The sequence below is a fragment of the Streptomyces sp. NPDC006384 genome, from assembly GCF_042870695.1.
In the GTDB taxonomy this organism is placed as follows: domain Bacteria; phylum Actinomycetota; class Actinomycetes; order Streptomycetales; family Streptomycetaceae; genus Streptomyces.
Genome location: NZ_JBIAHR010000014.1, coordinates 1 through 56,376, shown reverse-complemented (window position 1 = coordinate 56,376; position 56,376 = coordinate 1). Strand labels below are relative to the sequence as shown.

The following is a 56,376-nucleotide window of genomic DNA, read 5'->3' as shown; positions in this document are numbered from 1 at the left end:
CTGCTTCCGGCCCCGATTCCGGGGCAGTCAGGAGAACTTCCCGCATGTCCGAGAACGTCGTTCACCTGCACAAGAACCCCGACCCGCCCGCCGAACCGGCGACCGTGACCACGCTGACGGTGGTCCCCGACCCGCCGCCGCCCACGCCGGTGCCGCTGTGGGTGCGCTCCGGCCGCGCCGTGCGCCGGATCGCCACCGACGAGCGGACGAAGACGGCCGTCCGGGCCACGGCCCGGCATGGCCTCTACACCCTCAACGGCGGGCGGATCGTGGCCCGCCGTGCTTGGGACGGCCGGACCGGTGCCCGGTACGAGCGGATGATCCGCGCGGCCGAGGCGGCGGGGAACCTGGAGGCGGCCGAGGAGTGGGAAGAGCGGTTGCAGCGCTTCCGCGCCGCCCGCCACCACCGCCGCATGGACCTGCTCCACTCCCCGGTCGACGCGGCCAAGGGCGTCGCCGTCGGCACGGGCATGAGCATCGGTGTGCTGGTCGCCCTCGGGGTTGTCATGGCCATCAACTCCGGCCAGGCCGGGGACGTCATCACGCCGCTGTCGGCGACAATCGACTTCATTGCTCTGCTGATCCGGATCGTGCAGGTGGTGTGGGGTCCGGTGCTGACGATCGGCCCGTTCCTCGCGCTGCTCGCTCTGTGGGCAGTCGGCCGCAACCAGCAGGCCGCCCCGAACTGGGCGCTGCCCGCGAACGTGCGCAACGGTGAGGGGGAGCCGATCACGCCGTCGATCGTGGTCAAGGCCCTGCGCGACCTCGGGGTCCCGGCGCTGCGCAACGCCATCAAGGAGATGGGCGACGCCGGCGCGAGCATGCTGGGGCCGATCCGGATCGCCGGATGCGGTGTCGAGGTCGACGTGACCCTTCCCTCCGGGGTGTCGACCAACGAGGTGCAGAACCGGCGGCGCAAGCTCGCCGAGAACCTGACCCGGCACGAACACGAGGTGTTCATCACCATCCCGACCGCGGCGCGGACGGTGCGGCTGTGGATCGCCGACTCGGGTGCGCTGGACGAGCCGATCGGCCCGTCCCCGCTGGCCACGGACGAGACGCTGACCGCTGACTACGCCAAGGGCAAGGCCCCGTGGGGGCAGGACCTGCGCGGCGACGCCGCCGCACTCAGCCTCTACCAGCGCCACCTTCTGATCACGGGCCTGTCGAACCAGGGCAAGACGGCCGCGCTGCGGGCGCTCGCCCTGTGGGCCTGCCTGGACCGCCGGGTGGAATTCCGGATCGCCGACCTCAAGGGCGCCGGCGACTGGGCCATGTTCGACGGCCTCGCCACCGTCCTCATCCAGGGCCCAGCCGATGAGCAGGTGATCGAGGCCACCGAGATGGTCGAGGGCCTGGTCGACGAGATGAACCGGCGCATCGAGGTCCGCCGCCGCGACCCGGGCGCGGTCTTCACCCCGCTGATCGGCATCGTGGACGAAGCACAGGTCGCGTTCATGTGCCCGGTCAAGGACGAGGACAGCCGGCCCTACGGCGGCTCCAAGGCCACGTCCCGCTACTTCATGGCCGTCCGCAAGGTGCACAACCAGGGCCGCGTGGTCGACGTGCTGCTGTGGGAGGGCACGCAGGACCCCACCGACCAGAACCTTCCCAAGCTGGTCCGCGAGGGCGCCCACACCCGCGCCTCCCTCGCCCTCGGCACCGAGTCGCAGGCCCGCATGGCCCTCGGGGACAAGGCCGTCGACGGCGGCGCCGCCCCGCACCTGCTGCGCCAGGGCCTGGACAAGGGCACCCTCGTGGTCGCCTCCGACGGGATCGAGATCCCGGCCGGGCAGGCGTCCCTCACGGTGCGCACGCACTACATCGACGACGAAACCGCTGTGGCCATCACCGAGCGAGCGAAGGCCCTGCGGGACGGCGTCACCACCCTGCACAGCATCGACCGCAGCGAGGAACGCGACCCGCTCGCCGACATCGCCGCCGTCATCGGCAACGACGCCCGGGTGCGCACGCAGGAGGTCATCACCCGGCTCGCCGCGCTGAACGCGGACGCCTACGCCGGGTGGTCGTTCATCGACCTCAAGCGCGTGCTGGACGCCGCCGGCGCCGAGCCGTACAAGTCCGACGGCCGCATGGTCGTCGGCCGCGACCGCGTCGCCCGCGCCCTCGCCGACCGCGACACCGACGGTTCCGCTTCCGCCTCCGAGTGACAGGGAAGCGACCCCCGGCGGGTCAGGGAGGCAGGGAGAACTCCCTGACCACCTCCCTGCCCCGCCTCCCTCGCCCTGACCTGCACAAATGATCGTCCAGGGAGGCAGGGAGGCCCGCAGGTCAGACCCCCGAAACACCCCTCCACAGCACCCCCGGCAGGGGGTGCTTCTGCCTCCCTGGCCAACTGCCGGAAGGGATTCCGCATGTACCCCGACACCCCGCGCGTGCCCGCACAGCGGGCCGTGGAGGTCCACCACCCGACCCCGTTGCCACCCGCCGTGCCGGTGTCGGCGCCGGTCGTGCCGGTACAGCCGGGGAGCGTCCCGGCGGTGGCGAGCATCGTCCTCCCGGACGGCCGCATCGTCACCGGCTACGCCATCGACCACACCCGGCCCGAGCCGGTCACCACCAAGCCGGCCGTCTCCCGGACGGCGGTGAACGTCGCCCTCGGGGGCGTCGGCTTCCTCGCCGTGTGCGGCGGGCTGCTGCTGCTCACCTCGTTCATCGCCGCCCTGACCGCGTTCATCGGCCAGCTCATCATCCTCGCCGCCGTCATCTTTGGCGGCTGGATCGCCGTCCAGGTGCTCAGCGCGAGCGGCCGCAAGGGCGGGACCACGGTGAACATCCGGCGGGCCGTCTTCAAGCGCAACCACTTCCACGGCTGACCGGAGAGGACCCGCCATGGCACTCACCACGATCACGTGCATCGTCGCCGTCTGCGACCTGTGCGGATGCCGCAACACCGACAAGGAAGACGGCGTCCACTACACGACCCGGGACGACGCCCTCGCGGACCTGACCACCGCCTACGGCGACGCCCCCGCGTGGACCCTCACCGTCGACGGCCGCCTGATCTGCGACCGCACCGACCAGGCCCACCACGAACAGCGCATCCACGTCCACGGCTGGCACCCCACCGACGGCGCCATGACCATCACCTTCACCCCCGACACGCCCTCACACCGGGCGCACCCCTAGCTACGCCAAGGGCGGCCCCCCATTCCGCCAAGAACACCGGGGCCGCCCTTGTCATCCAGCACCCATCAACAGGACTGGAGACCTCCAGCATGACCCATCGCTCCGCCGTGCCGCCGGACGGCGGCAACATCAGTCTGTGCACCGGGTCCGGTGCGCTGGACCTGGCCGTGGAGGCCGTCACCGGCCTGCCCACGGTCGCGGTCGCCGAGAAGGACCCGGCCGCCTCCCGACTGCTGGCCGCCCGCATGCCGGGCGCCCGCAACCTCGGTGACGTCACGGCCGTCGGCTGGCAGGCCGTTGCCGCCTCCATGCCCCGCCCGGCCGCGCTGACCGCCGGCTTCCCCTGCCAGGACATCTCCAACGCCGGACCTCGGGGAGGTATCGCCGGTGACCGCTCCGGACTCTGGAAAACCGTCGCCCACGCCGTTCGCCACCTTCGACCCCGACTCGTGTTCCTGGAAAACGTCGCCGCCATCCGCAGCCGGGGACTCGACGTCGTCGCCGCCGACCTGGCCGCGCTCGGGTACGACGCGCGGTGGATGTGCCTACGCGCTGGAGATCCCGAAGTCGGAGCCTGCCACCGGCGGGACCGCTGGTTCGCCGTCGCGTATCCCGCTGCTGAAGACCCCCACCTCACAGCTCGGGCGCAACGGCGGACCGCAGCACCCGGACAAGCGCAAGGCGGGCGGGCACGGGCCCACGCTGGAGGACGAAGTGGTCTTCTTGCTGCCCCCGACGGACGCATGAGGCTGCTGCCCACCCCGGCCGCCGCCGACGGCACCGGCGGCCCCGGCACCTCGCCCAAGCGCAAGGGGGGCATGAACCTGCGCACCGCCGTCACGCTGCTGCCCACCCCCGCGGCCCGTGACTGGAAGTCCGGCGCCTCCAACCTGCTGGGCACCAACTCCCGCCCGCTCAACGAGGTGGTCGTCAACCTGCTGCCCACCCCGAAGGCATCCGACGGGCCGCACGGCGGACCCAACCAGCGCGACACGGCCGGGAACTACTACCTCCCCGGCCAGGCCGTCCGCCTCGACCGGCGGTGGGTGGCGACCAACGGCACCGACTACGGGCCCGCCATCCGCCGCTGGGAAGCCGTCCTCGGGCGTCCCGCGCCCGAACCGACCGAGCCGGGCACCAAGGGCAACCGCCGCCTGTCCCCGGCCTTCGTGGAATGGATGATGGGCGCCGACCCCGGCTGGGTCACCGGCACAGACCTGGGCCTGTCCCGTTCCGACCAGCTCAAGATCCTCGGCAACGGCGTCGTCATTCACCAGGCCGTTCTCGCCTACCGCACCCTGCTCGCCGTCTCCGCACCCGAGGCGGCGGAACCTGGACCGTCCCAGCTCGCCCTCGACATCGCCTAGCCACGCCAAGGGCGGCCCCCCATTCCGCCAAGAACACCGGGGCCGCCCTTGTCACCAGCACCCATCAACAGGACTGGAGACACCCAGCATGCCCCATCACCCCCCGTCCGCGCTGCTGTCCGCAGCGCTGAACGCCGCCGAACGCGGCTGGCACGTCTTCCCGCTCCGTCCCGGCACCAAGCGCCCGGCCCTGCACGGCGAGACGGCCTGCCCCGGCACCGGGCCGTGCACGGGCGGGCACCGCAAGTGGGAACAGCGGGCCACCACCGACCCCGGCCGCATCCGCGCCGCCTGGTCGCAGGCGCCGTACAACGTCGGCATCGCCACCGGCCCCTCCGGGCTGCTCGTGGTCGACCTGGACGTGCCCAAGGACAACAGCAACGGGGACGCGCCTTGCGGCGCGGCGACCTTCAAGGCGCTCTGCGAGCGCACCGGGCACGCCGTCCCCGACACCTACCGCACCCGGACCGCGAGCGGTGGACAGCACCTGTACTTCACCGTGCCGTCCGGGGTGCGGCTGGCCAACACCGCGGGCACGGTCGCCGACGCGGTCGACACCCGCGCGTGGGGCGGCTACATCGTCGCCGCCGGCAGCACCCTGCCCACCGGCACCTACGAGCCGCTCTCCGACACGGCCACGGCCGCACTGCCCGAGTGGCTGCAGGCCGTCCTGCAGCCTGCCCCCGCCCGGCCCGTGGGCCCGCTGAGGCTCCCGACGGTGAACGGCAGCCGGGCGGCCGTGGCTGCGCTGGACGCCGAATGCGCGAACGTGGTCGCCGCCCCGGAAGGGCTGCGCAACGTCACCCTGAACCGCAGCGCCTTCAAGGTGGGGCGGTTCGTCGCGTGGGGAGACCTCCCCCGCCAGGTGGCGGAGGACGCCTTCCAAGCGGCAGGGGAGTCGGTGGGACTCACCGCGGCCGAGTGTCGCACCACGATCCGCAGCGCCCTGGACAGCTCCCTGCGCACCGCCCGGCCCCGGGAGGCGGCATGAACACCCCCGGCCGCCCCCGCTTGGAAGGCCGACCGGCCGCGCCCACCGGCCCGCACGCCGCCCGTCCGGCCTCGCCGCCGGCGGCCGTGGGCGAGCCGAAAGGCGCCGCCCGTCAGGGCGTCGTCTCTGCTCTTCGCTCTGACCGGTTCCCGGCCACGGACGTACGCCCCAGCGCCGACCCGACGCCGGACCGGCCCGGCATCCGCGTCTACGCCCCGCCGGTCTACCGCCACCACTGGGACGGCGCCCGCTGGTCCAAGCGCTACGGCACCACCCCCACCGCCGCCTACGCCTGCCCCTGCGGCGAGACCCGCACCGCCCGCGGACAGGACGCCGTGGCCGCGCTGGTCACCGAGTACGCCGCCCACAAGCACTTCTGCACCGGTACACCCGCCGCACCGTGTGAAGGGAGGGCCGCCGCATGACCCCCACCATCGACGGGGCCGCGCTGCTCGACGAGGTGGAAGCCTTCCACCGCCGCTTCAACGTCTTCCCGCACGAGGCCGCCTACGTCGCCGTCGCCCTGTGGGACGCGCACGCCCACCTGCTCGACTGCTTCGACTCCACCCCCCGGCTCGCCTTCCTCTCCCCCGAACCGGGGTCGGGCAAGTCCCGGGCGCTGGAGATCGTGGAAACCCTCGTGCCCCAGCCCATGACGGCCGTCAACGCGTCCGCCGCCGCCCTGTTCCGGTCCGTGTCCAGCCCCAACGGCCGGCCCACGATCCTGTTCGACGAGATCGACACCGTCTTCGGCCCCAAGGCCGGGGACAACGAGGAACTGCGCGGGTTCCTCAACGCCGGACACCGCCGCACCGGCGTGACCTACCGGTGCATCGGCGACGGCGGCAACCAGACCGTGCAAGCCTTCCCCTCGTACTGCGCGGTCGCGGTCGCCGGACTCGGCTCCCTCCCCGACACGATCCTGACCCGCTCGGTCGTCATCCGCATGCGCCGCCGGGCCCGCAACGAACGCGTGGAAGCCTTCCGCGCCCGCCTCCACGAAGCCGAGGGCCACAAGCTCCGCGACCGGCTCGCGCAGTGGACGGAACAGGCACGCGACCGGGTCATGGGGGCCTGGCCCGAGATGCCCGACGGCGTCACCGACCGGCCCGCCGACGTGTGGGAACCCCTGCTCGCCGTCGCGGACGCGGCCGGCGGCGACTGGCCCGCCCGGGCCCGCGAAGCCTGCGTGACGCTGGTCGCCGCGTCCAAGGCCAACGACAAAGGCAGTCTGGGCGTGCGGTTGCTCACCGACCTGCGCGATCACGTCATGGTCGGCATCGACCGCCTGCCCACCGTGGCCATCCTGGACCGGCTCAACGCCCTGGACGACGCCCCCTGGGCCGACCTCAACGGCAAGCCGCTCGACAACCGGCGCCTGTCCAAGATGCTCGCCGAGTACATGACGGCCGACAACGAGCCGATCGCCTCCCGCAACATCAAGACCGCCGGGAGCGTCCTCAAGGGCTACTACAGCGCCGATCTGTGGGACGCGTGGGCCCGCTACTGCCCCCCACCCCCGGAAAGTCCGCTACCTCCGCTACCGGACACCGAAAACGCTGCCTGACCAGCACCAACGAGGTAGCGGCAACCCGCCCCGGTTGCCGCTACCCATCCGCTACCGCTACCCCTTCCCGCTACCTCGATCAGGCCCCTGACCTGCGAGGTAGCGGAGGTGGCGGAAGTAGCGCCCCTCAGAAGGTGCCCGGGCCCCGCAACCCCGCGAAGGAGTCACCACCTTGGCCAACACCAAGATGCTCAAGCTCCCCGAAGTCCTCGCCGAGATCGGCATGAGCCGCGCCGCCTTCTACCGTCTGCGCGCCCGCGGGCAGGCACCGCGACTCGTGAAGCTGCCCAACGGCCACCTCCGGGTCCGCCGCAACGACCTGGACGACTGGCTCAGCAACCTGGACTCCCCCGCCTACTGATCACCTCGACCCACCGACACGACCCAAGGGGCCCGGCTCATGCCGGGCCCCTTTCGCAGGAAGGTCCCCGATGGGGAAGACGTACGACGTTCGGATCTGGTCCGTCCGCCAGCGGAAGGACCGTGGACAGTCCTCCGCGGAATTGCGCTGGAAGACGGGCGACACCCCGCACTCCCAGACGTTCCGCACCAAGACACTGGCGGAGGGCCGGCGCGCTCAGTTGCTGCGGGCGGCACACGACGGCGAGCCGTTCGACGAGGCCACCGGGGTGCCACTCTCCGAGCTGCGGCAGCGCAACGACGTGAGCTGGTACCAGCACGCCCGCGAGTACATCGAGATGAAGTGGCAGCACTCCCCCGGCTCAACACGCCGGACGCTCGCGGAAGCGATGGCCACCGTCACGCCCGCTCTCGTCAAGGACACCAAGGGCATGGCCGACGCCAAGACGGTACGGACGGCCCTCTACAGCTGGGCGTTCAACATGAGCCGCCGCGACCTAGAACCGCCGGACGAGGTGGCCGCCGTGCTGGCATGGTTCGAGCGGAAGTCCCTGCCCACGTCCTCGTTGGCCGACCGGATGCGCGTACGCGCCGCTCTGGACGCCCTGACCAAGAAGCTGGACGGCACCACGGCGTCCGCGTCGACCATCCGTCGGAAGCGGGCCATCTTCCACAACGCGCTCGGCTATGCCGTCGACGCCGGCCGTCTGACGGACAACCCCCTGCCGCAGGTTCAGTGGAAGGCTCCGGAACAGGTGGCCGAGGAACTGGACCCCGCGTCGGTGCCCGACCCCCGGCAGGCGCTCGCGCTGCTCGATGCCGTGCGGACGCAGAGCGCCCGTGGGCGCCGTCTGGTCGCATTCTTCGGCTGCATGTACTACGCGGCGGCACGGCCGGCGGAAGTCATCGGCCTGCGCCTGCAGGACTGCGACCTGCCTCGCCGCGGGTGGGGAACCCTGCGGCTCCGGGAGACCCGTCCGCGGTCGGGGTCGGCCTGGACGGACAGCGGCGAAGCGCACGACCGGCGGGGCCTGAAACACCGGCCCCGGAAGGCGGTCCGTACTGTGCCGATCCCGCCCGACCTCGTGAACCTGCTGCGGTGGCACATCACGGCGTACGGCGTCGCGCCGGACGGGCGACTGTTCCGCACGCAGCGCGGCGGGCTCATCCAGGACACCGGATACGGCGAGGTGTGGGCGGAAGCTCGCGCACGTGCCCTCACGCCCGCTCAGTGCGCGTCATCGCTGGCCAAGCGGCCTTATGATCTACGTCACGCCGCTGTATCCACATGGCTCAGTTCCGGTGTGGAACCGCAGGAAGTGGCCGCTCGCGCCGGCCACAGTGTGGCCGTGCTGTTCCGGGTATACGCGAAGTGCCTGGACGGCGGCGCCGCCACGGCGAACGCCCGGATCGAGCGGGCGCTGAAGAACGGCAGCTAGGAGGGGCGGAAGCTGCCCCACGCCTGCCCCACACGGACTGGTCAGCACCCGAATCAGGGTGAGACACACTGGGAAAAAGCACCCATAACGATCAGATCGGGCCCGTGAACGCCGAAAGGGTCTGCGATCAGCATTGCTGCTGGTCACAGACCCTTTCGGTCTTGTGGCGGCGCCAGGATTCGAACCTGGGAAGGCTGAGCCGGCAGATTTACAGTCTGCTCCCTTTGGCCGCTCGGGCACACCGCCGGGGTTCGCTGCTCTTCACACCGTCTTGCGGCGGTGCTCCGTGGCAACGACGTAAACAATACCCGATGGGGAGGGGTGCTTCGCCACCCGATTGATCTGCGCCGGGAGGGCGGCGGGTGGCTAGGCTTGTCCGGATGCGGCCGAGGACCCCCGCCGGGCTCGGCGGCCGCCGAGGTATGCCGGCAGGGACCCGATACGCGGGCCGACACGCACCCAGATACAAGGAGCCAACAGGACATGGCCGACTCCAGTTTCGACATCGTCTCGAAGGTCGAGCGGCAGGAGGTCGACAACGCCCTCAACCAGGCCGCCAAGGAGATCTCCCAGCGCTACGACTTCAAGGGCGTGAACGCCTCGATCTCGTGGTCCGGGGACAAGATCCTCATGGAGGCCAACTCCGAGGACCGGGTGAACGCCATCCTCGACGTCTTCCAGTCCAAGCTGATCAAGCGCGGTATCTCGCTGAAGGCTCTGGACGCGGGCGAGCCCCAGCTCTCCGGCAAGGAGTACAAGATCTTCGCGTCGATCGAGGAGGGCATCTCCCAGGAGAACGCGAAGAAGGTGGCGAAGATCATCCGCGACGAGGGTCCGAAGGGCGTCAAGGCCCAGGTGCAGGGTGACGAGCTGCGGGTCAGCTCCAAGAGCCGCGACGACCTGCAGACCGTGATCTCGCTGCTCAAGGGCAAGGACTTCGACTTCGCGCTGCAGTTCGTCAACTACCGGTGACCTGCCGGACGTCTCCGGCGTTCCGCTGAGCCGGCCGCGTACGACGAAGGGTGGGCGCCCTCGGGTGCCCACCCTTTCCCGTCGCCCGCGCGGCGTGCTCAGTCGCGGGAGTGGCCGAACAGGATGCGGTAGGCGGTCAGCAGGACCAGTGAGCCGCCGATCGCCGCCGCCCAGGTGGCGCCGTCGTAGAAGTCCTTGCTGATCGGGTGGTCCAGCCAGCGGGCCGATATCCAGCCGCCGACGAACGCGCCCGCGATGCCGATGACGGTGGTGCCGACGAAGCCGCCCGGGTCGCGGCCCGGCAGCAGGAACTTGGCCACGGCTCCGGCCAGCAGCCCCAGGACGATCCAGCCGATGACGGTCATGCCGTGACCCTGCCCTTCCTCGCCGTGCCCGCGCTGTCCGAGCGCTGTGGGCCCGGGCTTCCGCGTGTGTTCATGTCCTCTTGGCGGGGAGGACGTTCCCGCTGCTCCCGGTGGTTGCGCAGGCCAGTAGGGTGCGACCCATGTCACCTGCGGATTCCGAGCTGCGGCGCACCCTGGGCGTGGGTGACGCGGTCGTCGTGGGGCTCGGTTCCATGGTCGGTGCCGGGATCTTCGCCGCCCTGGCGCCCGCGGCGCGCGCCGCCGGGCCGGGGCTGCTGACCGCCCTCGCCGTGGCCGCCGCGGTGGCCTACTGCAACGCCATGTCGTCGGCACGGCTGGCCGCCCGGTATCCGGCCTCGGGCGGCACGTACGTCTACGGACGTGAGCGGCTCGGGGAGTTCTGGGGGTATCTCGCCGGCTGGTCGTTCGTCGTCGGCAAAACGGCGTCCTGTGCCGCCATGGCACTCACCGTGGGCGCGTACGTCTGGCCAGGGCAGGCGCACTCGGTGGCGGTCGCGGCCGTGGTGGCGCTGACCGCGGTGAACTGCTGCGGCGTGCAGAAGTCGGCCTGGGTGACGCGGGTGATCGTGGCGGTGGTCCTGGCCGTCCTCGCTTCCGTGGTGGTGGTGTGCCTGGGGCCGGGGCGGGCCGGCGCCGTCCGGCTGGGCGTCGGGGCGTCCGAGGGGGCCGGGGGTGTGCTGCAGGCCGCCGGTCTGCTGTTCTTCGCGTTCGCCGGGTACGCGCGCATCGCGACCCTGGGCGAGGAGGTGCGGGACCCGGCGCGCACCGTGCCCCGCGCGATCCCGCTGGCGCTGGGCATCACGCTGGCCGTGTACGTGTGTGTCGCGGTGGCCGTCCTCTCCGTGCTGGGGCCGGGCGGGCTGGGGCGGGCGACCGCGCCGCTGGCGGACGCGGTCCGGGCGGCGGGTGTGCCCGAACTGGCGCCGGTGGTGCGGGTGGGGGCCGCCGTGGCCGCGCTCGGATCCCTGCTGACGCTGATCCTCGGGGTGTCGCGGACGACGCTGGCCATGGCGCGGGACCGTCATCTGCCCGGCGCCCTGGCCGCCGTGCATCCGCGGTTCCGGGTGCCGCACCGGGCGGAGGCGGCCGTGGGCGCGGTGGTCGCGGTGCTGGCCGCGACGGTGGACGTGCGGGGGGCGATCGGCTTCTCCTCCTTCGGTGTGCTGGCGTACTACGCGGTGGCCAACGCCTCGGCCTGGACGCTCGGTTCCGCTCCGGCGGCGCGGGTGGTGCCGGCGGTGGGGCTGGCCGGGTGCCTGGTGCTGGCGTTCTCGCTGCCGGTGTCCTCGGTGGTGGCGGGCACGGGGGTGCTGGCGGTGGGTGTGGTCGTGTACGGAGTGCGGCGGCGGGTGACGGCAGCGCGGTAGGCCGCGCGGGTGGACGGGGCGGCCGGTGCTTCTGTCCCGGCCTGCGTGCGTCATGGCGGGGTCGTGGACAACGGCCCCGGGGAGCGCGGTCCTCCGGGGCCGGTCGGCGGGTGTGGCCGGTCCTCGTCTCAGCGGGCCGTGAAGGGCTGGTCCGTGCGCACGATCTCGCGTCCCAGCGGGAGCAGCGAGACCGGGATCAGCTTGAAGTTGGCGATGCCCAGCGGGATGCCGATGATCGTGACGCACAGCGCGATGCCGGTGACGATGTGGCCGAGGGCCAGCCACCACCCCGCGAGGACCAGCCACAGCGCGTTGCCGACGCAGGAGGCCGCTCCCGCGTCGAGGCGCTCGACCGCCGCGTACCCGAAGGGCCACAGGGCGTAGACGCCGATGCGGAAGGCGGCGATGCCGAAGGGGATGCCGATGATCGTGACGCAGAGCAGCACGCCGGCCAGCAGATAGCCGAGGAAGAGCCAGAAGCCGCTGAGGACGAGCCATATGACGTTGAGGACGGTCTTCATCGCTGAGGGCCTGCCATCTTCTCGAGCCGGGCGATTCGTTCCGCCATCGGCGGGTGGGTGGAGAACATCTTCGACATGCCCTGGCCCGGGCGGAACGGGTTGGCGATCATCATGTGGCTGGCGGTCTCGATGCGGGGCTCCGGCGGCAGCGGGAGCTGCTTCGTGCCGGCCTCGAGCTTGCGCAGGGCGGAGGCCAGGGCGAGCGGGTCGCCGGTCAGCCGGGAGCCGGAGGCGTCGGCCTCGTACTCCCGGGAGCGGCTGATCGCCAGCTGGATGACGGTGGCGGCGAGCGGTCCGAGGATCATGATGAGGAGCATGCCCAGCAGACCGGGTCCGTCATCGTCGTCGGAGCGGCCGATCGGGATCAGCCAGGCGAAGTTGACCAGGAACATGATCACGGAGGCGAGGGCGCCGGCGACCGACGAGATGAGGATGTCGCGGTTGTGGACGTGGCTCAGCTCGTGGCCGATGACGCCGCGCAGTTCGCGTTCGTCGAGCAGGCGCAGGATGCCCTCGGTGCAGCACACCGCGGCGTTGCGCGGGTTGCGGCCGGTCGCGAAGGCGTTCGGGGCGTCCGTCGGGGAGATGTACAGACGGGGCATGGGCTGGCGGGCCTGGGTGGAGAGCTCGCGGACCATGCGGTAGAGCCCCGGTGCCTCGAACTCGCTCACCGGGCGGGCGCGCATCGCGCGCAGGGCCAGCTTGTCGCTGTTCCAGTAGGCGTACGCGTTCGTCCCGAGGGCGACGAGGACGGCGACGACGAGACCGGCCCGGCCGAAGAAGCCGCCGATGACGATGATGAGCGCGGACAGTCCCCCGAGGAGTACTGCGGTCCTGAGCCCGTTGTGCCGGCGGTGCACGGTACGCCCTCCAAGTCGTGCGGCAGGGGAACCTTCGCTCGCTGGTCTCGCTCGCTGTGGTTGCTTCCCGGTGTCCGATGCCCCTGGTGTCGTGGTGACACGTCCAGTGGACCCTTCCGTACTGGTCAACGCGAGGCGGAGGCCGTCGGTTCCCTGGTGGGCGCGGTGGCGCGCGTGGTCCGTCCGGGTGACGGACAGGTGACGGGCCGGGGTGCGGCCCGCGCTCAGAAGAGGCCGGTGCCGGCGAAGCGCAGGATCAGCTGGGGTGCTCCGGAGAGGGCGACGGCGACGAGGGCGGTCGCGGTGATCGCGGCCGTGAGGGGGGCGGGGAGGCGGTGCCGGGCGGCGGTCCCGTCCTCGGGGGCGCGGAAGAGCAGGGCCGTCCACTGAAGGTAGTAGAAGAGCGCGACGACGACGTTGACGGCCATGACGACGGCCAGCCAGCCGAGGCCCGCGTCGACGGCGGCGGAGAAGACGGTCACCTTGGCGAAGAGGCCGATGACGCCGGGCGGCAGTCCGGCGAGGCAGAGCAGGAAGAAGGCCAGGAGCAGGGCGGTCAGTGGGCGGGAGGCGTACAGGCCGCGGTAGTCGGCGACGCGGTTGAGTGTCTTCGTACGGCCGACCAGGGCGGCCACTGCGAAGGCGCCGAGGTTCACGGCGGCGTACATGAGGGCGTAGGCGACGGTGGAGCCGATCGGCCGTTCGGGATCGTCGGAGTAGCCGGCGGCGGCGATCGGGACGAGGAGGTAGCCGGCCTGGCCGACGGACGACCAGGCGAGCAGGCGTACCGCGCTGTACGCGCGTGCGGTCCGCTGGCGCAGGGCTCCGGCGTTGCCGGCGGTCATGGTGAGGGCGGCCAGGACGGCGAGGGCCGGTCCCCAGGCGTCGGCGTACGAGGGGAGGGCGACGACGGTGACGAGGATCAGGCCGGAGAAGCCGACCGCCTTGCCGACGACGGACAGGTAGGCGGCGACCGGGAGGGGCGCGCCGACGTAGGTGTCGGGCACCCAGAAGTGGAAGGGCACGGCGGCCGTCTTGAAGGCGAAGCCGACGAGGGTGAGGACGACGCCGGTCTGGGTGAGCGTGGTGAGCTGCCCGTCGACGTGCTGGATCCGGTCGGCGATCCGGGTGAGGTGGAGGGTACCGGTGGAGGCGTACAGGAAGCTGATGCCCAGGAGGCTGACCGCGGTCGCGGTGACCGAGGACAGGAAGAACTTCAGGGCGGCCTCGGAGGAGCGCCGGTCGCCGTGGCGGAGGCCGACCAGGGCGAAGGCGGGCAGGGAGGCGACCTCCAGGGCGACGACGAGGGTGGCGAGGTCGCGGGAGGCGGGCAGCAGGGCGGCGCCGGCGGCGGAGGAGAGCAGCAGGAACCAGTACTCGCCCTCGGGAAGTCCCCGGTCGGCGTCCTTCAGCGCGGTGACCGAGAGCAGGGCGGCCAGGAGCGCGCCCCCGAGGACCAGGAACTGGATCGCGAGGGCGAAGGTGTCCGCGGTGTAGCTGCAGACGTCGGTGTGACCGGTGAGGCAGAACGTCGAGCGGTCGTCGCCGGCGAGGGGCAGCAGCGCGAGCGCGGCGGCGGCGAGGCCGGCGACCGCGATCCAGCCGAGCAGCGGCTTGCGGGCGTCCCCGACGAACAGGTCGGCGACGAGGACGACGAGCCCGACGACCGCCACGAGGGTGGGCGGGGCGATGGCGAGCCAGTCGACGGACTGGACGAGGTCCTGGGCCAGGGACTGCGCCAGGGCGTCGGCCAGGGGCTGGACCGGCGGCTGGGCCGGGGAGCTCATCGGGGACCTCCTGAGAGGAGCTGCTGCACGGCCGGGTCGGTCAGCCCGAGCAAGGTCTTGGGCCACAGCCCGGCGACGACGGTGAGGACGACGAGCGGGACCCAGGCCGCGTACTCGTACGTGCGGACGTCGGTGAGCTTCGGGGCTTCCGGCGGTACGGCGCCCATGCAGACGCGGCGGACCACGATCAGCATGTACGCGGCGGTCAGCAGGGTGCCGGACGCGGCGATCGCCATGAAGGTGAGGAAGGCGGGGCGGCTGAGGCCGGCGTGCGGTTCGAAGGCGCCGAAGAGGGCCAGCATCTCGCCCCAGAAACCGGCCAGGCCGGGCAGTCCGAGCGAGGCGACGGCGGCGAAGGCGAGGAGGCCGCCGAGGCGGGGCGCCTTGCCGTACAGGGCGGCGCCCGTCCGGTTGTGGTCCGGCGCGGCGGAGCCGCTCGTCGGGGGGTGACGGTCGGGCGACGGGAGGGTGAGGGTGTCGAGGTCGGTGGTGCCGGTGCGGTCCTTGATGGCGCCGACGACGAAGAAGAGCAGGCCGGTGATGAGGCCGTGGGCGATGTTGGCGAACAGGGCGCCGTTGACGCCGGTCGGGGTCATGGTGGCGATGCCGAGCAGGACGAAGCCCATGTGGCCGACGGAGGAGTAGGCGATGAGGCGTTTGAGGTCGCCCTTGGCTCCCTTCCTGGCGAGGGCCAGGCAGGCGAGGGAGCCGTAGACGATGCCGACGACGGCGAAGGCGGCGAGGTAGGGCGCGAAGGTGCGGAAGCCGTCGGGGGCGGCCGGGAGGAGGATGCGCACGAACCCGTAGGTGCCCATCTTCAGCAGGACGCCGGCCAGCAGGACCGAGCCGACGGTCGGCGCGGCGGTGTGGGCGTCGGGCAGCCAGCTGTGCAGCGGCCACATCGGGGTCTTCACCGCGAGGCCGATCCCGATCGCCAGAACGGCGGTGACCTGCACGGACGTGGTCAGTGACCGGCCGTTGTCAGTGGCGAGTGCCACCATGTCGAACGTGCCCGCCCTGAGACCGATCAGGAGCAGGCCCAGCAGCATGACGACGGAACCGAGCAGCGTGTAGAGGATGAATTTCCAGGCGGCCCGGGTCCGTTGCTCGCCGCCCCAGCGGGCGATGAGGAAGTACATCGGGACGAGGACCGTCTCGAAGGCGAGGAAGAACAGGATCAGGTCGAGGACGGCGAAGGTCGCGAGGGTGCCGGTCTCGAGGAGGAGCAGCAGGGCGACGAAGGCCTTCGGGGACGGGCCCGCGGGCGGCTTGAAGTAGGAGTGGAGCGCGCACAGGAAGGTCAGCAGCGCGGTCAGGACCAGGAGGGGGAGGGAGATGCCGTCGATGCCGAGGTGGATGCGCACGTCCAGTGCGGGGATCCAGCTGATGTCCGTGCTCGCCTGCATCCTCGACGGGTGGCCGTGGTCGAAGCCGAGCACGAGGGCGATCGCGGCGAGGAGGACGGCGCCGGTGACGGTGACGCCGTGGCGGAGGACCGCCTGCTCGGGTGACTTCCCCTTCAGCCCGGGCGGGGCCGGCAGGAGAGCGGCGGCGGCGCCCAGGAGCGGGCCGACGACGACGAACGCCAGAAGGAACTGCATCACGGACTCGTTGATATCGATCACGTCTGCTCACGCTCCCGTGGCGACGAGGACGGCGGCGACCGCGAGGACGACGGTGCCGGCGAGCAGCGCGCTCACATAGGTCTGCACATTGCCGGTCTGGGCACGGCGTACGGCGGCCCCGATCCAGCGGGGCAGGGTTCCCGCCCCGCGGACGTAGGTGTCGACGACCTCGCGGTCGAGGAACGCCACGAGGCTCGCGCCGGCCCGGACCGGGCGGACGAAGAGGGCCGTGTAGACGGCGTCCAGGTGGAAGCCGGTGGCCGCGTGGCGGTGCAGCGGGCCGAGGAGGAGCCGTCCGGGGTCGGCCGGGTCGGGGGCGGAGGCCACGTCTCCGTAGGCGGGCCGGTGGGTGGCGATGGCCTCGGCCTCCACTGCTGCGGCGTCCTTCTCCGGGTGGGCCGCGACCGCTCCCATCGGCGCGCGGGCCGCGAGCGCGGTGGTGTGGCGCCAGGCCCCGTAGGTGACGATGCCGCCGACCAGGGCCACGCCGGTGCCGAGTACGGAGGTGGTGAGGGTCGGGGTGAGGCCGCCGGAGTCGAACCAGTCGGGCAGCAGACGGAAGGCGAGCCCGCCGAGGGCGAGGGAGGGGAGGGCGAGCACCCAGAGCACGGCGTTCATGACGACCGGCTGCCTGCCGTGGTCGGGGGCCTCCTCGGCACCCCGGCCGCGGAAGGCGAGCAGCCACAGGCGGGTGGCGTAGGCGGCGGTGAGCAGGGCCGTGACCAGCCCGGCGATCAGGACGGTCCAGCCCGCGGCGCCGGGTGCGTGCCCGGTGCGGCCGGTGGCGGCGTGCTCGGCGGCGACGAGGACGGACTCCTTGGAGAAGAAGCCGCTGAACGGGGGGATCGCGGCGAGCGCGAGCAGGGCGACGGTCATCGTCCAGTAGGCGTCCGGGACGCGGTCGCGCAGGCCCCGCATGCGGGACATGGCGGCCAGCGAGTTGGTGCCGGCGGCGTGGATGACCGCACCGGCGGCGAGGAACAGCAGCGCCTTGAAGGCGCCGTGCGAGATGAGGTGGAAGACGGCGGCACCGCGGTCGCCGACGGCGAGCGCACCGGTCATGTAGCCGAGCTGGCCGATGGTCGAGTAGGCGAGGACGCGTTTGATGTCGTCCTGGGCGAGCGCGGCGAGCGCCGAGCCGGTCATCGTGACGGCGGCCATGACGGCGAGGACGGTCATCGCGGCCCGGGAGGCCTCGAAGAGCGGAAGGAGCCGGGCGACGAAGTAGACGCCGGCGGCGACCATCGTCGCCGCGTGGATCAGCGCGGAGACGGGTGTCGGGCCCGCCATCGCGTCGGGGAGCCAGGTGTGCAGCGGGAACTGCGCCGACTTGCCCGCGACACCGGCCAGGAGCAGCAGGGCGATCAGGGTCGGGTGGTCGAGCGAGCCGGACGCGACCGCGCCGAGGATCTTCGTGATGCGGAAGGAGCCGGCCTCGGTGGCCAGGGCGAGCAGACCGATGAGGAAGGGGACGTCACCGAGCTTGGTCACCAGGAAGGCCTTGAGGGAGGCGGCGCGCGCCTCGGGCGTCTCCCAGTAGTGGCCGATCAGGAAGTACGAGCAGATGCCCATGACCTCCCAGCCGACCAGCAGCACCATCAGGTCGCCGGTGTAGACGACGAGGAGCATGGCGGAGGTGAACAGGGAGACGAGCGCGGCGTACGAGGGGTAGCGCGGGTCGTGGCGCAGGTAGCCCGTGGAGTAGAGCTGCACACAGGTGGCGACGCAGCCGACCAGGACGGCGACGAGGGCGGCGAAGCCGTCGATGTGCAGGGCGAGCTCGACGGGGACCGAGCCGGTGGGGGTCAGTTCCGTGACCGCGTCGACGGCCCGGCCGCCGCCCTGACGGGAGGCGACCAGTACGGCGAGGACGAAGGAGGCCAGGGTGGGCAGGACGGCGAGCGGGCGGGCGAAGCCCGGCGCCGTGCGGCCCGAGAGCAGGCCCGCGACCGCTCCGAGGAAGGGCAGGAGGGGGACGAGTACGGCGAGGGTGGTCGTGGTCACGCGGTGGCCTCAGCCTTCTGGGCCGTTCCGGTCGCGGAGGCGTCGGTGCCGCCGTGGTCGTCGGGGCCGTCGGGGCCGTCGGGGCCGTGGTCGTCGGGGCCGTGGCCCTCGGCGGTGTCGCGGAGCCGGTCGATGTCCGCGGTGCCGCGGTTGCGGTGGACGGCGAGCACGATCGCGAGGCCGATGCCGATCTCCGCGGCGGCGATGGCGATGGTGAACAGGGTGAGGGCCTGACCGGAGTGCAGGGTCTCCTCGGCGGCGTTGCCGAGCCAGACGTCGAAGGCGACCAGGTTGAGGTTGACGGCGTTGAGCATCAGCTCGACGGAGATCAGGACCAGGATCGCGTTGCGGCGGGCGAGGAGCCCGTACACGCCCGTGCAGAACAGGAGGACGGAGAGAACGGCGGGATAGGCGAGGTGCATCAGCGGTCACCGTCCTTGCCGGTACCGGTGCCGGTACCGGTACCGGTCGGGGCGCTCTTCCGGGCGGGACCGGCCGCGCGTTCCGCCCTGGCCTTGCGGGAGAGGACGATCGCGCCGACCAGGGCGGCGAGGAGGAGGACGGAGAGGGCCTCGAAGGGGAGGACCCAGTTCTGGAAGAGACTCGCGCCGGTGACGGCGGTGGAACCGGCGGCGGCACCGTCCAGGTCGATCCAGGTGGTCCGGAAGGCGTCGACGACGACCCACACCAGGGCGGCCGCGGCGGCGACGGCCACGGTGAGGGCGGCCCAGCGGTTGCCGGAGTCGGCGTCCGGGGAGCGGCCGATGGGCGCCCTGGTGAGCATCAGGCCGAAGAGGACGAGGACGATGACGGAACCGACGTAGATGAGGACCTGCACCCAGGCGATGAACTCGGCGGTGAGCAGGAGGTACTCGACGGCGAGGCCGCCGAGGGCCACCACCAGCCACAGGGCGGCGTGGACGAGCTGCCGGGTGGTGACGCTGACGACGGCGGCACCGAAGGTGACGAGGCCGACGAGGAGGAAGGCGATCTCGACACCGCTCGGCGAGAGGAAGCCGGGGTGTGCGGCGGCGAGGCTCACGACTCTCCTTCCTGCGGCTCGTCGGGGGCGGCGGGGCCGGTCTGTTCGGTCTGGTGCCGGGCGGTCTGGTGCCGGGCGGTCTGGTGCCGCTCGGCCTGCTGTCCGGTCTGCTGTTCGGCCTGTTGCTGGACCTGTTGCTGGGCGGCCAGCTTGTCGGCGGTCTTGCGGGCGGCGGCGAGTTCCTTCGGTTCCTCCGCGCCCGGGTCGAGGGCGGGCGGGGCGGGCACCGTCCACATCCACTCGCGGAGCTTGTCCCGCTCGTGGGTCAGGTCGCGGATGTCCGTCTCGGAGTACTCGAACTCGGGGGACCAGAACAGCGCGTCGAAGGGACAGACCTCGATGCAGATACCGCAGTACATGCACAGGGAGAAGTCGATCGCGAAGCGGTCGAGGACATTGCGGCTGCGTTCGCGTCCGCCGGGGGCGGCAGCGGGGACCGTCTCCTTGTGGGAGTCGATGTAGATGCACCAGTCGGGGCACTCGCGGGCGCACAGCATGCAGACCGTGCAGTTCTCCTCGAACAGGCCGATGACGCCGCGGGTGCGGGGCGGGAGCTCGGGCTGGACGTCCGGGTACTGCTCGGTGACCGTCTTCCTCGTCATCGTGCGCAGGGTGACGGCCAGGCCCTTGGCGAGGCCGCTGCCGGGGATCGGGGCCACGGTTACTGGATCACCACCTTGACGATGCCGGTGAGGGCGATCTGGGCGAGGGAGAGGGGGACGAGGACGGTCCAGGAGAGCTTCTGGAGCTGGTCCTCACGCAGCCGCGGGTAGGTGACGCGCAGCCAGATCACGACGAAGGCGAGGACGGCGGCCTTCAGCAGGGTCCACACCCAGCCGAGTCCGTCGGCGCCCCACGGTCCGTGCCAGCCGCCGAGGAACAGGACGGTGGTCAGGCCGCACAGCACGACGATCCCGGCGTACTCGGCGAGGAGGAACAGGGCGAAGCGCAGGCCGGTGTACTCGGTGTAGGCGCCGAAGATGATCTCCGAGTCGGCCACCGGCATGTCGAACGGCGGACGCTGCAGCTCGGCCAGCCCCGCGACGAAGAACACGATCGCGCCGACGATCTGCCAGGGCAGCCACCACCACTCGAAGGCGTCGAGGATGCCGACGAGCGAGACGGTTCCGGCCGCCATCGCGACGGAGGCCGCGGTGAGCAGCATCGGGAGTTCGTACGCGAGGAGCTGGGCGGCGGTGCGCAGACCGCCGAGGAGCGAGAACTTGTTCGCGGAGGCCCAGCCGGCCATGAGCGAGCCGAGGACGCCGACGCCCATCACGGCGAGGACGAAGAAGATCCCCGCGTCGACGGCCTGCCCCACCGCGCCCTCGCCCGGGCCGACGGGGATCGCGAGGAGCACGAGGAGGTACGGCAGCAGTGCCACGGCGGGGGCGAGCTGGAAGATCCGGCGGTCGGCGTCCGCCGGGACCACGTCCTCCTTCTGCGCGAACTTCACGCCGTCCGCGACGAGCTGCGCCCAGCCGTGGAAGCCGCCGGCGTACATGGGGCCGAGGCGGCCCTGCATATGCGCCATCACCTTGTGCTCGGCCTGGCCGACGATCAGGGGGAAGGTGAGGAAGACGACGAAGACGACCAGGAGGCGCAGGGTGACGTCGAGCGCGTCGTTCACTGCGTGCCTCCGGGGTGGTCGTCGGGTGTGTCGGTGCGGGCGGGGGGACGGCCGTCGGCCTCCGGGGCCTCCGGGGCCTCCCCGGCCTCCCCGGCCTCCGGGGACTCCGAGGCCTTCTCGGTCTTCGTGCTCCCCTGGCTCCCGGACTTCTCCGGGGCCTCGGACACCTCCGGCGCCTCGGGCTTCCCGGCATCCGCGGGGGGCTCGTCGAAGGCCGGACGGGCGTGGTGCCAGGGCGCGTCGGAGCTGCGCGGCGCCGGGGAAGGCGGCTTGGGGGCAGCGGGTGTCTCCCCGGTGGCGCCGGAGGGACCGGCCGCGCCGGTGGTGCCGGTGCCACCGGGCCGGTCCGCGGTGGAGCCGGTCCGCTGGGACGCCGAACCCTCGCTCGCGCTCCGGGTGCGACGGGTGGCCGGTCCGCGCGACCCGGTGGCGGCAGTCCGCCCCTCCCCGCCGGGTGCGGCCGACGGGGCTTCGGGAGCCGCCGCTCCCGTCCGCTGCGACGCGGAACCCTCGCTCGCGCTCCGGGCCCGGCGGGGCCTGGCCGCCGGCGCGGCCGGGGCAGGACCGGCGGCCGGGGCCTCGGTGGCCGGGGACGGGGTCTCGGTGGCCGGGGACGGGGCCTCGGCGGCCGGGGCCTCGGCACCTGGGGCCGTCTGGCCGACGGAGCCCTGGGACGCTGTACGCATGCGGCGGGGCGGGCGTTCGCCGGCCGCGCGGGCCGGACGGTCGCCCGCGGCACGGGCGGCACCCCGGGCCGGGGCGGCCGGGAGCCGGCCCTTCAGCGGGCCCCACTCGTTCGGGTCGGGGACGCCCGGGGGCAGCATCTGGCGGCGCCGGGGACCGCCGTGGTCGGACTCGCCGGGCTCCTTCGCGCCCGGCCAGGCCTTGGCGACACGGGCGGCGAGGACGAAGTCCTTGCGCAGGGGATGGCCCTCGAAGTTCTCCGGCAGCAGCAGGTGGTCCAGCGCGGGGTGCCCCTCGAAGACGACGCCGAACATCTCGTGCGTCTCGCGCTCGTGCCAGGCCGCTCCCGCGTACACGGGGACGGCGGTGGGCAGGACCGGGGTCTCGTGCGGGACCGTGGTGCGCACCAGGAGCCGGCGCACCGGTGCGAGGGCGGCGACGTGCGCCGCGACACGCAGGCCCGTGCCCGGTTCGTCGACCGCGCTCAGCCAGTCGAAGAAGGTGCAGCCCAGCCGGTCGCGGGCGGTCTCCAGGGCGGTGATCCAGGCCGCGGGCGGCACGTCCACGGTCAGGACGTCGTACGACTCCTCCGCCGTGGCCCCGGCTCCGAAGAGCTCCTCGGCGTCGGCGGGCAGCCAGCCGGCCGCGGTCATCGGCCCTCCTCGGGGGCGGGCGCGGGAGCGGGCGGCCGCACCAGGCCGCTCTGCAGCGCGGCCGCCGACGGCCGAGGCGAGGTGGCGTACCGCTCCGCCGGCGACTCGCCGGCGATCTTCTCCTGGAGCTTGAGGATGCCCTGCAGCAGCGCCTCGGGCCGGGGCGGGCAGCCGGGGACGTAGACGTCGACGGGGATGATCTGGTCGACGCCCTTGGTCACGGAGTACGAGTCCCAGTACGGGCCGCCGCAGTTGGAGCAGGCGCCGAAGGAGATGACGTACTTCGGCTCGGGCATCTGCTCGTAGAGGCGTTTCACGGCCGGCGCCATCTTGTCGGTGACCGTGCCCGACACCACCATCAGGTCGGCCTGGCGGGGGCCCGGCGCGAACGGGATGACGCCGAGGCGGATGAAGTCGTGGCGGGCCATCGACGCGGCGATGAACTCGATGGCGCAGCAGGCGAGGCCGAAGTTGAAGACCCACAGGGAGTAGCGGCGGCCCCAGTTGAGGACGACCTTCATCGGCTCGGGGGCGAGCCGGGCCAGCGCGCCCAGCCTCTTCGGCTCCGGCAGCGGAACGGGTCCGGGGTTCACGTCCATGACAGGACGCCCTTCTTGTATGCGTAGAGCAGGCCCACGGCGAGGAAGCCGAGGAAGACGAACATCTCCACGAGCGTGGTCGCGCCGTACCCGGGGTCGGCGAAGACCGTCGCCCAGGGGAAGAGGAAGATCGAGTCGACCGCGAAGACCACGTAGAGGAAGGCGTAGACGTAGTAGCGGACCTGGGTGTGGGCCCAGCCCTCGCCGACGGGGTCGACCCCGCACTCGTACGTCAGGAGCTTCTCGGGCGTCGGGACCACGGGCCGCAGCAGGCGTCCGGCACCGAAGGCGACGGCCACGAAGAGCACACCGACGACGGCGAGGATCCCGACGGCCGAGTAGGTCGCGAAGTGGTCCGCCGCGAGGCCGGCGGTCGCCTCGCCCGCGGACACTTCGCCGACGGTCGGTTCCGGCACGTCCGTCCCTCGCTCCCTGTCCGAACCCTGGACACCGCAGTCCGACGATCTGTACACACGGGAGTCTAGGACCTCCTGAAGAGACCGTGAGCGGCCCGTCGGCCCGTGGGAGAGCGGGGTGGGGTTTTCCTCAGCAGAACCCGGCGGTCCGCCTCATGGCGCCGCGCCGCGCCGCACGGCACGCTGAGCCGTATGACCGAACGCCTCTCCTCCCCGCCCCCCGCCGGACACACCGGTGAAGCGGACGACGACCGCCCGCCACCGGCCCGTTTCGCCCTCGACCGGCATACCTGGAAGGAGATCGCCCACCTGCTGGCGAACCTTCCGGTGGCGCTGATCGGTTTCACGTACGTCGTGACGATGCTGTCCGTCGGTCTCGGGCTGACGGTCACCGTGATCGGGCTGCCGCTGCTCGCGGCCGGTCTGTCGGGGGCGCGGCTGCTGGGCAGGATGGAGCGGGCGCGGGCCCGGGCGCTGCTCGGGGTGCGGATCGAGGAGCCGAGCCGGCTGCCCTGGCGGGGCCGGGACGGGGTCTTCGCCCGGTTGTGGCTGGCGCTGAAGGACCCGGTGGGCTGGCGCACGGTTCTGTACGAGCTGATACGGCTGCCCTGGGGTGTGATCACCTTCGCCGTCACACTGACGTCGCTGTTCGTGCTGTGGCCGGTGCTGCCGTTCCTCACCCGGGCGCTGACCGATGTGGACCGGGCGATGGTGCGCGGGCTGCTGTCGCCGTCCGACGAGCTGGAGCGGCGGATCGCCGAGCTGGAGTCGGACCGGGGGGTCGTGGTCGACACGGCCGCGGCCGACCTGCGGCGCATCGAACGCGACCTGCACGACGGGGCACAGGCCCGCCTGGTCAACCTGGCCATGGGGCTGGGCCTGGCCAAGGAGAAGCTGCTGGAGGACCCCGACGCGGCGGCGGTGATGGTCGACGAGGCGCACGGCGAGGTGAAGCTGGCGCTGCAGGAGCTGCGGGACCTGGCCCGCGGCATCCACCCGGCCGTGCTGACCGACCGCGGCCTGGACGCGGCCCTGTCCTCGGTGGCGTCGCGCTGCACGGTGCCGGTGAAGGTGACGGTCGACCTGTCCGAACGGCCGGCGGCGGCCATCGAGGGCATCGCCTACTTCACCGTCTCGGAGCTGCTGCAGAACGTCAGCAAGCACAGCGGGGCGAGGACCGCGTCCGTGGAGGTGTGGCGGTCGGACGACCGGCTGCTCATGCAGGTGGAGGACGACGGGCGCGGGGGTGCGCGGCTGGACGGCGGTACGGGGATGAAGGGGCTCGCCGAGCGGCTGAGCGCCGTCGACGGGCTGTTCACGGTCCGGTCGCCGCAGGGCGGACCGACGGTGATCACGGCGGAGCTGCCGTGGCGGGACCGCTCGGCGGCGGACGACACCGCGGGGGCCGTCGGCGCGAGATAGCGCACCGGCCCCGGGCGGACGCCCCGGTCCGCCCCCCCGAGGAGGACGCCCCGACGCACATGCGTCGGGGCGTCCTCATGTCCGCATGTCCGCGTGACCGCATGTCCGGGCGGCCGGCCGGGTGGCCGCGTGTCCGGGGCGGGTGCACCGCCCGGCCGGAGGTGGGGAAAACCCCCCTTCCAGGACGCCGACGGGCTCCATGTCGCCGGAAGGCGCGCGGGAGGAGGGTGGGGGTCACGACAGCACAGCCACAGGGCGAGAGAGGGACGGCACCGATGGCGACGGAGTACGGACAGGGTTACGGGTTCGGGGGCGGGCCGGGGCTCGCCGCGGGCGCCGGCGCGCGGCGGCACCGGCTGCCGGCGGGGCTGCGGGCGCCGTTCGAGGGGCGCAGCCTGCGGGAGTTCGGCTATGTGCTGCTGGGCCTGCCGATCGGCATCGCGCTCTTCACGTACGCCGTCACGATGGTGTCGCTCGGCGCCGGTCTGCTGGTGACGTTCCTCGGTGTCCCGGTGCTGGCCGCCGCGCTCGCCGGCTGCCGGGGGTTCGGGGCGCTGGAGCGGGCCCGGGCGCGTGCCCTGCTGGGCCTCGACGTGACCGAGCCGGAGCCGCTGCGGATGAGGAAGCCGGGCGCGATGGCGTGGACGGGGGCCGTCCTCAAGAGCGGCGCGTCCTGGCGGAGCCTGCTGTACGCGGTGCTGCAGTTCCCGTGGTCGGTGTTCTCCTTCTCCGTCGCCGTGACCTTCTGGACGACCGGCTGGACGATGACGACGTACCCGCTGTGGTTCTGGGTGTTCCCGGCGTACACCGGCCAGGACGGGCTTCAGCTGTACGGCGACGACACGCACAGCGTCTACCTCGACAACCCCTTCGAGATCACCGTGACCGCGCTGATCGGGCTGCTGGTCACCCTGGCGACGCCGTGGATCGTGCGGGCCCTGACGACGGTGGACCGGGTGATGGTGTACGGGCTGCTCGGGCCGTCGCGGCTGGCGACGCGGGTGGTGGAGCTGGAGTCGGACCGGGGGGTCGTGGTCGACACGGCCGCGGCCGACCTGCGGCGCATCGAACGCGACCTGCACGACGGCGCGCAGGCCCGCCTGGCCGGTCTGGCCATGGACCTGGGGCTGGCGAAGGAGAAGCTGCGGGAGGACCCGCAGGAGGCGGCGCGCATGGTGGACGAGGCGCACGGCGAGGTGAAGACGGCCCTGCAGGAGCTGCGCGACCTGGCCCGCGGCATCCACCCGGCCGTGCTGACCGACCGCGGCCTGGACGCCGCCCTGTCCTCGGTCGCCTCGCGGTGCGCGGTGCCCGTGCGGGTGGAGGTGGACCTCACCGAGCGGCCGGCGTCGGCGATCGAGAACATCGCCTACTTCACCGTCTCGGAGCTGCTGCAGAACGTCAGCAGGCACAGCGGGGCGCGCTCCGCCTCCGTGGACGTGTGGCGCACGGAGAACCGGCTGATGCTGCAGGTCGTGGACGACGGCGTGGGCGGCGCGGCGGCGACGGCCGGTTCGGGTCTGGCGGGACTGGCCGAGCGGCTCGACGCGGTGGACGGCATCCTCGTGGTGGACTCGCCGGCCGGCGGTCCCACCCGGATCACGGCGGAGCTGCCCTGGCGGACCGAGCCGGTACGCCGCTGAGCGGCCGCCGCCGGCCTCTCGTGCGGGGCCCCCGGTCCGCCGGGGGCCGCCCGCCGCGTCTCCCCGCTTTCCGCTCGTGCTTCCCGCTTCTTCCCGTCTTCTCCCCGTCGCCCGGACCCGTCCGGCCCCCGTTGCTGGGATGCTGGACACTTCGCGGACGGTCCGTGGACGCGGCCCGGGCCGCGCGGGCCGTCCGAAGGGCGGAACTGGCTGGGGGCCGAGGAACGTGGAGGACAGGGTGCGGGTGGTCATCGCCGAGGATTCGGTGCTGCTCAGGGAGGGACTGACCCGGTTGCTGACCGACCGCGGGCACGACGTGGTGGCCGGTGTCGGTGACGCGCAGGCGCTGATCAAGACCATCACGGAGCTGGACGCGCAGGGCGAGCTGCCGGACGTCGTCGTGGCGGACGTACGGATGCCGCCGACGCACACCGACGAGGGGGTGCGCGCGTCGGTGCAGCTGCGCAAGGCCCACCCCGGGCTGGGGGTGCTGGTGCTGTCCCAGTACGTGGAGGAGCGGTACGCCACCGAGCTGCTGGCCGGCTCCAGCCGGGGCGTCGGCTACCTGCTCAAGGACCGGGTGGCCGAGGTGCGGGAGTTCGTGGACGCGGTGGTGCGCGTGGCGCGGGGCGGTACGGCGCTCGACCCCGAGGTGGTCGCGCAGCTGCTCGGCCGCAGCCGCAAGCAGGACGTGCTCGCCGGGCTCACCCCGCGCGAGCGGGAGGTCCTGGGGCTCATGGCCGAGGGCCGGACGAACTCCGCGATCGCCAGGCAGCTCGTCGTCAGCGACGGGGCCGTGGAGAAGCACGTCAGCAACATCTTCCTGAAGCTGGGCCTGTCCCCGAGCGACGGCGACCACCGGCGGGTGCTCGCCGTGCTCACCTATCTCAACTCCTGACATTCCGGTTCCGTCCTCCGGACTCCCGATCGCGGGACGCCGGGGTTCATCATCCGAATGTCCACCGGAAGTCAGCGCCTGCGGACGTAGGGTTGATCCTGGGATGGTCGGTGGGAGACCAGCCCCCGGACAGCCGCCTCGAGGGAGGTCCACTTCAGTGACCAGCCAGGTCAGCAGCCCATCCGAACAGGCCGACGGAACCGTCGTGGGAGAGCAGCGCAAACCGGTCGGGGCGAAGGACGTCCGCCGGCTGGACCGGGTGATCATCAGGTTCGCCGGGGACTCCGGTGACGGCATGCAGCTCACCGGCGACCGGTTCACCTCGGAGACGGCGACCTTCGGCAACGACTTGTCGACGCTGCCGAACTTCCCGGCCGAGATCCGGGCGCCCGCCGGCACCCTGCCGGGTGTCTCCTCCTTCCAGCTGCACTTCGCCGACCACGACATCCTCACCCCCGGCGACGCGCCGAACGTGCTGGTGGCGATGAACCCGGCGGCGCTGAAGGCGAACATCGGCGACCTGCCGCGCGGCGCGGAGATCATCGTCAACACCGACGAGTTCACCAAGCGCGCCCTGCAGAAGGTCGGCTACGACGCCTCCCCTCTGGAGGACGGCTCGCTGGACGGCTACAGCCTCCACCCGGTGCCGCTGACCACCCTGACGGTGGAGGCGCTCAAGGACTTCGGTCTCAGCCGCAAGGAGGCCGAGCGCAGCAAGAACATGTTCGCGCTGGGTCTGCTGAGCTGGATGTACCACCGGCCCACCGAGGGCACCGAGAAGTTCCTGCGGTCGAAGTTCGCGAAGAAGCCCGGCATCGCCGAGGCGAACATCGCGGCCTACCGGGCGGGCTGGAACTTCGGCGAGACCACGGAGGACTTCGCCGTCTCCTACGAGGTCGCGCCGGCCGCGAAGGCGTTCCCGCCGGGCACCTACCGCAACATCTCCGGGAACCTGGCGCTGTCCTACGGGCTGATCGCCGCGTCCCGCCAGGCGGACCTGCCGCTGTTCCTGGGCTCGTACCCGATCACCCCGGCCTCCGACATCCTGCACGAGCTGAGCCGGCACAAGAACTTCGGCGTGCGCACCTTCCAGGCCGAGGACGAGATCGCCGGCATCGGCGCGGCGCTCGGCGCGGCGTTCGGCGGATCGCTGGCGGTCACCACGACCTCCGGGCCCGGGGTCGCGCTCAAGTCCGAGACGATCGGGCTGGCGGTCTCGCTGGAGCTGCCGCTGCTGATCGTGGACATCCAGCGCGGCGGGCCGTCGACGGGGCTGCCGACCAAGACGGAGCAGGCGGACCTGCTGCAGGCGATGTACGGCCGCAACGGCGAGGCCCCGGTCCCCGTGATCGCCCCGCGCACCCCGGCGGACTGCTTCGACGCGGCGCTGGAGGCGGCGCGGATCGCGCTGGCCTACCGCACCCCGGTCTTCCTGCTGTCCGACGGCTACCTGGCCAACGGCTCCGAGCCGTGGCGGATCCCCGAGCCGGACGAGCTCCCGGACCTCGCCGTGCAGTTCGCGCAGGGGCCGAACCACACCCTGGACGACGGCACCGAGGTGTTCTGGCCCTACAAGCGCGACCCGCAGACCCTCGCCCGCCCCTGGGCCGTACCCGGCACGCCGGGTCTGGAGCACCGGATCGGCGGCATCGAGAAGCAGGACGGCACGGGCAACATCTCCTACGACCCGGCCAACCACGACTTCATGGTCCGCACCCGCCAGGCCAAGGTCGACGGCATCGACGTCCCCGACGTGGAGGTCGACGACCCGGACGGCGCGCGCACCCTGGTGCTCGGCTGGGGTTCGACGTACGGGCCGGTCACGGCGGCCGTACGGCGGCTGCGGGCGGCCGGGGAGTCCATCGCGCAGGCCCATCTGCGCCACCTCAACCCCTTCCCGCGGAATCTGGGCGAGGTGCTGAAGGGATACGACAAGGTGGTGGTCCCCGAGATGAACCTCGGGCAGCTCGCCATGCTGATCCGGGCGAAGTACCTGGTCGACGCCCGCTCGTACAACCAGGTCAACGGGATGCCGTTCAAGGCGGAGCAGCTCGCCACGGCGCTGAAGGAGGCCATCGATGACTGACGCCGACACTCTGCTCCAGCTCGTCCCGAAGGCCGAGGGCAAGCAGGCCATGAAGGACTTCAAGTCCGACCAGGAGGTGCGCTGGTGCCCCGGCTGCGGCGACTACGCGATCCTCGCCGCCGTGCAGGGCTTCCTGCCGGAGCTGGGCCTGGCGAAGGAGAACATCGTCTTCGTCTCCGGCATCGGCTGCTCCTCCCGCTTCCCGTACTACATGAACACCTACGGGATGCACTCCATCCACGGCCGCGCCCCCGCCATCGCCACCGGGCTGGCCACCAGCAGGCGGGATCTGTCGGTGTGGGTCGTCACCGGTGACGGCGATGCGCTGTCCATCGGCGGCAACCACCTCATCCACGCCCTGCGCCGCAACGTCAACCTCAAGATCCTGCTGTTCAACAACCGGATCTACGGTCTGACCAAGGGCCAGTACTCCCCGACCTCCGAGGTCGGCAAGATCACCAAGTCGACGCCGATGGGCTCGCTGGACGCCCCCTTCAACCCGGTGTCGCTGGCGCTGGGCGCGGAGGCGTCCTTCGTCGCCCGGACCGTCGACTCCGACCGCAGGCACCTCACCGAGGTGCTGCGGCAGGCCGCCGGCCACCCCGGCACGGCGCTGGTGGAGATCTACCAGAACTGCAACATCTTCAACGACGGTGCCTTCGACGCCCTCAAGGACAAGCAGCAGGCCGAGGAGGCGGTGATCCGCCTCGAGCACGGGCAGCCGATCCGCTTCGGCGCCGGCGAGGCCAAGGGCGTCGTCCGCGACCCGGCCACCGGCGACCTGAGGATCGTCGAGGTCACCGCGGACAACGAGGCGGACGTCCTGGTCCACGACGCCCACGCCGCGTCGTCGGCCACCGCGTTCGCGCTGTCCCGCCTCGCCGATCCCGACACGCTGCACCACACCCCGATCGGTGTGCTGCGCTCCGTCGTCCGGCCGGTCTACGACACGCTGATGGCCGACCAGCTGGACACCGCCGTCGAGCAGCACGGCAAGGGCGACCTGGCGGCGCTGCTGGCGGGCGGCGACACGTGGACGGTCGTCGGCTGAGAGCCGTACCGCCGCACGAGGCCCGGGCCGTCAGGTCCGGGCCTCGTCGTATGTCCGGCGCACCCGCTCCTGTCATGACCGTATGACGATACGGGCATGACAGGCGGTCGGGGGCGGCGCTACCGTCGTTCTGTGGCACGCCCTCGTCCCCCGCGTGCCGAAGGCGAGAAGGAGGTGCCCGTGGCCGGGTCGTCCAGGAGTGAACAGCGCACAGGTCTGCTGAACGGCTTCGCGGCCTACGGGATGTGGGGTCTGGTCCCGCTGTTCTGGCCGCTGCTCAAGCCGGCCGGGGCCGGGGAGATCCTCGCCCACCGGATGGTGTGGTCGCTCGCCTTCGTCGCCGTCGCCCTGGTCGTCGTACGGCGCTGGGCCTGGGCGGGCGAGCTGCTGCGGCAGCCGCGCCGGCTGGGCCTGATCACGGTGGCCGCGGCGGTCATCACCGTCAACTGGGGCGTCTACATCTGGGCCGTGAACAGCGGCCACGTCGTCGAGGCGTCGCTCGGGTACTTCATCAACCCGCTGGTCACCATCGCGATGGGCGTGCTGCTGCTGAAGGAGCGGCTGCGGCCCGTGCAGTGGGCGGCGGTCGCCACCGGCCTCGCGGCCGTGGTCGTCCTCACCGTCGGCTACGGCCGGCCGCCGTGGATCTCCCTCTGCCTCGCCTTCTCCTTCGCCACGTACGGACTGGTGAAGAAGAAGGTCGATCTGGGCGGCGTCGAGTCGCTGGCCGCCGAGACCGCGGTCCAGTTCCTGCCCGCCCTCGGCTATCTGGTGTGGCTGGGCGCGCACGGCGGCACCACCTTCACCACCGAGGGCGCGGGGCACGGCGCCCTGCTCGCCGCGACCGGCGTGGTCACCGCGCTCCCCCTGGTCTGCTTCGGCGCGGCGGCGATCCGCGTGCCGCTGTCCACCCTGGGGCTGCTGCAGTACCTGGCGCCGGTCTTCCAGTTCCTGCTGGGCGTCTTCTACTTCGGCGAGGCCATGCCGCCCGAGCGCTGGGCCGGTTTCGCGCTGGTCTGGCTGGCGCTCACGCTGCTCACCTGGGACGCCCTGCGCACCGCCCACCGGAACGCGCGGACGCTGCGGGCGCGGCTGGACGAGGCGGGCGACGGCGTACCGCCGGAGAAGGGGGACGTCGCGCGGGACTCGGACATCGTGGCCTGCGGAGGACCGGACCCGGCCCCCGCGGACCCCGCGCCCGCGCGGCTCGACGCCCCGACCGGGAAGCCGTAGCCCGGCGGGTCAGTCGGCCCGGGCGTGTGCGCGGGCGCGTTCGGCGAGGCGGCCCATGCGGGTGCGGGCCGACTCGAGCCGGCCGGCGTCCTCGGCGGCCGGCCCCGCCTCGGCGGCGAGCTCGCCCCACAGGCCGACCAGGTCGCGTCCCAGCTCCAGCCCCTGCTCGGGGTCGCGCACCGCGCGCCAGGCGGTGGCCGCGCTCTGGACGTTGCCGTAGGCGGCCTCCGCGTCGCCCGCCCGGCGGTGGATGCCGGCCAGGTCCAGGGAGAGCCGGAAGGCGCGTCCCGGGTCGCCCGACAGGTAGGCGATGTACGCGGTGAGTTCGCGGAGCCGGAGCACCTCCGGGTGTTCCGGCCCCAGCGTGGCCGAGGCCTCGGCCACCGCCCGCTCCGCGAGCCGGTCCGCTTCCCGCGTACGCCCTTGCCTGATCGCGTCGTTGATCCGTGCCGTGGGCTCGGCGAGGAGGGCGGGTGCGCCGGCGTCACCGGGCGCGGTGAGCGGCGCGTCTTCGAGCACGGCCTCGGCCACGGCGTCGAAACCACGGAGGGGGGCGGGTGTGGGCACGGACTCTCCGGACGGCACCCGCTGCGGCCCGGCCTCCGCCGGTGCTCCGGCGGCCGGGGTGTCCTCCGCGCTCCTCGCCCCGCGGGGTGTCGGCACCGGCTTCCCGGCGAGGTGACTGGAGCCGTCCGGGTCGACCCGGAGCCGGACGACGCAGCCGATGCGCTCGTCGTGGACCGTGGCGAGGACGGGCCGGCCCGCCGTGCGGGCGAAGCGGTGGAGACGGTCCAGGACGGCGTGCCGGATCTCTTCGCCGGGGGCCGCGACGACCCAGGCACCGTCGACCCAGGCACCGTCGCCCCAGGCACCGTCGCCCCAGGCACCGTCCGTGTCACCGCCGGCCTCCGGCAGCCGGACGTGGACCGGGCGCTCGGCACGTTGCTGGTCCCGCTGCTCGTCGCGGCCGAGTCGAGACATCGTCCCCCCACTCATAGGCGGCTTCCGTCGGCGGTTCCGCTTCCCTGCCGTCCAGAGCCTGTCGTGCCTGTCGTTCACCTGTCGTCGAGTCTCGCCGCCCCCCCGCGTTTCTGGCGTCACCGCGATGTCACAGGTGCGTTCCAGGAGGTCACGACGGTACCGAGGCGCGTACGGCGCGGACGGGCGGCGTGCCGTGGGGCGCCGGTCAGGAGGTGATGTCCTTCGTCGTGAAGCGTGCCCAGGCCGCCGAGCCGAACACCGCCGCGTACAGGGCCTGCAGGCCGAGGTTCCGCACCAGGTCGTCCCAGTAGACCGGCTCGCGCATCAGGTCGGCGAAGGACAGCCAGTGGTGCGAGAAGAGGTACGGGTGGAGGGCGTCGAGCTGCGGGATCTGGTCGAGGATCTGGACGGTGATGAGCAGGCCCACCGTCGTCGCCATCGCCGCGATGCCGCTGCCGGTCAGGGTCGAGACGAACAGGCCGAGGGCCGCGACGCCGACGAGCGAGGCGGCGACGGTCAGGGCGATCAGCAGGGCCCGCCCCAGGCCCTCGGCGTAGCTGATGCGGGTGCCGGAGATGGTGGTCAGGTCGCCGAGCGGGAACAGCAGCGCGCCGACGGCGAGGGCGGAGACGGCGACGACGAGGGTGGCCGCCAGGCAGAAGACGAGCACCGTCGCGTACTTGGTGAGCAGCAGGCGGGTGCGGCCGGCGGGGGCGACCAGGAGATAGCGCAGGGTGCCCGCGCTCGCCTCGCCCGCGACGGCGTCACCGGCGACGACGCCGACGGCCATGGGCAGGAAGAAGGGCAGGGTCGCGGCCAGTGCGGTGAAGACCAGGAACAGGCCGTTGTTGCTGATCTGCGAGAGGAACGCCGGGCCCCCGCCGCCTGTGCCGGGGGACGAGCCGTCGCCCGTCTCGATCTTCACGGCGATGCCCACCAGGACCGGCACCGCCGCCAGCACGCCCAGCAGGGCGAGGGTGCGCCAGCGCCGGAAGGTGATCCACAGCTCGCTGCGCAGCAGACCGAGGGTCCACAGCGGGCCCGGCGCGCGTACCGTGCGCGGCGGTTCGGTGCCCAGCGGCTCGGCGCTCAGCGGCTCGGCACCGCGTGGTTCAGCCCGCGACATCGAAGCCCTCCCCGGTCAGTGCCACGAACGCGTCCTCCAGGGAGGCGCGTTCCACTCCGAAACCGCGGACGCGCACGCCGGCCGCGACGAGTGCCGCGTTCAGGTCGGCGGGGTCGCCGTCCGGCGGTTCCGCCGTCACCCGGTCCTCGGCGAGGACCACGTCCCCGGCGCCCCGTTCCTTCAGCACCCGGGCCGCCTCCCCCGGGTCCGGTGTGGTCACCACCAGCCGGCCGCGCGCTCCGGCGGCGAGGTCGGCGACCGGGCCCTGGGTGATCAGCCGTCCCCGCGCCATCACGGCGGCGTGCGTGCACACCTGCTCGATCTCGTCCAGCAGGTGGGAGGAGAGGAAGACGGTCGTGCCGTCGGAGGCCAGTTCGCGCACGAGGGCTCGGATCTCGCGCATGCCCTGGGGGTCGAGGCCGTTGGTGGGTTCGTCCAGCACCAGCAGGCGGCGCGGCCGGAGCAGGGCCGCCGCGAGGCCCAGGCGCTGCTTCATGCCGAGCGAGTACGCCTTCGCCTTCTTGCCCGCGGCGGCCGTGAGCCCGACCCGGTCCAGCGCCGCCGCGACGCGCTCGCGCCGGGTGCGGGGGTCGGCGGTCGGGTCGGCGGCGTCGTGGCGCAGCAGGTTGTCGCGGCCGGAGAGGAAGCCGTACAGGGCCGGGCCCTCGATGAGGGCGCCGACCTGGGGCAGTACGGCGCGGACGGCGCCCGGCACGGGCCGGCCCAGCACCCGTGCCGTGCCCGAGGTCGGCTCGATCAGGCCCATCAGCATGCGGATGGTGGTGGTCTTGCCGGAGCCGTTGGGGCCGAGGAAGCCGAAGACGCTGCCCGCCGGGACGGTCAGGTCGAGGCCGTCGACGGCGAGCTGTCCGCCGCGGTAGCGCTTGGTGAGCGCGCGGGTGGCGATGACGGCGTCGTCCGCCTCTCCGCTCCCCCGGCCCGGGCGCTCCGGCTCCGTGACGGACGCTCCGCCCATCGGCTCCCTCTCCTCGTCGTACGGGTACGGACCGTGGCGTCCGGTCCTACTTCGCGGCCTCGGCCGCCTTCACCAGGGCCTCCTTGGTGACCGCGCCGGCGTAGACCTTGCCGTCGTCGGTGATCAGGGCGTTGACCAGGCGGGTCGTGAAGACCGTGCCCGAGCCGAAGTCGCCCTCTACCTGGTCGCCGAAGGAGCCGAGGAAGCCGCCGAGGGCGCCCGCGTCACCGCCCTCGGGTGCCGTGGGCAGGCCCTGTCCGCCGGTGTCGAAGGCGGCGATCGCGTTCCAGCCCTCGCCGATGACCTTCAGGCCGTCCAGCTCCCCGGCGAGGTCGCCGCCGGCCCCGGGGCGCTGCTCCGGCGCCTCGGGCGTCTTGTCGGCCTCGGTGACCTCGGCGCCCTTCGGCGGGGTGAAGTCGAACGTCGACGCGTCCGGCTTCGCGAAGCTGACGTCGGTGAAGCCGGCGTCGACGACGGCGGCGCCGCCGCCCGCCGGGGTCAGCGTGAACTTCAGCGGCAGGCCGGTCCTCGCGTCCACGGCCACGGTGACGGCGCCGACCGTGGAACCGGACTGCCGGGGCTTGATCACCAGCCGGTACGCGTCCCGGCCGGCCACCTGCGCGGTGCCGTCGACGGTCACGGACGTGGTGTCGTCGACCGCCTTCAGCGCCTGGTCGGCGAGGTCCTTCGGGGTGACCGGCACCTGGTGCCGCGGCTGCCCGGCGTCGCCGGGGACGGTGGAGTGGTAGACCTCGTTGGTCCGGCTGTCGTAGCCCCAGACGTCCTTGCCGTCGTGGATCAGGCTGTACTCGGCGGCGTCCTCCAGCAGCGAGAGCTTCTGCCGGTCGGGGCCGTCGGCCGCGACGCGCAGCGTGTGGGTGCCGGAGACCAGGCCGGTCAGCTTCGCCGACGGATCGGCCGGGGAGCCGGCGTCGTCGCCGCCTTCCGCGCCCGGGCCGCCGGACATGCCGGACGCCAGGCCGCTCTCCAGGCCGCCGAGGTCCGGCAGCCCCAGATCGGTGGTGATCCTCACGGTGCCGGAGAGCTGCTGGACGTCCGACTCGGCCATCTTCTGGACGAGTTGCTGCGCCGTCACCTCGGGAAGGTCCGGGTCGCCGGAGTCGGCGAGCGCGGGGACGAGGCCGATCGTGGCGGCCGCCACGCCCATCACCGCGACCGGGACGACGTACCGCGCGGCCCTGCGCCGTCCGGTGCGCGGTTCGCCGGCCTCGGCGGCGGTCGTGTTGTCGTCGGAATCGAACGGTGCCATGTGTGCCCTACCTCCGTCGTCGGCGGCGGCTGCCTCGCGCCATTGCACGTGTTCACCCGTGAGCCGCCATTCTCACCCGAATCGGTGAGGAGTGGTGTTCTCCGTGGTGACCATCTGACCAAATCGGGCGGGAAGAGGCGTCAGACCGCGGGCTCAACTCCGCCTACTCCTGCGGGATGACACGGAGGGCCGGCGCCTCCCCCGGCCCGTAGGGGGTGGGGGAGCCGTCGGGAGGGGCGGCGGGTCAGCCGGCCCGGTGGACCACCGCGTCGCACAGTTCGATCAGCGCGGCCTTCGCGTCGCAGTCCCGCAGCGGGGCCAGCGCCGCCCGGGCGTCCTCGGCGTACCGGACGGTGTCCCGCCGCGCCTGTTCGAGCGCGGGGTGGGCGCGCAGCAGGCGCAGGGCCTCGGCGTGCCGGGCGTCGTCGGTGAGGTCGGAGTCCAGCAGCTCGCACAGCGCGACGTCCTCGGCGAGTCCGAGCCGGGCGGCCCGCTCGCGCAGCCGCAGCACCGGGAGGGTCGGGATGCCCTCGCGCAGGTCCGTGCCGGGGGTCTTGCCCGACTCGTGGGAGTCGGAGGCGATGTCCAGGACGTCGTCCGCGAGCTGGAAGGCGACGCCGAGCCGCTCGCCGTACTGGGTCAGGACGTCCACGACCGTCTCGTCGGCACCGGACATCATCGCGCCGAACCGGCAGGAGACCGCGACCAGCGAGCCCGTCTTGCCGCCGAGCACGTCGAGGTAGTGGTCGACCGGGTCCCGGCCGTCCTGGGGGCCGGCCGTCTCCAGGATCTGGCCGGTGACGAGCCGTTCGAACGCGAGGGCCTGCACCCGGACCGCCTCGGGCCCGAGGTCGGCCAGGATCTGGGAGGCGCGGGCGAACAGGAAGTCACCGGTGAGGACGGCGACCGAGTTGCCCCAGCGGGTGTTGGCGCTGGGCACGCCGCGGCGCACGGCCGCCTCGTCCATCACGTCGTCGTGGTACAGCGTGGCGAGGTGGGTCAGCTCCACGACCACGGCCGAGGGCACGATGCCGGGGGCGTAGGGGTCGCCGAACTGGGCCGAGAGCATCACCAGCAGTGGCCGGAACCGTTTGCCGCCGGCCCGCACCAGGTGCTGGGCGGCCTCCGTGATGAAGGGCACCTCGCTTTTGGTTGCTTCGAGCAACCCTTCCTCGACCGCGACCAATCCGGCCTGGACATCGGCTTCCAGAGCCTGGTCCCGCACGCTCAGCCCGAACGGCCCGACGACGGTCACGAGGGGTCTCCTGTCTGCTGGTGTCTACTGGCGATTACCTGGTTTGTCGATAGGTCGCTGCCACCACTCGAGTCAGCGTATCCGGTCACGTTTCGATCACCGCTAGCGCCCACCGTTACAGGCCGGTCGGAATCGGATCATGCGCGCCATGTTTTCGATCAGCCGATATGAGCGGACATGGAGCGATACCACCAGGGCGGGAAGTCGCCACCGGGGATCACACATCCCCTCCCGGCGGCCCTCGCTCCGCACACGTCACCCACCCGGCCCCCTCCGAACGGATGCCCGCACGACGCGCGGGAACACGGGGCACGGCGAAGCCGGACACGGCCGGCCGGCCACGGGGCGGCCGGACCGCCCGGCCCCCAGCCGTTCCGACACCGCCCCGACATCACCCCCGACGCCGCCCGCAAGCCGTCGCCACCGATGGGCGATTGACCGCCCGTTGAACCTAATGCCCGATTTGCCGGTCTTCTTGGCGGCCGTGAGTTGGCTCACTCCGCCACGCCTGTGGGCAACCCCGCCGCCGACTGTGCCCTCCCTTTGCGCCGCAAGCCAGTTGAGGCTTGGCGACCGCAAAGGATCAAGCACCCCAAAAGCCCCAGACCAAGGTCAACATGGACGTCGGGTGATTCCTGCACTTGTTCCGGACATGTGCTCTCGCATACGTTCCCGGCCTGTCGGGCGGACGCCGAATCCTGCCACCGCCCCGGCACCAGTCATCCACCGACACACTCGCAGGCAGGAGCGGGGGACCCAGGTAAGTCGCCGCGCCGGAAACCACCGGAGCGGCTCGGGGTGAAGCCGTGCCCGTGAGGGCCGGCCGGGCACCTCCCCGCCCGAACCCGACAGCTCACCTCGCAGGCGTAGGAGAGGGACACACACATGCCTGCCAACGGTCAGAACCGTCACAGCCGTACCGCTCGTCTCGTCCGCAAGTTCGCCCTCGCCGGCACCGGCGCGGCCGTGCTCGCCCTGCCGCTCGTCGGCGCCGCCACCGCCTCCGCCGCTACCCCGGCCGCCGCCACCACCGCCGCCACGGCGACGACGGCGTACCCGGAGACCCTCGACGGCTGGATCCGCGAGTCGCTCGACATCATGGCGCAGCACGGGATCCCCGGGACGTACGACGGCATCCACCGCAACATCATGCGGGAGTCGTCCGGCAACCCGTTCGCCATCAACAACTGGGACGTCAACGCCGTCAACGGCACCCCGTCCAAGGGCCTGCTCCAGGTGATCGACCCGACCTTCCGGGCCTACCACGTGCCCGGCACGTCCTGGGACTCCTACGACCCGGTCGCCAACATCACCGCCGCCTGCAACTACGCGGCCGACCGCTACGGCTCGATCGACAACGTCTTCAGCGCGTACTGAGCCGTGACGCGCCGGGCCCTGACGCACTGAGCCCCGGCGGCGCGCGCCGGGCGCGTCAGGAGGTTCCGAAGATCCGTTCGAGGACGACGGCGACGCCGTCGTCCTCGTTCGTCAGGGTGGTCTCGTCCGCGACCGCCTTGAGTTCGGGGTGGGCGTCCGCCATGGCGACCCCGTGGGCCGCCCAGTGGAACATGGGGACGTCGTTGGGCATGTCCCCGAAGGCGATCGTCCGTCCCCGGCTCAGCCCCAGGCGCTCGGCGGCGAGCGCCAGACCGGTCGCCTTGGTGACGCCGCACGGCTGGAGCTCCACCGTCCCCGGTCCCGACATCGTGACCGTGGCGAGGGAGCCGACCACCGCGCGCGCCGTCGCCGCCAGCTCGTCGTCGGACAGCTCGGGGTGGCGCAGCAGCACCTTGCTGATCGGCTCGCCCCACAGCTCGTCGCGCCGGTCCACACGGACCGCGGGCAGGGTCGGGTGGGGCATCAGGTAGCCCGGCTCGATGAGCGTGAGCCCGTCGACGCCGTCCTGGTCGACCGCGGCGTACACCTCGCCGACCTCCGCCTCGATCTTGCCGAGCGCGGTCTCCGCCAGTTCCCGGTCCAGGGTGACCGACCACAGCATCCTGTGCGCGCCGGCGTCGTACACCTGCGCGCCCTGTCCGCACACCGCGAGCCCCTCGCAGCCGAGGCCGTCGAGCAGGGACCGCACCCTCGGCGCGGGGCGTCCCGTCACCACCAGGTGCCGCGCCCCCGCCCGGGCCACCCGCGCCAGCGCGGCCAGCGACCGGTCGGAGACGGTGTCGTCGCCGCGCAGCAGCGTTCCGTCGAGGTCGGTGGCGACGAGGGCATATGCGGTGCGGTCCATGATCAGAGAATACGGACACCGGACCTGTCCGACTCACCCCGCGACCGGTTGCGCACGAGGTCGTTCGCAGGTGTCCGAAAGCTGACGCAACACCGTCTAAAGGCGGTTGAAGGCCTGTGCACCAGTTGGCAACAACTTGCTCTGCCTTCTACCCCCGGGGCGGCCCCGGGGGTACCTTCCTTTAGTCCAGGGGGACTTGATCGGGGGGTCGGGTTGAACGGCGGACGTGTACGTGTGCTGAACCCTCAGGAGCTGAGCGCGGGGGAACGGGAACGCTGGCGGGAGCTGCGTGCCGGCTCGACGGCGCCGCGCAATCCCTTCATGGAACCGGAGTTCACCGACGCCGTGGGCCGGGTGCGGCCGGGGGCGCGGGTGGCGGTGCTGTACGACGGCGGCGAGGCGGCCGGTTTCCTGCCGCACGAGCGCGGACCGCTGGGCCAGGGCCGGGCCATCGGGCTCGGCGTCTCGGACTGCCAGGGCGCGGTGCTGCGCCCCGGGCTGACGCCGGACCCCCGCCGGCTGCTGCGGGCGTGCTCCCTGTCGGGCTTCGCCTTCGACAACCTGGAGGCCGAGCAGGGCCTGTTCGTGCCGTACGCCGCCGAGGAGCACACCACCTACGTCATCGACGTGGAGAAGGGCTACGAGGCGTACGAGAACGTGCTGCGCGCCCAGTCGCCGAAGTTCCTGAAGACCACCCTCGCCAAGGAGCGCCGGCTGGGCCGCCAGGTCGGGGACGTGCGCTTCGTCTTCGACGAACGCGACCCGGCGGCGCTGCGCACGCTCATGGAGTGGAAGTCGGCGCAGTACCGCAGGACGGGGCGCCGGGACCGGTTCGCGCAGGAGTGGATCACCCGGCTGGTCGGGCGGCTGGCCGGGACCCGGGCACCCGAGTGCACCGGCACGCTGTCCGTGCTCTACGCCGGCGGCCGGCCCGTCGCCGCGCACTTCGGGCTGCGCTCGTCGTCGGTGCTGGCGTGCTGGTTCCCGGCGTACGACCCGGAGTTCGCGAAGTACTCGCCGGGACTGGTGCTGCATCTGCGGATGGCCGAGGCCGCCGCCGCCGAGGGCATCGGCACGCTCGACATGGGGCGGGGCGCGGCGGAGTACAAGGACTCGCTGAAGACCGGTGAACTGCCCGTGTACGAGGGGACGGTGACGCGCCCGGGAGTGGGTGCCGCGCTGCTGTGGCTGGGCCGCGAACCGGCCCGCCGCGCGCACGGCTTCGTGCGGAGCAGGCCGCGGCTGGCGTCGCTGGCGGTCCGCACGCTGAGAGGGGCGGCCCGGCTGCGCCGGCCGTGACGGAGGGGACGACCACGGAGGGGGTGGGGCGCGTGGCCGGAACAGGGCGTACGCGGCAGGGGGAACGGCGGGAGAGAGGGCAGGGGGAACGGCGGGAGAGAGGGCGGGGGGCACGGGAGGAGACCCGGCGGGGAGCGCGGCAGGGGGCACGGGAGGAGACCCGGCGGGAGATCGAGCGGTTCCTCGCCATCGAGCCGGTGCAGGTCGCCGAGCTGGACCTCGGCGCGGACGGGGAGGCCGTCCTCGGACCCGGGCCGGGCAGCGGGCCGGTGACGTCCGGCGCGGTGTTCGTCCTGGTCCGCCGGGAGGGCAGGCCCGTCGGCACGATGCTCGGGCGGGTGCCGGAAGGGGCGGATCCGGTGCGGGCGCTGGCGGACCCCGCCCGCCGGCTGCACCCCGGTCCGCCGCCGGACGCGGTGGCCGGGCCGGCGGCCGTATCGCTCCGGCCGCCGACCGCCGCCGTCGTCGTCGCCACCCGGGAGCGTGCGGGACAGCTCGCGCGGGCGCTCGACTCCCTGCTGGCGCAGGACCACCCGGACTTCGAGATCGTCGTCGTCGACAACGCCCCGGTGACCGGCGAGACCCGGGAACTGGTGGAGCGGAAGTACGGCGAGCGCGTGCGGTACGTGTGCGAGCCGGTCCCCGGACTGGCGGCCGCGCACAACCGGGGCCTCGCGGCCGTACGGAGCGAGGTGACCGCCTTCACCGACGACGACGTGGTCGCCGACCCCCGCTGGCTCACCGAACTGACCACGCCCTTCGCCGCCGACCCGGGGCTCGGCTGCGCCACCGGGCTGATCCTGCCGGCCCGGCTGCGCACCCCGGCGCAGGTCCTGCTGGAGAGCCACGGCGGCTTCGCCAAGGGCTTCACCCCGCGCACGTACGACCCCGCGCGCCCGCCCGCCGACGAGCCGCTGTTCCCGTTCACCGCGGGACGCTTCGGCTCCGGCGCCAGCATGGCCTTCCGCACGGCCGCGCTGCGGGCGGCCGGCGGCTTCGACCCGGCGACCGGCGCGGGCACGCACGCCCGGGGCGGCGACGACCTCTACGGCTTCGTGCGGATCCTCGCCCAGGGCGGGCGGCTGCACTACACCCCGGCCGCCCTGGTGTGGCACCACCACCGGGAGACCTGGCGGGACCTGGAGACCCAGGCCTACGGATACGGGGCGGGGCTCACCGCGTACCTCACGGCGGTCCTGGTGAACCGGCCCGCGCTGCTGCCGGCGTTCCTCGCGCGGCTGCCGCGCGGCCTGGCCCACGCCCGCGGGCTGACGGCGGTGCGCGACACGGACGGCGGCGGCGCGCCGGGCGACCACGACGAACGGACCCATCCGTGGCCGCGGCGGCTGTCGCGGCTGCAGCGCAGGGGCATGCTGTACGGGCCGGTGGGCTACCTGCGGGCGCGGTACGCCCACCGGGCCGCGGTCAGGGGGACGGCATGAGAGCGGCGGACCACCGCGACGAGGACACCCCGGTCGGCGGAGCGGCGGGCGACGGCACCGTCGTCCCCGTCCTCCTCTACCACGCGGTGATGGAGGATCCGCCCGGCTGGATCGCCGAGTTCACCGTCCGGCCGGACCGGTTCGCCGCCCACCTCGACGCGATCGTCGACAGCGGACGGACGCCCGTGACCATCGGCGCGCTCGCCGGCCACCTCGCCGGGCGGGCACCCCTGCCGCCCCGCCCGGTGCTGCTGACCTTCGACGACGGCTTCGCCGACCTGCCCGGGCCCACCGCCGAGGCGCTGGCCGCCCGCGGACTGCCCGCCACCGCCTACCTCACCACCGGGGCCATCACCCCGGGCGGCCGGAGCCTGCTGCCGCCCGCCCCGATGATGACCCTGGACCGGGCCGCGGAGCTGGAACGTTCCGGCATGGAGATCGGCAGCCACACCGTCACCCACGCCCAGCTGGACACCCTGTCCGCCAGGGAGCTGGCGTACGAGCTGCGCACGTCGAAGGCGGTGCTGGAGGACACCCTCGGCCACCCGGTCCGGCACCTCGCCTACCCGCACGGCTACAACAGCCCGCGGGTGCGGGCCGCGTCGGCACGGGCCGGTTACGAGACGGCCACCGCCGTGCGGCACGCGCTCAGTTCCGGCCACGACGAGCCGTACCGCATCGCCCGGCTGATCGTGCGCCACAGCCACACCGTCGCCGACGTCCGGAGCTGGCTGGCGGGCGGCGGCGCCCGCGTCGCGCCGTACCGGGACGGGCCGAGGACGGTCGGCTGGCGGTGGTACCGCCGGGCCCGGGCGGCCGTACGGGGGCCCGTCTTCGCCGGCTGACCCGGGCGGGCGGAGGGGCGGCCCGGCGGACGGACGGGCGGACGGGCGGACGGGCGGACGGGCGGACGGGCGGACGGATTGGGGACGAGCGGACGCCGTCCGTCCGTTTGGACGAGTCCGCGGATTTTGGTGTGAAAAGCAGGGGAAATTCCTATAGTTGGCCCGGGGAGGGGAGTCTCGACGTGCAGCACCATGTGCCCGTACCGACCGCGGAGAGCAGCGCGCTGCCCTCCCCCGGGCCCCCCGTCGGCCGGGCGGACGCGGGCCGGCCCCCGTCCCGGCTGCCCGACGCCGGGCTGCTGTCCCTGCTGCTCGCGGCCTGCCTGTGGGTGTACGCACTGCCCCGCATCGGCTTCCGGGAGATGGGCGACTACGGCCTGCTGGACCGGCTGCCCGTCGCCTACTACCTCTCGCTGCTCGTCCTCACCGCGGGTTTCGTCCTCAGCCTCAGGCGCGCGGCGACCGCGCCCTGGTGGCCGGCCGCGCACTGCGCCGCGCTGCTGTTCGCGCTCAAGGCTCCCCCGGCGGTGCTCTACGACGCGGTGCGCTACCCGTGGGCGTCCAAGCACGACGCCGTCGTCAACACCCTGCTGGCCAACGGCGAGCTGCGCCCGGGGGCGGCGCTGTCGGGCAACATGTCCGCCTACGACCAGTGGCCCGGCTTCTTCACCCTCAACGCGGGCCTGACACGGGCGTTCGGCGCCGAGAACGCCGCCGCGTACGTCAACTGGGCGCCGATCGTCCTCGGCCTGCTCATGCTCCCGGTGCTGGTCATGATCTACCGCACCTTCTGCCGGGACTGGCGGCTGGTGTGGACCGCCGTATGGATCTTCCAGCTCGCCAACTGGGTGGGCCAGGACTACTTCGCCCCCCAGGGGCTCGCCTACCTGCTGCATCTGACGGTCCTCGCGGTGGTGCTGCGGCACTTCGTGCGCCCCGGCTCGGCCGGGCGGCTGCGCGACCGCACCTTCCTCGACCCGGCCGCCGCCCCCGTGCCGCCGCCCACGGACAACCGGCAGCGCGCGGTCTGCGTGGTGGCCCTCGCCCCGCTGATCGCCGCGATCAACGCCACGCACCAACTGACCCCGGTGATGCTCTGCATCTGCCTGCTCGCGCTCACCCTGACCCGCCGCTACCGCAACTTCGGCCTGCTGGCCGTCGCCGGGCTGCTGATGCTCACCTGGGACCTCACCATGGGGCGCCCCCTGTTCGTCGAGACGCTCTCCACCCTCAAGGAGTCCGTCGGCGAGCTGACCCAGAACTCCCGGGCGGGCTACGCGGGCCAGCTCACCGGCCCCGGTCCCGAACTCGCGGGCCGGGCAAACGTCCTGATGGTCCTCGCGATCGTCGCCCTCGCCGGGGCCGCCGTGGTGCTGCGGCGCCGGCTGACCCGCGGCGCGCTGCCGCTGCTGGTGGTCTCCGCCGCCCCGGTGCCACTGTTCGCCGTCAACGACTACGGCGGCGAGATGCTGTTCCGCGTCTACCTGTTCGGCCTGCCCGGCGCCGCGTTCTTCGCCGCCGCCGCGCTCGTGCCCGCCGCCGGGAAGGCCCGGCCCGCCCGGGCGAAGGTCCTGCGGGACAGGGCCGCGGCCGTCGCGCTGCCCGCCGTGCTGCTGGTGCTGCTGGCCGGCTTCCTGCCGTCGTACTACGGCAAGGAGAAGATGTACTACACGCCGCCCGAGGAGACCGCGCTGGTCACCCGGGCCATCGAGAGCGCGCCCGACGGCTCGCTGATCCTCGCCACCACCGGCTCCTTCCCGCAGGCCCTGCACCGCTACGACCGGCTGGAGCACTGGTACTTCGCCGAACAGGAACTGCCCGAGAACGAGAAGATGCTGAAGGACCCGGCCGCCTACCTGGCCGAGGGCATCCCGCCGGGCACCAGGGCGTACGTCATCCTCACCCGCACCCAGGACATCTACACCGCCGGAGAGGGCCTGCTGCCGGCCGGCGGCTTCGAGACGCTGCGCTCGAAGCTGTCCGGCTCGCCGCTCTTCCGGACCGTCGAGAGCCATCCGTACGGCGTGGTCCTGCAGTACCGGCCGGCCACCCGCTGAACGCTCCCCAGGTGATCGCAGTGATCGCAGTGACGACGAAGGGCGGACAGGTCAGCCCATGAACACCACTCCGGACCCCGTGGACGCCACCCCGGGCCCCGCGGACACCGCTTCGGGCCCCGCGGACGCCGTTCCGGGCCCCGCGGGCACCGTCGACGGCGCCGAGGCGGTGAAGGGCCCCGGGCTCACCCCGACGCGCCTCAAGATCCTCGTCGCCGCCTCGGGCTGGCTCGCGCTGGCGGCCACCGCGCTGCCCGACCCGACACCGCTGCGCTGGGCACCGGTGCTGTTCTTCGTCCTGTTCGGCCCCGGATGCGCGGTGCTGTATCCGCAGCCGGGCGGACTGGCCGCCGGCGCCAGGCTGGAGGCCGCCGCCCTGGTCACGCCGGTCAGTCTCTCGCTCGGCGTGCTCACCGCCACCTCGCTGTTCCTGGTGGAGGGGTTCTCGGCGACCGCCTTCCTCGTCTCGCTCGCCGTCTTCACGACGGTCACCGCCCCTCTGCCGGGGCTGTCGCTGCCCGCCGCCCGGCGCGGTGCGGTCGAGCGGGTCAGGCGCAGGCCGACGGGTGGTGGCGGCACATGACGGGCCGGCACCGGGCGAACGGGCGCGGGGCGGACGGTCACGGGGCGGACGGACGGGAGACGGGCGGACGGGAGACGGGCGGACGGGAGACGGGTGTGGCGGGCGGGGTGATCGACGCCGGGCGCACCGTGAGGCGTACCTACACGGCCGTCGTCCTGGTGGTGGTGGCCGCGCTGCTCGCCGGGCTCGGCATCTGGGCAGGCCGCTCCGAGGAGCGTGAGCCGCCCGGCAAGGACGCCCTGCCCGACAACGCGGCCTCGGGCACGATGCCCACCGGCCCCTGCGCGCCCACCGGCACACTGGTCCCGCCCTGCGGCGCCTGGTGGGGCGCCTATGTGCCGTACGCGGAGAACGGGTCGCTCAAGGACGCCGTGCTCGACTTCGAGAAGCGGATCGGCCGCAGGCTCGACCTCGTCTACAACTACCACGACATGTCGGGCAGCGAGCTCGACGGACAACTGCTCACGCCCGACGAGCGGGAACTCGGCAAGGACCGGCTGCTGATGCTGGCGTGGGAGTCCACCGTCTGGACGGAACCGCACCACGAGAACTGGACCGAGACCCAGCTCGGCTGGAAGAACATCGCCTCCGGGAAGTACGACGAGGAGATCATCGACCCGCAGATCCGGCGCATCAAGGCCTACGGCAAGCGCGTCTTCCTCTCCTTCGACCAGGAGACCGACGCCCGCATCAAGGAGGGCGCCGGCACCCCGGCGGAGTTCGTCGCCGCCTACCGGCACCTGCACGACCGCTTCCGCGAACTGGGCGCCGACAACGTCGTGTGGGTGTGGACCGTCTCCGGCTACCTGGGCAGCGCCAAGGAGATGAAGGCGCTCTACCCGGGGGACGAGTACGTCGACTGGATCGCCATGGACCAGTACAACTACTACCAGTGCCACGACACGACCGACTGGAAGGACTTCCTCCGCAGCCAGCAGCCCAGTTACGAGTGGCTGCGCGCCCACGTCACCGACGAGAAGCCGGTGATGCTCGCGGAGTTCGCCACCGCGCCCGACGCGGAGAACCCGGTGCGCCAGCGCGACTGGTACACCCAGATCCCCGCCGCCGTGAAGAAGCTCCCCCAGGTGAAGGCGCTGGTCCACTGGAACCGGCCGCCCTCCGACCGTCCCGAGTGCGACCTGACCGTCAACGAGGGTCCCGGGCTGGAGGGTTACCGGGAGGCCGGGAAGAACGGGTACTTCCACCAGCCGGTGCCGCCCCGCTGACCCCCGGGCCGCGCGGGGCACGCGGGGCACGCGGGGCACGCGGGGCACCGGCGCCCGGACGTCCGGGTCAGTGTCCGGCCCGGGTGCCCGGGGCGCCGGGGCGGGGAGTCCCCCCTCCCGCCGACGCGGCGCGGACGAGGGCGAGCAGGAGGAGGAGCGCGGCGAGCGCCGGCAGGGCGGCGGGGGCGACGGCGTCGCGCCACAGCCAGCCGGCCACCGCGAGGAGGTAGAGGACGCCCCAGCGCCCCGCCCACGTCAGCCGCCCCTCCACGGGCGCGAGCAGCAGCCACAGCGGTACGAGGCACAGCAGTTGGGCGGTGACCGGCATCCACCGCAGCAGCGGCTCGGGCCCGGCCGCCCCCACCGCGTCCGCGAGGAGACGGGCCGGCCCGGAGTACCACTCCCCGGTGACCGCCCGGGGTTCCCAGCCCAGGGCCGCGGGCGCCGCGTGCAGGGCCGACAGCGCCGACGCCAGCGCGGCCCCGGGCAGCCACACGTCGCGTCCGGCGCACAGCGTCACCGAGGCGGCGAACACCACGAGCAGCAGGCCGCCCGCGACCGGAGCGGCGGGCGGCAGCCCCTCCAGCAGCCGGCGCCCGGTCAGCACCGAACCGGCCGCCGCGGACGCGTCCCCGGGCCGGGGCAGGCCGCGCAGCGCCGTCCAGAAGAGCGCGGTGGCGGCGCCGAGCAGGCACCACAGGGCGCCCCGCAGCCACTGCTCCCGCCGGTCAAAGGACCCGTCCGAAGCGGCCGGCGCCGGCCCGCCCCGGTCCCCTGGCCACGCGTCGGCGCCCGGCCGCGGCGGCCGTACGACCAGTGCCAGCGTGTCCGCCTGCAGCGCCTCGCGTTCGTAGCCGGGACGGCCGATGAACAGCGTCGCCGTGTCGCCGTCGTCGTCCTCCCCCTGCCCGTACGCCGCCCGGCGGGCCCAGCCGGTGCCGTAGCCGGCGGTGGCGTTCAGCCGCGCCCAGCGGGTGCCGAAGTCGGCACCCGCGGCTCTTCCGGCTCCCCCGGACACCCGTCCCCGGCCCCATCCCCGTCCCCGTCCGCCGCGCGGCCTGCCGCCGCCGGTGCCGTCCCCGCCGCGCAGGGCGGTGCGCAGGCCGGGCGCGCAGCCGACGGCGACCAGCGTCATGCCCAGCAGCACCGCCCACCCGGCGCCCGCGATCCCGGCCGGGGTGAACAGCACGGCCGCGCTGCCCAGGACGAGGACGCACATGGCGCCCTGCACGGCGGCGAGCACGCCGGTGCGGCCCTGGACGCGCAGCACGCCGATGTACAGCTCGACGACGACCCTCGGCAGCGCCCCGAGGGCGAGCAGCCGCAGCACCGTGGAGCCGCGCTCGGCGTAGTCCGCGTCGAAGGGGGCGAGGATCTGCGGGGCGAAGACGACCAGGAACAGCACCACCGGCACCAGCAGCAGCGTCATGCGGCGCAGCGCCCCGCGGACGCCGTCAGCGAGGCGGCGGGGGTCGTGCGAGGCGTGGGCGGTGAGCGAGGAGGCCATGTTGATGGCCATGAACTCCATCGTGCCGCCGACGGTGTACGCCACGTAGAAGTAGCCGTTCTCGGCGGCGCTGAAGTTGACCGCGACCATCACCGGCAGCAGGTTGATCATCGCCAGGCTGAACAGCGCGCCCAGCGAGTCCCCGGCCAGGAAGCGGCCCATCTCCCGGACGGCGGGCGGTTCCACGTCGCGGTCGGCGGCGGCCTGGCGCGGGATGAGCCTGCGGAAGATCAGCCAGCCGAGCGGCAGGGTGGAGAAGGCGATGGCCACGGCCCAGGAGACGAAGATGCCGAGCACCGGCAGCGCGGAGGCGAAGACGGCCAGCAGGATCAGCTTCCCGACCGAGAACACCGCGTTCCCGGCCGGCACCCACTCGGCCTTGCGCAGCCCGGTCAGCACCCCGTCCTGCAGGGTGAGCAGCGCCCACGCCACGCAGGCGGCGACGAACAGCGCCCCGGCGGCGGGGGTGCCCAGCGGCGCGTACGAGGCGCCCCACAGGTCGAGGGTGAGCAGGAAGACGACGGCGGCGAGGGCCACGACCACCGAACTCGCCACGTACGCGCGCCACACCAGCGGCCCGGTCGCCCGCCCGGCGCGCGGCACGAAGCGGACGACGGCGCCGATCATCGTGGTCGCCGTGATGCTGGCGAGCAGCCGCATCGCGGCGATGGCGGCCGAGCCCTGGCCGACGGCCTCCTCCGAGTAGTAGCGGGCGGCCACGAGCCAGAAGCCCAGGCCGAGCACGGCGGAGACGCCGGTGCTGAGCATGAGGAAGTAGGCGTTCTTGAACAGCGAGTCGGCGCCCTGCCCGCGCCCGGGCGGCTCCGGTCCGCCACCGGCGGGTGCCGCGGCGGCCTCGTGCACCCGCGTCTCAGCCACGGAACGGACCCGCCCCTTCCGGTGCCTCGGCCTGCCGCGCCCCGGACCGCTCCAGCACCTCGACGACCGTACGGGCGCGCAGCGGGTCCACGGGCAGCGCGTGCCGCGCGAACCAGCGCGCGCCCTCGGGGGCGGGCGACGGGTCGGTGAACTCCTTGCCCGCGTAGTCGTCCAGCGGCGGGTCGTAGAGGTAGCCGACGACGATGCCGCGCCGGGCCAGCGCGGCGATCGCCGCGTCCCGGTCCGCCACGAACAGCGGCACGCGGAACAGCGGCTGCGCCGGGCCGTCGGGCCGCCGGCCGCCGGCCGGGTGTGCCCAGGGCGTCGACAGCAGCAGCTCCGTGCCCGCCCGGCAGCCGGCGAGCACCTCGTCCAGCCGCTCGAGCCTGCGCCCCACGCGCCCGAGCCGGAAGCTGCCGGAGCGCAGCCGGTAGTCGTGCATGTCGACGCGGACCCACGGATCGTGCGCCTCCAGGTCCGGGGCCGAGGCCACCGCGCGGGCCAGCTCCTGGGGCCGCAGCGGCATCCGGATCTCCTCGCGCTCCGTCATCCCCAGCATCCGCAGCGTGGCCCAGGCGGCCCGCCGCAGCCCCAGCCCCCGCACGGCGGCCTCCGCGTACGGCCGCACGGCGTAGGCGAGCTCGGCGGTGGTGCGGCGGGGCAGCAGCAAGTCGTCGCAGGATTTCGCCAGCGCCTGTCGCAGGCCGGGGTCGGCGACGGAGAGGAAGCCCCCGGCCTTCGCGCCGGCGTGCTTGGACAGGCTGAAGACGGACGCGTCGCCCCAGGTGCCGACGGGACGCCCGCCGGTCTCGCTGCCGATGGCGTGCGCCGCGTCCTCGAACAGCGGGATGCCGAGCGCGTCGCAGCGCTCCCGCAGCCGGGGCGCCGGGTCCGGGTTGCCGTACAGATTGGTCGTCAGCACGGCCGACAGGGAACCCCAGACCTCCTCGGGCACGGCGTCCACGTCGATGGAGGCGTCCAGCGGGTTCAGCGGCGCCTGCACGGGCCGCAGCCCGGCCGCGAGGACGACGAAGAAGATCACGTCGTCGTTGACCGGCGACATCAGCACCCGGCCGCCCGGCGCGCACCAGTGCCGCAGGGCCGCGTACAGCCCGAAACGGCACGACGGTACGTACACGCATTCCCGGCCGAGTCTGCCGCGCATGATCTCTTCCAGCCGTCTGCCCGGCTGCGAAGCGGACCGTGCCGGACCCGGACCGGCCTCCCCTGTGGCCATCCGTCCCCCTACGCGCCATCGGAACGCCCCCTCCCCGAGGCCTTCCGGCACCCGATCAGAGTCGCCCCGTTCGCACCGGTCCGTCAAGATTGCGTTCCGGTCCCCGGACACTGCCCAAGTCCCCCGTGCCGCCCGTAACGTGTGGCACGGCCACGGATCACGTGGCGCACGGCGAACACGAGAGCGAGGCAGCATCCGATGCCCCCCTTCGACGTCCCCGAGGGCGATCCCTTCGGCCCGCACAACCTTCCGTACGGCGTGTTCTCGATCCGCGGCACCGAGGAGCGGACGGTGGGCGTCCGGCTCGGCGACCACGTCCTGGACGCGGGGGCGGCGGCCCACGCGCTGGGTTCGCCGTACGCGTCCCTGCTGGCCCGGCCCACCCTGAACCCGCTGCTGGCGGCCGGCCGCACCGCCTGGTCGGACGTGCGGCGCGCGCTGACCGCCTGGGTGACCGTGCCGTCCCACCGGGAGGCCCTGGAACCCCTGCTCCACCCCCTGTCGTCCGTGACCCTGCACCTGCCCTTCGAGGTCGCGGACTACGTCGACTTCTACGCGTCCGAGAACCACGCCCGCAACGTCGGCCGGATCTTCCGCCCGGACGCCGCCGACTCCCTCACCCCGAACTGGAAGCACCTGCCGATCGGTTACCACGGCCGCGCCGGCACGGTCGTCGTCTCCGGCACCGACGTCGTACGGCCCTGGGGGCAGCGCAAGGCGCCCGCCGACCCGGCTCCCGTCTTCGGCCCGTCGATCCGCCTCGACATCGAGGCGGAGGTGGGCTTCGTCGTCGGCACGCCGTCCGAGCCGGGGCGTCCGGTGGCGCTCGGTGACTTCCGCGAGCACGTCTTCGGGCTGTGCCTGCTCAACGACTGGTCCGCGCGGGACGTGCAGGCCTGGGAGTACGTGCCGCTGGGCCCCTTCCTCGGCAAGTCCTTCGCCACCTCGGTGTCGGCGTGGATCACGCCGCTGGACGCCCTGGAGTCGGCACGGGTGGCCCCGCCGGAGCGCACCCACGAGCTGCTGCCCTACCTGGACGACTCCGGCGAGGAGCCCGGCGGTTACGACCTGCGGATCTCGGTCGCGGTCAACGGGCACGTGGTCTCCGAGCCGCCCTTCTCCACCATGTACTGGACCGCCGCCCAGCAGCTGGCCCACATGACGGTGGGCGGCGCCCGACTGCGCACCGGCGACCTCTACGGCTCGGGCACGGTGAGCGGGCCCGGCGAGCGGGAGCGCGGGTCGCTGCTGGAACTGACCTGGAACGGCCGCGATCCGCTCGAACTCCCGGACGGGAAGCGGACGTTCCTGGAGGACGGCGACGTGGTGACCCTGACGGCGTGGGCGCCGGGGCCGGGCGGCACCCGGGTGGGGCTGGGCGAGGTGACCGGGCGGATCGTCGGCCGGTGAGCGGGTGAGCGGGTGAGCGGGCGACCGGCCGACCGAGCCGGTCCGGTCGCCGCCGTGTGCGCATCCCGTGCCCGCCGGGACCTGACTCGCACCGGCCGTCACCGTCATACTGGCGTCGGGCGGTGTGCGCGGCGCACCCTCGCCGCGCCCCGGCCCGACACCGCAACCTCACAGCACCACAGCACCACAGCACCACAGCTTCACAGCACCACAGCCAGAGCCGCCTCCCGACAAGGATCCGGAGCCCGTGGCATGACCGTCTGCCTGCTCCTGCTGTTCGCCGTCGCCGTCACCGCCGCCGTACCGGTGCCGCGCGCGCTGACCCGTTCCTCGTGGCCCGAACGGGACCCCGTCGTCGCGCTGTGGGTGTGGCAGTGCCTGGTCGCCACGGTGCTGCTGTGCTGTCTGACCTCCCTCGTGCTCGGCGCCGCCGCCGTCTTCGGCACCGTGCGCGCCCAGCTCTTCGCGCCGGCACCGCCCGCGGTGACCGCCGCCTACAACCTCTCCGCCGGCCCGCCCTGGGCCGCCGTCCTCACCCTGCTGCTGGCCGGCGGCGCCGCCTGGACGACCGCCATGCTCGCCCGCGAACTCGTCGAGGCCCGTCGCCGCCGCGCCCGGTCCCGCGCCCACCTGCGCGAACGCGCCCCCGACCTGCCCGCCGGGCTCCCCGCCGCACGCGGCCCCCTGCTGGTCCTGGAGGACGAGTACCCGGACGCCTGGTGGATGCCCGGCAGCCCGGCCCAGCTGGTCGTCACCACCGGCGCCCTGCACCGCCTCACCGACCACCAGCTCGACGCCGTCCTCACCCACGAGCGCGGCCACGCCCGGGCCCGTCACGACTGGCTGCTGCACCTGTCCACCGCCCTGGCCACCGGCTTCCCGCGCGTCCCGCTCTTCGCCCACTTCTGCGACCAGACCCACCGCCTGGTCGAACTCGCCGCCGACGACACCGCCTCCCGGCGCTGCGGCCACCTGACCACGGCACTGGCCCTGATCGAGCTCAACCAGCACCGGGGCGTCCTGTCCTGCGCCTCCAGCCACCGCCTCCTCGGCGAGCGCGTCGACCGCCTCCTGGCGCCCCCGCCCCGCCTGACCCCGCGCGACCGCGCCCTGACCACGACGACAGCGGCCCTGGTCCCCCTGATCCCCCTCCTGATCACCTTCGCCCCGGGCCTGACGGCCCTGGCCTGACCTCACGAGCCGAGGGGGCGGGGAGAGCGACGCCCCGGCCCCGAGGCGCCTCACATCCAGTCGTCGGGCTCCGGCTCCGGTTCGGTCTCGGGCCAGTCGTCCGGGCCGGACCCGGCATCGGATCCGGCCTCGGGTCCGACGTCGCTCCCGGCGCCGGGCTCGGAGGCCGGGGCCGGCGAGGCCTCCCCGGCCAGCTCCGCCAGCACCGTGAGCACGCCTTCCCCGTACGTCGCGAGCTTCTTCTCGCCGACGCCGTTGATCCCTCCGAGCTGCCCGATCGAGGTGGGCCGGGCGGTGGCGATCTCCCGGAGCGTGGCGTCGTGGAAGATGACGTACGCCGGGACGCCCTGCTCGCGGGCCCGCTCCGCGCGCCAGGCGCGCAGGGCCTCGAAGACGGGGAGCAGCTCCTCGGGCAGTTCGGCCGCCGCGGCCCTGGCCCTGCGGTCCCCGCGGGCGCCCGCCGCACGGGCGGAGACGGGCTTCTTCGGTTCCTTGCGCAGCGGCACCTTCCGCTGTCCCCGCAGCACCTCACCGCTGGCCTCGGTCAGCACCAGCGTGCCGTACTCCCCCTCGACCTCGAGCAGTCCCTGGGCCAGCAGCTGCCGGACGACGCCCCGCCACTCGCCCTCGGTCAGGTTCTCGCCGATGCCGAAGACGGAGAGCTGGTCGTGGTCGAACTGGATGACCTTGGCGGTCCGCCTGCCCAGCAGGATGTCGACGATCTGCCCGGCGCCGAACTTCTGTCCGCGCTCCCGCTTCAGCCGCACCACCGTGGACAGCAGCTTCTGTGCCGGAACCGTGCCGTCCCAGGTCTCGGGCGGGGTCAGGCAGGTGTCGCAGTTGCCGCAGGCGGCCGCGTCCGGGTCCTGGCCGAAGTAGGCGAGGAGCTGGGCGCGGCGGCACTGCACGGTCTCGCACAGCGCGAGCATCGCGTCCAGATGGGACCGGGCCCGCCTGCGGAACGTCTCGTCGCCCTCGCCGGTCTGGATCATCTTGTGCTGCTGGACGACGTCGTTGAGCCCGTACGCCATCCAGGCCGTGGACGGCAGTCCGTCGCGGCCGGCGCGGCCGGTCTCCTGGTAGTAGCCCTCGACCGACTTGGGCAGGTCGAGGTGGGCGACGAACCGCACGTCGGGCTTGTCGATGCCCATGCCGAAGGCGATGGTCGCCACGACGACCAGCCCCTCCTCCCGCAGGAACCTGGACTGGTGCGCCGCGCGGGTGCCCGCGTCCAGACCGGCGTGGTACGGCACCGCCTCGATGCCGTTGCGGGTCAGGAACTCGGCGGTCTTCTCGACCGAGTTGCGCGAGAGGCAGTACACGATGCCCGCGTCGCCCGCGTGCTCCTCGCGCAGGAAGCCCAGCAGCTGCTTCCTGGGGTCGCTCTTCGGCACGATCCGGTACTGGATGTTGGGCCGGTCGAAGCTGGCCACGAAGTGCCGTGCCGCCGGCATGGCCAGCCGCTCGGTGATCTCGCGGTGGGTGGCGTGGGTGGCCGTCGCCGTGAGCGCGAGCCGGGGCACGTCGGGCCAGCGCTCGCCGAGCAGGGCCAGGGCGAGGTAGTCGGGCCGGAAGTCGTGGCCCCACTGGGAGACGCAGTGCGCCTCGTCGATCGCGAAGAGGGAGATCTTGCCGCGGGAGAGGAGGTCGAGGGTGCCTTCCAGCCGCAGCCGCTCGGGGGCCAGGTACAGCAGGTCCAGCTCGCCGGCGAGGAACTGGGCCTCCACGACCCGCCGCTCGTCGAAGTCCTGGGTGGAGTTCATGAACCCGGCGTTCACACCGAGTGCCCGCAGCGCGTCGACCTGGTCCTGCATCAGCGCGATCAGCGGCGAGACCACGACGCCGGTGCCCGGCCGGACCAGGGCCGGGATCTGGTAGCACAGCGACTTGCCGCCGCCGGTCGGCATGAGCACGACGGCGTCGCCGCCCGCGATCACGTGCTCGACGACCGCCTCCTGCTCGCCGCGGAACGCCTCGTAACCGAAGACCCGGTGCAGCGTGGCCAGCGCCTCGCTGTCCGTGTCCCTCGTCTGTGCCGCTTCCGCCATCTCGCCGATCACGCCCGTCCCGCCCATCGCCTGGCCCCCGTACGTCCTGCCTCGCCCGCCCGGGCCGTCCGACCCCGTCCGGTCTGTCTGGTCTGTCTGGTCTGTCCGGTCCGCTTGGTCCGTCCTGTCCCGACCACTGCCTCAACGATAGGGGTCCGCACCGACAGCCCCGGAGTTGTCCACAGGCCGCCCCTCGACGCCGGCGTCAAGAGCACGACGCTCGTTCACACGTTCGCGGGAGACGTGCCCGTTTCCGCTGGATAGTCTGATTGCGCCCGCGAGACTCCGTCCCATGGGAGCACTGATGAGCGTCGCACCGAAGGCGTCCACGCCCGACTGGCCGGTCCCGCCGGAGGGCGGCTGGACGGCGGACGACCTGGACCGGCTTCCGAACCTGCCTCCGCATACGGAGCTGATCGACGGGAGCCTGGTCTTCGTGAGTCCGCAGACCGCTTTTCATGAACGAGCTGTCGACTTCTTCAAATGGCAGCTGCAGTCGCTGGCACCTGCCGAGTTCGAGGTCTTCCGCGACTTCACGATCGACATCGACGCGCAGAACAGGCCGGAGCCGGACGTCATCGTGCTGCAGGCCGACGCCTGGACGGAAACGAATCAGACCCGATTTCCGTCCTCAGCCGTCCTGCTGGCAGTCGAGGTGGTCTCCGTCGACTCAGTCTCACGAGACCGCGAGACCAAGCCTTTGAAGTACGCCAGGGCGAAGATTCCCCACTACTGGCGGGTCGAGAGTGAGAAAGGGCTTGCGGTGGTACACGCCTTCGAACTCGAGCCCACCGTCGAGGCCTACACCAGCGTGGGCATCTTCCGTGAACGCATGAAGGTGAGTGCACCTTTCCCGGTGGACCTGGACCTGACCGCCATCAAGGCCCGTCCTGGCGGCTCGTAGTCACCCGAACACACGGCGGGGGGGGGGGGGGGGGGGGGGGGGGGGGGGGGGGGGGGGGGGGGGGGGGGGGGGGGGGGGGGGGGGCGGGGGGGGCGCGGCGCGGGGGGGGGGCGCCGCCCGCCGCCCCGCCCCCGAGCGCCGCCCC

General features: G+C 73.1%; 49 protein-coding genes, 1 tRNA gene and 1 riboswitch. Of the genes, 27 read left to right on the top strand and 23 right to left on the bottom strand.

Annotated elements, in window-relative coordinates; genetic code table 11:
* Nucleotides 1–44: 44 nt before the first annotated feature.
* The 9 genes from ACFYOJ_RS20400 to ACFYOJ_RS20360 all read left to right on the top strand — a co-directional run bounded on the left by ACFYOJ_RS20400 (nt 45) and on the right by ACFYOJ_RS20360 (nt 8,874).
* Nucleotides 45–2,171 carry an FtsK/SpoIIIE domain-containing protein gene (locus tag ACFYOJ_RS20400; RefSeq protein ID WP_356552787.1) on the top strand — a complete coding sequence of 709 codons (2,127 nt, stop codon included), beginning with the start codon at nt 45–47 and terminating at the stop codon, nt 2,169–2,171.
* A 204-nt stretch (nt 2,172–2,375) separates the two neighbouring features.
* On the top strand, nt 2,376–2,837 hold the full coding sequence (locus ACFYOJ_RS20395; RefSeq protein WP_356552789.1) for a hypothetical protein: 462 nt from the start codon (nt 2,376–2,378) through the stop codon (nt 2,835–2,837).
* 16 nt (nt 2,838–2,853) lie between these two features.
* Nucleotides 2,854–3,150, top strand: coding sequence for a hypothetical protein (locus ACFYOJ_RS20390; protein WP_356552791.1), 297 nt, complete (start codon nt 2,854–2,856; stop codon nt 3,148–3,150).
* A gap of 89 nt (nt 3,151–3,239) precedes the next feature.
* Nucleotides 3,240–4,517 (top strand): DNA cytosine methyltransferase, encoded by a 1,278-nt coding sequence (locus ACFYOJ_RS20385; RefSeq protein WP_356552793.1) that lies wholly within the window; start codon nt 3,240–3,242, stop codon nt 4,515–4,517.
* A gap of 88 nt (nt 4,518–4,605) precedes the next feature.
* Entirely contained in the window at nt 4,606–5,508 is a 903-nt protein-coding gene (locus tag ACFYOJ_RS20380; RefSeq protein WP_356552794.1) for a bifunctional DNA primase/polymerase, read from the top strand.
* Nucleotides 5,505–5,933: a hypothetical protein gene (locus ACFYOJ_RS20375; RefSeq protein ID WP_356552796.1), complete on the top strand. Its 429-nt coding sequence runs from the start codon at nt 5,505–5,507 to the stop codon at nt 5,931–5,933. The genes ACFYOJ_RS20380 and ACFYOJ_RS20375 overlap by 4 nt, the downstream gene beginning before the upstream one ends.
* On the top strand, nt 5,930–7,075 hold the full coding sequence (locus tag ACFYOJ_RS20370; RefSeq protein ID WP_356552797.1) for a DUF3631 domain-containing protein: 1,146 nt from the start codon (nt 5,930–5,932) through the stop codon (nt 7,073–7,075). Before ACFYOJ_RS20375 ends, ACFYOJ_RS20370 begins: the two co-directional genes overlap by 4 nt.
* 172 nt (nt 7,076–7,247) lie before the next feature.
* Nucleotides 7,248–7,436, top strand: coding sequence for a helix-turn-helix domain-containing protein (locus ACFYOJ_RS20365; RefSeq protein WP_356552799.1), 189 nt, complete (start codon nt 7,248–7,250; stop codon nt 7,434–7,436).
* Nucleotides 7,437–7,506: 70 nt separating this feature from the next.
* On the top strand, nt 7,507–8,874 hold the full coding sequence (locus tag ACFYOJ_RS20360; RefSeq protein ID WP_356552800.1) for a tyrosine-type recombinase/integrase: 1,368 nt from the start codon (nt 7,507–7,509) through the stop codon (nt 8,872–8,874).
* A 164-nt stretch (nt 8,875–9,038) separates the two neighbouring features.
* On the opposite strand, the gene ACFYOJ_RS20355 is transcribed toward ACFYOJ_RS20360, so the two are convergent.
* A tRNA-Tyr gene (locus ACFYOJ_RS20355) sits at nt 9,039–9,120 on the bottom strand.
* A gap of 237 nt (nt 9,121–9,357) precedes the next feature.
* Here ACFYOJ_RS20355 and ACFYOJ_RS20350 point away from each other — a divergent pair.
* A complete protein-coding gene (locus ACFYOJ_RS20350) occupies nt 9,358–9,846 on the top strand; it encodes a YajQ family cyclic di-GMP-binding protein (RefSeq protein WP_356552801.1) in 489 nt (162 codons plus the stop codon).
* Between the two features lie 98 nt (nt 9,847–9,944).
* Here the strand turns inward: ACFYOJ_RS20350 and ACFYOJ_RS20345 are convergent, their stop codons facing one another.
* Entirely contained in the window at nt 9,945–10,211 is a 267-nt protein-coding gene (locus ACFYOJ_RS20345; RefSeq protein ID WP_356552803.1) for a GlsB/YeaQ/YmgE family stress response membrane protein, read from the bottom strand.
* A 140-nt stretch (nt 10,212–10,351) separates the two neighbouring features.
* Here ACFYOJ_RS20345 and ACFYOJ_RS20340 point away from each other — a divergent pair, with 140 nt between their 5' ends.
* On the top strand, nt 10,352–11,599 hold the full coding sequence (locus ACFYOJ_RS20340; RefSeq protein ID WP_356552805.1) for an APC family permease: 1,248 nt from the start codon (nt 10,352–10,354) through the stop codon (nt 11,597–11,599).
* A 128-nt stretch (nt 11,600–11,727) separates the two neighbouring features.
* On the opposite strand, the gene ACFYOJ_RS20335 is transcribed toward ACFYOJ_RS20340, so the two are convergent.
* The 12 genes from ACFYOJ_RS20335 to ACFYOJ_RS20280 form a co-directional block, all read right to left on the bottom strand.
* On the bottom strand, nt 11,728–12,120 hold the full coding sequence (locus tag ACFYOJ_RS20335; RefSeq protein ID WP_356552806.1) for a YccF domain-containing protein: 393 nt from the start codon (nt 12,118–12,120) through the stop codon (nt 11,728–11,730).
* A complete protein-coding gene (htpX, locus tag ACFYOJ_RS20330) occupies nt 12,117–12,980 on the bottom strand; it encodes a zinc metalloprotease HtpX (protein WP_356552808.1) in 864 nt (287 codons plus the stop codon). Before htpX ends, ACFYOJ_RS20335 begins: the two co-directional genes overlap by 4 nt.
* A 224-nt stretch (nt 12,981–13,204) precedes the next feature.
* Nucleotides 13,205–14,767, bottom strand: coding sequence for an NADH-quinone oxidoreductase subunit N (locus tag ACFYOJ_RS20325; protein WP_356552809.1), 1,563 nt, complete (start codon nt 14,765–14,767; stop codon nt 13,205–13,207).
* Complete coding sequence (locus tag ACFYOJ_RS20320; RefSeq protein ID WP_356552811.1) at nt 14,764–16,392, bottom strand: NADH-quinone oxidoreductase subunit M; 1,629 nt, start codon at nt 16,390–16,392, stop codon at nt 14,764–14,766. Before ACFYOJ_RS20320 ends, ACFYOJ_RS20325 begins: the two co-directional genes overlap by 4 nt.
* A gap of 6 nt (nt 16,393–16,398) precedes the next feature.
* Nucleotides 16,399–18,396, bottom strand: coding sequence for an NADH-quinone oxidoreductase subunit L (locus ACFYOJ_RS20315; RefSeq protein ID WP_356552812.1), 1,998 nt, complete (start codon nt 18,394–18,396; stop codon nt 16,399–16,401).
* Nucleotides 18,393–18,818, bottom strand: coding sequence for an NADH-quinone oxidoreductase subunit NuoK (gene nuoK / locus ACFYOJ_RS20310; protein ID WP_356552814.1), 426 nt, complete (start codon nt 18,816–18,818; stop codon nt 18,393–18,395). Before nuoK ends, ACFYOJ_RS20315 begins: the two co-directional genes overlap by 4 nt.
* The gene (locus ACFYOJ_RS20305) at nt 18,818–19,438 is read right to left on the bottom strand and encodes an NADH-quinone oxidoreductase subunit J (protein WP_356552816.1); all 621 of its coding nucleotides are present in this window, start codon (nt 19,436–19,438) and stop codon (nt 18,818–18,820) included. Before ACFYOJ_RS20305 ends, nuoK begins: the two co-directional genes overlap by 1 nt.
* On the bottom strand, nt 19,435–20,097 hold the full coding sequence (locus ACFYOJ_RS20300; RefSeq protein ID WP_356552818.1) for an NADH-quinone oxidoreductase subunit I: 663 nt from the start codon (nt 20,095–20,097) through the stop codon (nt 19,435–19,437). The genes ACFYOJ_RS20305 and ACFYOJ_RS20300 overlap by 4 nt, the downstream gene beginning before the upstream one ends.
* Before the next feature lie 2 nt (nt 20,098–20,099).
* A complete protein-coding gene (locus ACFYOJ_RS20295) occupies nt 20,100–21,068 on the bottom strand; it encodes a complex I subunit 1 family protein (protein WP_356552820.1) in 969 nt (322 codons plus the stop codon).
* Nucleotides 21,065–22,405 carry an NADH-quinone oxidoreductase subunit C gene (locus tag ACFYOJ_RS20290; protein WP_356552822.1) on the bottom strand — a complete coding sequence of 447 codons (1,341 nt, stop codon included), beginning with the start codon at nt 22,403–22,405 and terminating at the stop codon, nt 21,065–21,067. Before ACFYOJ_RS20290 ends, ACFYOJ_RS20295 begins: the two co-directional genes overlap by 4 nt.
* The gene (locus ACFYOJ_RS20285; RefSeq protein ID WP_356552824.1) at nt 22,402–23,004 is read right to left on the bottom strand and encodes an NADH-quinone oxidoreductase subunit B family protein; all 603 of its coding nucleotides are present in this window, start codon (nt 23,002–23,004) and stop codon (nt 22,402–22,404) included. Before ACFYOJ_RS20285 ends, ACFYOJ_RS20290 begins: the two co-directional genes overlap by 4 nt.
* A complete protein-coding gene (locus ACFYOJ_RS20280; RefSeq protein ID WP_356552825.1) occupies nt 22,995–23,420 on the bottom strand; it encodes an NADH-quinone oxidoreductase subunit A in 426 nt (141 codons plus the stop codon). The genes ACFYOJ_RS20285 and ACFYOJ_RS20280 overlap by 10 nt, the downstream gene beginning before the upstream one ends.
* 192 nt (nt 23,421–23,612) lie before the next feature.
* Here ACFYOJ_RS20280 and ACFYOJ_RS20275 point away from each other — a divergent pair, with 192 nt between their 5' ends.
* From ACFYOJ_RS20275 to rarD, 6 genes are all read left to right on the top strand, one after another.
* Nucleotides 23,613–24,842, top strand: a complete 1,230-nt coding sequence (locus ACFYOJ_RS20275; protein WP_356552827.1) for a sensor domain-containing protein — start codon at nt 23,613–23,615, stop codon at nt 24,840–24,842.
* A gap of 275 nt (nt 24,843–25,117) precedes the next feature.
* On the top strand, nt 25,118–26,485 hold the full coding sequence (locus tag ACFYOJ_RS20270; RefSeq protein WP_356552828.1) for a sensor domain-containing protein: 1,368 nt from the start codon (nt 25,118–25,120) through the stop codon (nt 26,483–26,485).
* Between the two features lie 238 nt (nt 26,486–26,723).
* Nucleotides 26,724–27,383: a response regulator transcription factor gene (locus ACFYOJ_RS20265; protein WP_356552875.1), complete on the top strand. Its 660-nt coding sequence runs from the start codon at nt 26,724–26,726 to the stop codon at nt 27,381–27,383.
* A 157-nt stretch (nt 27,384–27,540) separates the two neighbouring features.
* Nucleotides 27,541–29,469, top strand: a complete 1,929-nt coding sequence (locus ACFYOJ_RS20260) for a 2-oxoacid:acceptor oxidoreductase subunit alpha (RefSeq protein ID WP_356552830.1) — start codon at nt 27,541–27,543, stop codon at nt 29,467–29,469.
* On the top strand, nt 29,462–30,520 hold the full coding sequence (locus ACFYOJ_RS20255; RefSeq protein ID WP_356552831.1) for a 2-oxoacid:ferredoxin oxidoreductase subunit beta: 1,059 nt from the start codon (nt 29,462–29,464) through the stop codon (nt 30,518–30,520). The genes ACFYOJ_RS20260 and ACFYOJ_RS20255 overlap by 8 nt, the downstream gene beginning before the upstream one ends.
* Before the next feature lie 180 nt (nt 30,521–30,700).
* On the top strand, nt 30,701–31,753 hold the full coding sequence (rarD, locus tag ACFYOJ_RS20250) for an EamA family transporter RarD (protein ID WP_356552833.1): 1,053 nt from the start codon (nt 30,701–30,703) through the stop codon (nt 31,751–31,753).
* 9 nt (nt 31,754–31,762) lie between these two features.
* On the opposite strand, the gene ACFYOJ_RS20245 is transcribed toward rarD, so the two are convergent.
* The 5 genes from ACFYOJ_RS20245 to ACFYOJ_RS20225 form a co-directional block, all read right to left on the bottom strand.
* Entirely contained in the window at nt 31,763–32,734 is a 972-nt protein-coding gene (locus tag ACFYOJ_RS20245) for a tetratricopeptide repeat protein (protein ID WP_356552835.1), read from the bottom strand.
* 205 nt (nt 32,735–32,939) lie between these two features.
* A complete protein-coding gene (locus ACFYOJ_RS20240; RefSeq protein ID WP_356552837.1) occupies nt 32,940–33,860 on the bottom strand; it encodes an ABC transporter permease in 921 nt (306 codons plus the stop codon).
* Complete coding sequence (locus ACFYOJ_RS20235) at nt 33,847–34,836, bottom strand: ABC transporter ATP-binding protein (RefSeq protein WP_356552839.1); 990 nt, start codon at nt 34,834–34,836, stop codon at nt 33,847–33,849. The genes ACFYOJ_RS20240 and ACFYOJ_RS20235 overlap by 14 nt, the downstream gene beginning before the upstream one ends.
* A gap of 46 nt (nt 34,837–34,882) precedes the next feature.
* Nucleotides 34,883–36,106 (bottom strand): DUF2092 domain-containing protein, encoded by a 1,224-nt coding sequence (locus tag ACFYOJ_RS20230; RefSeq protein WP_356552841.1) that lies wholly within the window; start codon nt 36,104–36,106, stop codon nt 34,883–34,885.
* A 244-nt stretch (nt 36,107–36,350) separates the two neighbouring features.
* Nucleotides 36,351–37,361, bottom strand: a complete 1,011-nt coding sequence (locus ACFYOJ_RS20225; RefSeq protein WP_356552842.1) for a polyprenyl synthetase family protein — start codon at nt 37,359–37,361, stop codon at nt 36,351–36,353.
* A gap of 714 nt (nt 37,362–38,075) precedes the next feature.
* Nucleotides 38,076–38,243: riboswitch (cyclic di-AMP (ydaO/yuaA leader) on the top strand.
* A 3-nt stretch (nt 38,244–38,246) separates the two neighbouring features.
* Between ACFYOJ_RS20225 and ACFYOJ_RS20220 the strand changes: the two genes are divergently transcribed.
* A complete protein-coding gene (locus tag ACFYOJ_RS20220) occupies nt 38,247–38,738 on the top strand; it encodes a transglycosylase SLT domain-containing protein (RefSeq protein ID WP_356552844.1) in 492 nt (163 codons plus the stop codon).
* A gap of 55 nt (nt 38,739–38,793) precedes the next feature.
* Here the strand turns inward: ACFYOJ_RS20220 and ACFYOJ_RS20215 are convergent, their stop codons facing one another.
* Entirely contained in the window at nt 38,794–39,603 is an 810-nt protein-coding gene (locus ACFYOJ_RS20215) for an HAD family hydrolase (RefSeq protein WP_356552845.1), read from the bottom strand.
* Nucleotides 39,604–39,837: 234 nt separating this feature from the next.
* On the opposite strand from ACFYOJ_RS20215, the gene ACFYOJ_RS20210 reads away from it, so the two are divergent.
* The 6 genes from ACFYOJ_RS20210 to ACFYOJ_RS20185 all read left to right on the top strand — a co-directional run bounded on the left by ACFYOJ_RS20210 (nt 39,838) and on the right by ACFYOJ_RS20185 (nt 47,055).
* On the top strand, nt 39,838–40,902 hold the full coding sequence (locus tag ACFYOJ_RS20210) for a GNAT family N-acetyltransferase (RefSeq protein ID WP_356552847.1): 1,065 nt from the start codon (nt 39,838–39,840) through the stop codon (nt 40,900–40,902).
* A 197-nt stretch (nt 40,903–41,099) separates the two neighbouring features.
* Complete coding sequence (locus ACFYOJ_RS20205; RefSeq protein WP_356552876.1) at nt 41,100–42,344, top strand: glycosyltransferase; 1,245 nt, start codon at nt 41,100–41,102, stop codon at nt 42,342–42,344.
* Nucleotides 42,345–42,433: 89 nt separating this feature from the next.
* Nucleotides 42,434–43,189: a polysaccharide deacetylase family protein gene (locus tag ACFYOJ_RS20200; protein ID WP_356552877.1), complete on the top strand. Its 756-nt coding sequence runs from the start codon at nt 42,434–42,436 to the stop codon at nt 43,187–43,189.
* A gap of 182 nt (nt 43,190–43,371) precedes the next feature.
* Nucleotides 43,372–45,246 (top strand): hypothetical protein, encoded by a 1,875-nt coding sequence (locus ACFYOJ_RS20195; RefSeq protein WP_356552849.1) that lies wholly within the window; start codon nt 43,372–43,374, stop codon nt 45,244–45,246.
* A 58-nt stretch (nt 45,247–45,304) separates the two neighbouring features.
* Nucleotides 45,305–45,829: a hypothetical protein gene (locus ACFYOJ_RS20190; RefSeq protein ID WP_356552850.1), complete on the top strand. Its 525-nt coding sequence runs from the start codon at nt 45,305–45,307 to the stop codon at nt 45,827–45,829.
* Entirely contained in the window at nt 45,826–47,055 is a 1,230-nt protein-coding gene (locus ACFYOJ_RS20185) for a glycosyl hydrolase (RefSeq protein WP_356552852.1), read from the top strand. Before ACFYOJ_RS20190 ends, ACFYOJ_RS20185 begins: the two co-directional genes overlap by 4 nt.
* A gap of 67 nt (nt 47,056–47,122) precedes the next feature.
* Here the strand turns inward: ACFYOJ_RS20185 and ACFYOJ_RS20180 are convergent, their stop codons facing one another.
* Nucleotides 47,123–49,441 carry a lipopolysaccharide biosynthesis protein gene (locus ACFYOJ_RS20180; protein ID WP_356552853.1) on the bottom strand — a complete coding sequence of 773 codons (2,319 nt, stop codon included), beginning with the start codon at nt 49,439–49,441 and terminating at the stop codon, nt 47,123–47,125.
* The gene (locus tag ACFYOJ_RS20175; RefSeq protein WP_356552855.1) at nt 49,434–50,606 is read right to left on the bottom strand and encodes a DegT/DnrJ/EryC1/StrS family aminotransferase; all 1,173 of its coding nucleotides are present in this window, start codon (nt 50,604–50,606) and stop codon (nt 49,434–49,436) included. Before ACFYOJ_RS20175 ends, ACFYOJ_RS20180 begins: the two co-directional genes overlap by 8 nt.
* Nucleotides 50,607–50,876: 270 nt before the next feature.
* Between ACFYOJ_RS20175 and fahA the strand changes: the two genes are divergently transcribed.
* The gene (gene fahA / locus ACFYOJ_RS20170; protein WP_356552856.1) at nt 50,877–52,088 is read left to right on the top strand and encodes a fumarylacetoacetase; all 1,212 of its coding nucleotides are present in this window, start codon (nt 50,877–50,879) and stop codon (nt 52,086–52,088) included.
* A 252-nt stretch (nt 52,089–52,340) separates the two neighbouring features.
* Nucleotides 52,341–53,279, top strand: coding sequence for a M56 family metallopeptidase (locus tag ACFYOJ_RS20165; protein ID WP_356552858.1), 939 nt, complete (start codon nt 52,341–52,343; stop codon nt 53,277–53,279).
* A gap of 50 nt (nt 53,280–53,329) precedes the next feature.
* Here the strand turns inward: ACFYOJ_RS20165 and recQ are convergent, their stop codons facing one another.
* Entirely contained in the window at nt 53,330–55,354 is a 2,025-nt protein-coding gene (gene recQ, locus ACFYOJ_RS20160; RefSeq protein ID WP_356552859.1) for a DNA helicase RecQ, read from the bottom strand.
* Nucleotides 55,355–55,631: 277 nt separating this feature from the next.
* Here recQ and ACFYOJ_RS20155 point away from each other — a divergent pair, with 277 nt between their 5' ends.
* Nucleotides 55,632–56,231: a Uma2 family endonuclease gene (locus tag ACFYOJ_RS20155; RefSeq protein WP_356552878.1), complete on the top strand. Its 600-nt coding sequence runs from the start codon at nt 55,632–55,634 to the stop codon at nt 56,229–56,231.
* Nucleotides 56,232–56,376: the final 145 nt, after the last annotated feature.

Excerpts from the sequence above, each read along its gene's own strand:
- fahA (WP_356552856.1), top strand. The coding sequence starts at position 50,877 with ATGCCCCCCTTCGACGTCCCCGAGGGCGATCCCTTCGGCCCGCACAAC.
- ACFYOJ_RS20370 (WP_356552797.1), top strand. The coding sequence starts at position 5,930 with ATGACCCCCACCATCGACGGGGCCGCGCTGCTCGACGAGGTGGAAGCC.
- nuoK (WP_356552814.1), bottom strand. The coding sequence starts at position 18,818 with ATGCACCTCGCCTATCCCGCCGTTCTCTCCGTCCTCCTGTTCTGCACG.
- ACFYOJ_RS20200 (WP_356552877.1), top strand. The coding sequence starts at position 42,434 with ATGGAGGATCCGCCCGGCTGGATCGCCGAGTTCACCGTCCGGCCGGAC.
- ACFYOJ_RS20220 (WP_356552844.1), top strand. The coding sequence starts at position 38,247 with ATGCCTGCCAACGGTCAGAACCGTCACAGCCGTACCGCTCGTCTCGTC.
- ACFYOJ_RS20335 (WP_356552806.1), bottom strand. The coding sequence starts at position 12,120 with ATGAAGACCGTCCTCAACGTCATATGGCTCGTCCTCAGCGGCTTCTGG.
- recQ (WP_356552859.1), bottom strand. The coding sequence starts at position 55,354 with ATGGGCGGGACGGGCGTGATCGGCGAGATGGCGGAAGCGGCACAGACG.
- ACFYOJ_RS20230 (WP_356552841.1), bottom strand. The coding sequence starts at position 36,106 with ATGGCACCGTTCGATTCCGACGACAACACGACCGCCGCCGAGGCCGGC.
- ACFYOJ_RS20400 (WP_356552787.1), top strand. The coding sequence starts at position 45 with ATGTCCGAGAACGTCGTTCACCTGCACAAGAACCCCGACCCGCCCGCC.
- ACFYOJ_RS20390 (WP_356552791.1), top strand. The coding sequence starts at position 2,854 with ATGGCACTCACCACGATCACGTGCATCGTCGCCGTCTGCGACCTGTGC.
- ACFYOJ_RS20285 (WP_356552824.1), bottom strand. The coding sequence starts at position 23,004 with ATGGACGTGAACCCCGGACCCGTTCCGCTGCCGGAGCCGAAGAGGCTG.
- ACFYOJ_RS20215 (WP_356552845.1), bottom strand. The coding sequence starts at position 39,603 with ATGGACCGCACCGCATATGCCCTCGTCGCCACCGACCTCGACGGAACG.
- ACFYOJ_RS20350 (WP_356552801.1), top strand. The coding sequence starts at position 9,358 with ATGGCCGACTCCAGTTTCGACATCGTCTCGAAGGTCGAGCGGCAGGAG.
- ACFYOJ_RS20340 (WP_356552805.1), top strand. The coding sequence starts at position 10,352 with ATGTCACCTGCGGATTCCGAGCTGCGGCGCACCCTGGGCGTGGGTGAC.
- ACFYOJ_RS20175 (WP_356552855.1), bottom strand. The coding sequence starts at position 50,606 with ATGCGCGGCAGACTCGGCCGGGAATGCGTGTACGTACCGTCGTGCCGT.
- ACFYOJ_RS20325 (WP_356552809.1), bottom strand. The coding sequence starts at position 14,767 with ATGAGCTCCCCGGCCCAGCCGCCGGTCCAGCCCCTGGCCGACGCCCTG.
- ACFYOJ_RS20375 (WP_356552796.1), top strand. The coding sequence starts at position 5,505 with ATGAACACCCCCGGCCGCCCCCGCTTGGAAGGCCGACCGGCCGCGCCC.
- ACFYOJ_RS20360 (WP_356552800.1), top strand. The coding sequence starts at position 7,507 with ATGGGGAAGACGTACGACGTTCGGATCTGGTCCGTCCGCCAGCGGAAG.
- ACFYOJ_RS20165 (WP_356552858.1), top strand. The coding sequence starts at position 52,341 with ATGACCGTCTGCCTGCTCCTGCTGTTCGCCGTCGCCGTCACCGCCGCC.
- ACFYOJ_RS20290 (WP_356552822.1), bottom strand. The coding sequence starts at position 22,405 with ATGACCGCGGCCGGCTGGCTGCCCGCCGACGCCGAGGAGCTCTTCGGA.
- ACFYOJ_RS20380 (WP_356552794.1), top strand. The coding sequence starts at position 4,606 with ATGCCCCATCACCCCCCGTCCGCGCTGCTGTCCGCAGCGCTGAACGCC.
- ACFYOJ_RS20235 (WP_356552839.1), bottom strand. The coding sequence starts at position 34,836 with ATGGGCGGAGCGTCCGTCACGGAGCCGGAGCGCCCGGGCCGGGGGAGC.
- ACFYOJ_RS20185 (WP_356552852.1), top strand. The coding sequence starts at position 45,826 with ATGACGGGCCGGCACCGGGCGAACGGGCGCGGGGCGGACGGTCACGGG.
- ACFYOJ_RS20270 (WP_356552828.1), top strand. The coding sequence starts at position 25,118 with ATGGCGACGGAGTACGGACAGGGTTACGGGTTCGGGGGCGGGCCGGGG.
- ACFYOJ_RS20275 (WP_356552827.1), top strand. The coding sequence starts at position 23,613 with ATGACCGAACGCCTCTCCTCCCCGCCCCCCGCCGGACACACCGGTGAA.
- ACFYOJ_RS20240 (WP_356552837.1), bottom strand. The coding sequence starts at position 33,860 with ATGTCGCGGGCTGAACCACGCGGTGCCGAGCCGCTGAGCGCCGAGCCG.
- ACFYOJ_RS20345 (WP_356552803.1), bottom strand. The coding sequence starts at position 10,211 with ATGACCGTCATCGGCTGGATCGTCCTGGGGCTGCTGGCCGGAGCCGTG.
- ACFYOJ_RS20395 (WP_356552789.1), top strand. The coding sequence starts at position 2,376 with ATGTACCCCGACACCCCGCGCGTGCCCGCACAGCGGGCCGTGGAGGTC.
- ACFYOJ_RS20385 (WP_356552793.1), top strand. The coding sequence starts at position 3,240 with ATGACCCATCGCTCCGCCGTGCCGCCGGACGGCGGCAACATCAGTCTG.
- ACFYOJ_RS20245 (WP_356552835.1), bottom strand. The coding sequence starts at position 32,734 with ATGTCTCGACTCGGCCGCGACGAGCAGCGGGACCAGCAACGTGCCGAG.
- ACFYOJ_RS20255 (WP_356552831.1), top strand. The coding sequence starts at position 29,462 with ATGACTGACGCCGACACTCTGCTCCAGCTCGTCCCGAAGGCCGAGGGC.
- ACFYOJ_RS20155 (WP_356552878.1), top strand. The coding sequence starts at position 55,632 with ATGAGCGTCGCACCGAAGGCGTCCACGCCCGACTGGCCGGTCCCGCCG.
- ACFYOJ_RS20190 (WP_356552850.1), top strand. The coding sequence starts at position 45,305 with ATGAACACCACTCCGGACCCCGTGGACGCCACCCCGGGCCCCGCGGAC.